General features: G+C 71.4%; 54 protein-coding genes (1 of these 54 cut by a window edge). 36 read left to right on the forward strand and 18 right to left on the reverse strand.

All coding sequences use genetic code 11. The features are described 5' to 3' along the window. Nucleotides 1-47: 47 nt before the first annotated feature. Nucleotides 48-2,369: a chitobiase/beta-hexosaminidase C-terminal domain-containing protein gene (locus CF165_RS43640; RefSeq protein ID WP_093953469.1), complete on the reverse strand. Its 2,322-nt coding sequence runs from the start codon at nt 2,367-2,369 to the stop codon at nt 48-50. 269 nt (nt 2,370-2,638) lie between these two features. Between CF165_RS43640 and CF165_RS43645 the strand changes: the two genes are divergently transcribed. Continuing rightward, nucleotides 2,639-3,871, forward strand: coding sequence for a S53 family peptidase (locus CF165_RS43645; protein ID WP_093953470.1), 1,233 nt, complete (start codon nt 2,639-2,641; stop codon nt 3,869-3,871). A gap of 172 nt (nt 3,872-4,043) precedes the next feature. Continuing rightward, entirely contained in the window at nt 4,044-4,685 is a 642-nt protein-coding gene (locus CF165_RS43650) for a hypothetical protein (protein ID WP_093953471.1), read from the forward strand. Here CF165_RS43650 and CF165_RS43655 read toward each other — a convergent pair. Then, nucleotides 4,674-7,511, reverse strand: a complete 2,838-nt coding sequence (locus CF165_RS43655; RefSeq protein ID WP_093953472.1) for an alpha-L-fucosidase — start codon at nt 7,509-7,511, stop codon at nt 4,674-4,676. The genes CF165_RS43650 and CF165_RS43655 overlap by 12 nt on opposite strands. 154 nt (nt 7,512-7,665) lie before the next feature. On the opposite strand from CF165_RS43655, the gene sigJ reads away from it, so the two are divergent. Beyond that, nucleotides 7,666-8,547 carry an RNA polymerase sigma factor SigJ gene (sigJ, locus tag CF165_RS43660; protein WP_093953473.1) on the forward strand — a complete coding sequence of 294 codons (882 nt, stop codon included), beginning with the start codon at nt 7,666-7,668 and terminating at the stop codon, nt 8,545-8,547. 44 nt (nt 8,548-8,591) lie between these two features. Here sigJ and CF165_RS43665 read toward each other — a convergent pair whose 3' ends face one another. Beyond that, nucleotides 8,592-11,759, reverse strand: a complete 3,168-nt coding sequence (locus CF165_RS43665) for an RHS repeat domain-containing protein (protein ID WP_205661160.1) — start codon at nt 11,757-11,759, stop codon at nt 8,592-8,594. A 190-nt stretch (nt 11,760-11,949) separates the two neighbouring features. Here CF165_RS43665 and CF165_RS43670 point away from each other — a divergent pair, with 190 nt between their 5' ends. From CF165_RS43670 to CF165_RS43690, 5 genes are all read left to right on the forward strand, one after another. Then, the gene (locus tag CF165_RS43670; RefSeq protein WP_093953474.1) at nt 11,950-13,599 is read left to right on the forward strand and encodes a S8 family peptidase; all 1,650 of its coding nucleotides are present in this window, start codon (nt 11,950-11,952) and stop codon (nt 13,597-13,599) included. Further along, nucleotides 13,596-14,171, forward strand: a complete 576-nt coding sequence (locus CF165_RS43675; protein ID WP_093953475.1) for an RNA polymerase sigma factor — start codon at nt 13,596-13,598, stop codon at nt 14,169-14,171. Before CF165_RS43670 ends, CF165_RS43675 begins: the two co-directional genes overlap by 4 nt. Next, complete coding sequence (locus tag CF165_RS43680; RefSeq protein ID WP_093953476.1) at nt 14,168-14,653, forward strand: hypothetical protein; 486 nt, start codon at nt 14,168-14,170, stop codon at nt 14,651-14,653. Before CF165_RS43675 ends, CF165_RS43680 begins: the two co-directional genes overlap by 4 nt. A 123-nt stretch (nt 14,654-14,776) precedes the next feature. Continuing rightward, nucleotides 14,777-17,323, forward strand: a complete 2,547-nt coding sequence (locus CF165_RS43685) for a CHAT domain-containing protein (protein ID WP_093953477.1) — start codon at nt 14,777-14,779, stop codon at nt 17,321-17,323. 141 nt (nt 17,324-17,464) lie between these two features. Continuing rightward, nucleotides 17,465-17,956 (forward strand): DUF4232 domain-containing protein, encoded by a 492-nt coding sequence (locus CF165_RS43690; protein WP_093953549.1) that lies wholly within the window; start codon nt 17,465-17,467, stop codon nt 17,954-17,956. Between the two features lie 127 nt (nt 17,957-18,083). On the opposite strand, the gene CF165_RS43695 is transcribed toward CF165_RS43690, so the two are convergent. Both CF165_RS43695 and CF165_RS43700 read right to left on the reverse strand, forming a co-directional pair. After that, nucleotides 18,084-19,409 (reverse strand): DUF2079 domain-containing protein, encoded by a 1,326-nt coding sequence (locus tag CF165_RS43695; RefSeq protein ID WP_093953478.1) that lies wholly within the window; start codon nt 19,407-19,409, stop codon nt 18,084-18,086. Nucleotides 19,410-19,465: 56 nt separating this feature from the next. Beyond that, nucleotides 19,466-20,806, reverse strand: coding sequence for a sensor histidine kinase (locus CF165_RS43700; RefSeq protein WP_093953479.1), 1,341 nt, complete (start codon nt 20,804-20,806; stop codon nt 19,466-19,468). 63 nt (nt 20,807-20,869) lie between these two features. Between CF165_RS43700 and CF165_RS43705 the strand changes: the two genes are divergently transcribed. Next, entirely contained in the window at nt 20,870-21,706 is an 837-nt protein-coding gene (locus CF165_RS43705; RefSeq protein ID WP_093953480.1) for a maleylpyruvate isomerase N-terminal domain-containing protein, read from the forward strand. A gap of 26 nt (nt 21,707-21,732) precedes the next feature. Here CF165_RS43705 and CF165_RS43710 read toward each other — a convergent pair whose 3' ends face one another. After that, a complete protein-coding gene (locus tag CF165_RS43710; RefSeq protein ID WP_093953481.1) occupies nt 21,733-22,713 on the reverse strand; it encodes a small ribosomal subunit Rsm22 family protein in 981 nt (326 codons plus the stop codon). A gap of 147 nt (nt 22,714-22,860) precedes the next feature. On the opposite strand from CF165_RS43710, the gene CF165_RS43715 reads away from it, so the two are divergent. Genes CF165_RS43715 through CF165_RS43730 form a run of 4 tightly spaced genes read left to right on the forward strand, consistent with a single transcriptional unit; the run spans nt 22,861 to nt 26,970 of the window. Then, nucleotides 22,861-23,286, forward strand: coding sequence for a YciI family protein (locus CF165_RS43715; RefSeq protein ID WP_093953482.1), 426 nt, complete (start codon nt 22,861-22,863; stop codon nt 23,284-23,286). A gap of 4 nt (nt 23,287-23,290) precedes the next feature. Then, complete coding sequence (locus CF165_RS43720; protein WP_093953483.1) at nt 23,291-23,638, forward strand: YciI family protein; 348 nt, start codon at nt 23,291-23,293, stop codon at nt 23,636-23,638. A gap of 39 nt (nt 23,639-23,677) precedes the next feature. Continuing rightward, nucleotides 23,678-24,943 (forward strand): RNA polymerase sigma factor, encoded by a 1,266-nt coding sequence (locus CF165_RS43725; RefSeq protein WP_093953484.1) that lies wholly within the window; start codon nt 23,678-23,680, stop codon nt 24,941-24,943. A gap of 41 nt (nt 24,944-24,984) precedes the next feature. Continuing rightward, on the forward strand, nt 24,985-26,970 hold the full coding sequence (locus CF165_RS43730; protein ID WP_093953485.1) for a DUF1707 domain-containing protein: 1,986 nt from the start codon (nt 24,985-24,987) through the stop codon (nt 26,968-26,970). Here the strand turns inward: CF165_RS43730 and CF165_RS43735 are convergent. The 4 genes from CF165_RS43735 to CF165_RS51495 form a co-directional block, all read right to left on the reverse strand. Then, on the reverse strand, nt 26,967-27,518 hold the full coding sequence (locus CF165_RS43735) for an HD domain-containing protein (RefSeq protein ID WP_093953486.1): 552 nt from the start codon (nt 27,516-27,518) through the stop codon (nt 26,967-26,969). The genes CF165_RS43730 and CF165_RS43735 overlap by 4 nt on opposite strands. 10 nt (nt 27,519-27,528) lie before the next feature. Further along, a complete protein-coding gene (locus CF165_RS43740) occupies nt 27,529-29,217 on the reverse strand; it encodes an L-lactate permease (RefSeq protein ID WP_093953487.1) in 1,689 nt (562 codons plus the stop codon). A 25-nt stretch (nt 29,218-29,242) separates the two neighbouring features. Beyond that, entirely contained in the window at nt 29,243-30,025 is a 783-nt protein-coding gene (locus tag CF165_RS43745) for an IclR family transcriptional regulator (RefSeq protein WP_093953488.1), read from the reverse strand. 676 nt (nt 30,026-30,701) lie between these two features. After that, the gene (locus CF165_RS51495; protein ID WP_158226920.1) at nt 30,702-30,851 is read right to left on the reverse strand and encodes a hypothetical protein; all 150 of its coding nucleotides are present in this window, start codon (nt 30,849-30,851) and stop codon (nt 30,702-30,704) included. A 150-nt stretch (nt 30,852-31,001) separates the two neighbouring features. On the opposite strand from CF165_RS51495, the gene CF165_RS43750 reads away from it, so the two are divergent. From CF165_RS43750 to CF165_RS43805, 12 genes are all read left to right on the forward strand, one after another. Continuing rightward, on the forward strand, nt 31,002-32,195 hold the full coding sequence (locus CF165_RS43750) for a MurT ligase domain-containing protein (RefSeq protein WP_093953550.1): 1,194 nt from the start codon (nt 31,002-31,004) through the stop codon (nt 32,193-32,195). Next, a complete protein-coding gene (locus CF165_RS43755; RefSeq protein ID WP_093953489.1) occupies nt 32,188-32,904 on the forward strand; it encodes a type 1 glutamine amidotransferase in 717 nt (238 codons plus the stop codon). Before CF165_RS43750 ends, CF165_RS43755 begins: the two co-directional genes overlap by 8 nt. Before the next feature lie 175 nt (nt 32,905-33,079). Further along, entirely contained in the window at nt 33,080-34,468 is a 1,389-nt protein-coding gene (locus CF165_RS43760; protein WP_240522081.1) for a sensor histidine kinase, read from the forward strand. Beyond that, nucleotides 34,468-35,148 carry a response regulator transcription factor gene (locus CF165_RS43765; protein ID WP_093953491.1) on the forward strand — a complete coding sequence of 227 codons (681 nt, stop codon included), beginning with the start codon at nt 34,468-34,470 and terminating at the stop codon, nt 35,146-35,148. Before CF165_RS43760 ends, CF165_RS43765 begins: the two co-directional genes overlap by 1 nt. A 183-nt stretch (nt 35,149-35,331) precedes the next feature. Then, on the forward strand, nt 35,332-35,661 hold the full coding sequence (gene gvpO / locus CF165_RS43770) for a gas vesicle protein GvpO (protein ID WP_093953492.1): 330 nt from the start codon (nt 35,332-35,334) through the stop codon (nt 35,659-35,661). Between the two features lie 16 nt (nt 35,662-35,677). After that, nucleotides 35,678-35,989, forward strand: coding sequence for a gas vesicle protein (locus tag CF165_RS43775; protein WP_093953493.1), 312 nt, complete (start codon nt 35,678-35,680; stop codon nt 35,987-35,989). After that, nucleotides 35,986-36,720 (forward strand): GvpL/GvpF family gas vesicle protein, encoded by a 735-nt coding sequence (locus CF165_RS43780; protein WP_093953494.1) that lies wholly within the window; start codon nt 35,986-35,988, stop codon nt 36,718-36,720. The genes CF165_RS43775 and CF165_RS43780 overlap by 4 nt, the downstream gene beginning before the upstream one ends. Next, nucleotides 36,713-36,901, forward strand: a complete 189-nt coding sequence (gene gvpJ / locus CF165_RS43785) for a gas vesicle protein GvpJ (RefSeq protein ID WP_093953495.1) — start codon at nt 36,713-36,715, stop codon at nt 36,899-36,901. The genes CF165_RS43780 and gvpJ (CF165_RS43785) overlap by 8 nt, the downstream gene beginning before the upstream one ends. Continuing rightward, nucleotides 36,898-37,155 carry a gas vesicle protein K gene (locus CF165_RS43790; RefSeq protein WP_093953496.1) on the forward strand — a complete coding sequence of 86 codons (258 nt, stop codon included), beginning with the start codon at nt 36,898-36,900 and terminating at the stop codon, nt 37,153-37,155. The genes gvpJ (CF165_RS43785) and CF165_RS43790 overlap by 4 nt, the downstream gene beginning before the upstream one ends. Beyond that, nucleotides 37,152-37,478, forward strand: coding sequence for a gas vesicle protein GvpJ (gvpJ, locus tag CF165_RS43795; RefSeq protein ID WP_093953497.1), 327 nt, complete (start codon nt 37,152-37,154; stop codon nt 37,476-37,478). Before CF165_RS43790 ends, gvpJ (CF165_RS43795) begins: the two co-directional genes overlap by 4 nt. After that, nucleotides 37,475-38,041, forward strand: coding sequence for a GvpL/GvpF family gas vesicle protein (locus CF165_RS43800; RefSeq protein WP_093953498.1), 567 nt, complete (start codon nt 37,475-37,477; stop codon nt 38,039-38,041). The genes gvpJ (CF165_RS43795) and CF165_RS43800 overlap by 4 nt, the downstream gene beginning before the upstream one ends. 74 nt (nt 38,042-38,115) lie before the next feature. Beyond that, nucleotides 38,116-38,643, forward strand: coding sequence for an NHL repeat-containing protein (locus tag CF165_RS43805; RefSeq protein WP_093953551.1), 528 nt, complete (start codon nt 38,116-38,118; stop codon nt 38,641-38,643). On the opposite strand, the gene CF165_RS43810 is transcribed toward CF165_RS43805, so the two are convergent. The 3 genes from CF165_RS43810 to CF165_RS43820 are packed head-to-tail and all read right to left on the reverse strand — an operon-like array spanning nt 38,640 to nt 40,197. Further along, complete coding sequence (locus CF165_RS43810; RefSeq protein ID WP_093953499.1) at nt 38,640-39,041, reverse strand: CoA-binding protein; 402 nt, start codon at nt 39,039-39,041, stop codon at nt 38,640-38,642. The genes CF165_RS43805 and CF165_RS43810 overlap by 4 nt on opposite strands. Nucleotides 39,042-39,064: 23 nt before the next feature. Next, nucleotides 39,065-39,637 carry a hypothetical protein gene (locus tag CF165_RS43815; protein WP_093953500.1) on the reverse strand — a complete coding sequence of 191 codons (573 nt, stop codon included), beginning with the start codon at nt 39,635-39,637 and terminating at the stop codon, nt 39,065-39,067. A 56-nt stretch (nt 39,638-39,693) separates the two neighbouring features. Continuing rightward, nucleotides 39,694-40,197: a VOC family protein gene (locus tag CF165_RS43820; RefSeq protein WP_167441751.1), complete on the reverse strand. Its 504-nt coding sequence runs from the start codon at nt 40,195-40,197 to the stop codon at nt 39,694-39,696. Nucleotides 40,198-40,335: 138 nt separating this feature from the next. Here CF165_RS43820 and CF165_RS43825 point away from each other — a divergent pair, with 138 nt between their 5' ends. Beyond that, nucleotides 40,336-41,136, forward strand: a complete 801-nt coding sequence (locus CF165_RS43825; protein WP_093953502.1) for a 2-keto-4-pentenoate hydratase — start codon at nt 40,336-40,338, stop codon at nt 41,134-41,136. Further along, on the forward strand, nt 41,133-41,894 hold the full coding sequence (locus CF165_RS43830) for a 2-keto-4-pentenoate hydratase (protein WP_205661161.1): 762 nt from the start codon (nt 41,133-41,135) through the stop codon (nt 41,892-41,894). Before CF165_RS43825 ends, CF165_RS43830 begins: the two co-directional genes overlap by 4 nt. Nucleotides 41,895-42,072: 178 nt before the next feature. Here CF165_RS43830 and CF165_RS43835 read toward each other — a convergent pair whose 3' ends face one another. From CF165_RS43835 to CF165_RS43845, 3 genes are all read right to left on the reverse strand, one after another. Continuing rightward, entirely contained in the window at nt 42,073-42,948 is an 876-nt protein-coding gene (locus CF165_RS43835; protein ID WP_093953503.1) for an alpha/beta fold hydrolase, read from the reverse strand. Between the two features lie 12 nt (nt 42,949-42,960). Beyond that, entirely contained in the window at nt 42,961-44,847 is a 1,887-nt protein-coding gene (locus CF165_RS43840) for an ABC transporter ATP-binding protein (protein ID WP_093953553.1), read from the reverse strand. A 345-nt stretch (nt 44,848-45,192) separates the two neighbouring features. Further along, a complete protein-coding gene (locus CF165_RS43845; protein WP_167441752.1) occupies nt 45,193-45,660 on the reverse strand; it encodes a DUF1579 family protein in 468 nt (155 codons plus the stop codon). A gap of 49 nt (nt 45,661-45,709) precedes the next feature. On the opposite strand from CF165_RS43845, the gene CF165_RS43850 reads away from it, so the two are divergent. Continuing rightward, complete coding sequence (locus CF165_RS43850) at nt 45,710-46,147, forward strand: MarR family winged helix-turn-helix transcriptional regulator (RefSeq protein ID WP_093953505.1); 438 nt, start codon at nt 45,710-45,712, stop codon at nt 46,145-46,147. A 45-nt stretch (nt 46,148-46,192) separates the two neighbouring features. Here the strand turns inward: CF165_RS43850 and CF165_RS43855 are convergent, their stop codons facing one another. Beyond that, the gene (locus CF165_RS43855; protein WP_093953506.1) at nt 46,193-46,648 is read right to left on the reverse strand and encodes a winged helix-turn-helix transcriptional regulator; all 456 of its coding nucleotides are present in this window, start codon (nt 46,646-46,648) and stop codon (nt 46,193-46,195) included. A 90-nt stretch (nt 46,649-46,738) separates the two neighbouring features. On the opposite strand from CF165_RS43855, the gene CF165_RS43860 reads away from it, so the two are divergent. Both CF165_RS43860 and CF165_RS43865 read left to right on the forward strand, forming a co-directional pair. After that, a complete protein-coding gene (locus tag CF165_RS43860; RefSeq protein WP_093953507.1) occupies nt 46,739-47,326 on the forward strand; it encodes a dihydrofolate reductase family protein in 588 nt (195 codons plus the stop codon). A gap of 28 nt (nt 47,327-47,354) precedes the next feature. Then, nucleotides 47,355-47,738 carry a PPOX class F420-dependent oxidoreductase gene (locus CF165_RS43865; protein WP_093953554.1) on the forward strand — a complete coding sequence of 128 codons (384 nt, stop codon included), beginning with the start codon at nt 47,355-47,357 and terminating at the stop codon, nt 47,736-47,738. A 4-nt stretch (nt 47,739-47,742) separates the two neighbouring features. Here the strand turns inward: CF165_RS43865 and CF165_RS43870 are convergent, their stop codons facing one another. Then, the gene (locus CF165_RS43870) at nt 47,743-48,324 is read right to left on the reverse strand and encodes a TetR/AcrR family transcriptional regulator (protein WP_093953508.1); all 582 of its coding nucleotides are present in this window, start codon (nt 48,322-48,324) and stop codon (nt 47,743-47,745) included. Between the two features lie 95 nt (nt 48,325-48,419). Between CF165_RS43870 and CF165_RS43875 the strand changes: the two genes are divergently transcribed. From CF165_RS43875 to CF165_RS43900, 6 genes are all read left to right on the forward strand, one after another. Continuing rightward, nucleotides 48,420-50,846: a beta-glucosidase H gene (locus CF165_RS43875; RefSeq protein WP_093953509.1), complete on the forward strand. Its 2,427-nt coding sequence runs from the start codon at nt 48,420-48,422 to the stop codon at nt 50,844-50,846. A gap of 152 nt (nt 50,847-50,998) precedes the next feature. Continuing rightward, the gene (locus CF165_RS43880; protein ID WP_093953510.1) at nt 50,999-51,901 is read left to right on the forward strand and encodes a GNAT family N-acetyltransferase; all 903 of its coding nucleotides are present in this window, start codon (nt 50,999-51,001) and stop codon (nt 51,899-51,901) included. Nucleotides 51,902-51,997: 96 nt separating this feature from the next. Continuing rightward, entirely contained in the window at nt 51,998-52,423 is a 426-nt protein-coding gene (locus CF165_RS43885; protein WP_205661162.1) for a hypothetical protein, read from the forward strand. A 32-nt stretch (nt 52,424-52,455) separates the two neighbouring features. Continuing rightward, on the forward strand, nt 52,456-54,075 hold the full coding sequence (gene boxC, locus CF165_RS43890) for a 2,3-epoxybenzoyl-CoA dihydrolase (RefSeq protein ID WP_093953512.1): 1,620 nt from the start codon (nt 52,456-52,458) through the stop codon (nt 54,073-54,075). A gap of 5 nt (nt 54,076-54,080) precedes the next feature. Continuing rightward, the gene (gene boxB, locus CF165_RS43895; RefSeq protein ID WP_093953513.1) at nt 54,081-55,502 is read left to right on the forward strand and encodes a benzoyl-CoA 2,3-epoxidase subunit BoxB; all 1,422 of its coding nucleotides are present in this window, start codon (nt 54,081-54,083) and stop codon (nt 55,500-55,502) included. An 8-nt stretch (nt 55,503-55,510) separates the two neighbouring features. Further along, a protein-coding gene (locus tag CF165_RS43900; protein WP_093953514.1) for a benzoate-CoA ligase family protein crosses the window boundary here: on the forward strand, nt 55,511-56,848 show its 5' portion. It continues 210 nt past the right edge of the window; the window shows 1,338 of its 1,548 coding nt (coding positions 1-1,338); it begins with the start codon at nt 55,511-55,513; the stop codon falls past the right edge of the window.

Raw genomic sequence — 56,848 nt, forward strand, 5'->3', positions numbered from 1 at the left:
CAGTGTTAGAACACTGTTACGCACTCACGACCGGCGCGGGAGGGCGGTTACGGGTAGCTGACCACGTTGACCGGGACCGTGCCCGAAGGCGTGGTGCCGCCGGTGTCGTTGATGACGTGCGTGATCGTGCCCCGGTAGTTGAGCGACACCGTCAGCAGGCTGTGGAACCGCACGCCGGCGTTGTTCGGCACCTCGAACGCGTGGTAGCTGGACACCGCCGGGTTCGTGTCGAAGAAGCAGTAGCTCCCGAGACCCCACGCTTCGTGCGAAGTCACGTTCGCTCCGACCTTGTAGGCGGCATACCCGGCGACCCCCGAAGGCGCGTTCCACGACGCCTGGTTCGGCACGTCGTAGGGCATCTCGTTCTGGAAGAAGATCGTCCGGCCGCCCTGGCCGTTCCAGATCACCTGGTACTTTTGGTAGTGCTCGACGAACAGGCCGGTGGCCAGCACGTTCGCACCGTTCACGAGCAGACCCGTGTCGGCCGTGTTCGTGGTCCAGCCGACCGTGCCGCTGTTGCCGTGGTCGGCGCGCCACGCCCAGATGTGGTCGATGATCGTGTCGCTGCTGTTCACGACCAGGCTGTTCGTCGCCTTCCCGGCGAGCTGGCCGCCGATGCGGAAGAAGACGTCCTGAACCGTCGTCGGGTTCGAAGCGTGCGAAGCCGACGAGCCGGACTGGCCGACGGTGAGCAACGCCTGCGAGTTCGCCGTGCCCGCGTCGAAGAGCAGGCCCTTGAGCCGGACACCGTCCACATCGGACACCTGCATCGCGTTGACGCCGTTGTCGGGCACCAGCGTCGGGTAGCCGATGCCGAGGACCGTCGTGTTCGCCCGCGTCACGTTGAGCGTCTGGTTCAGGTGGTAGATGCCCGGCGTGAAGAACAGGTTGCAGCCCGCGGCGAGCGCGTTGTTGATCGACGCGGCCGTGTCACCGGACTTCACGACGTAGAACTGGCTCATCGGCGCCGACGTGCCCGGCGTGCTGCCGCTCGCCCAGCTCGGCCCGGACGCGTTGGTGCGCAGGGAAGGCAGGAACACGCGGTACTTGCCGGTGCCGTCGACGTAGAGGTAGGGCACGTCCCGCGAGACCGGCGTCGTGGCCAGCGTCGTCTCCGGCGGGTTCGGGAACGTGTTCGCCGGCGCGCCGCTCGTGCCGGAGAAGACCATGTTCCACACGCCGCCGTTCCAGCTCCCCAGCGAGGAGTCGCGGGTGTACCACTGCTGCTGCGACACCGACGCGGCCTGACCGGACACCTTCGTGTCGGCGATGTAGCCGCCGCTGGCGTACCCGTAGCTCGCCGGGTACAGCTGCAGCCCGCCGCGGATGTCCATCCGGCGGAACGGCGCGGCCTGCGCCACCGCCCAGCGGTCGTTGCCGCTGGAGGGGTTGACGGCCATGTTCTCCGCCGACCGCCAGAAGTTCTGCAGCGCGACGCCGTTGTCGGAGGCGTTGAAGGCGTCCACGGTGATGTCGCCGTTGATCACCACGCCGCCGGGGTTCTGGCCGAGGCCGGCGACCGAGGTGTAGAACCCGACGTTGTCGTGCACGTTGTAGGTGCCCGGCTTGAAGAGGTGGGCGACGCGCCGCTCGGCGAACTGCGCGGTCAGCGTGTCCTTCTGGTTGTTGAAGTCGGTGTCCAGCTGGGCCTGGATCGTCGCCGCGGACATGCTCGGGTCGAAGACGCGCACGTTCGGCCCGAAGTCCGGGGTGTCGGACTGTGTCGGGCAGCCCGCCTGGGTGCCGATGGTGTAGCTCGCGCTCGAGACCGCGGAGTTCGCCGAGCCGGACTTCAGGGCGATCGCGTTCACCGTGCGAGACGCCGGCACGCTGATCGGTCCACTGTAGAGCGTCGACGACGCGGTCGGCGTCGATCCGTCCACTGTGTACCGGATGGCCGCGCCGGCGGTGGCGCTGCTGATGGTCACCGTCTGCGCGCTCGAGTAGGTGCCGCCGGGCGGGCTGAACGTCGGCGCGGCCACCGTCGACGAGCCGCCGCCCACGGTGTAGCTGAAGTGCGGGGTGTCGTACTGCGGGCCGTTCTTTTCGTAGGTGAACCAGTAGTCGAGCACGTTTCCGCTGCTCACGCCGTTAACCGTCGTGCGCCAGGTGCCGGAGCCGTTGGTCATCCGGACGTTCTGCTGGCCCAGGCCCGGCACGCCGGTGTAGTGGACGTCGACGTACAGCGCCGGGGTCGTCGGCGTGAACGCGATCGTCACCTGCGTCGCGCTCGGCTGGCTGACGCTTTGGGTGTAGTCGTCCGCGGCGAGCGCGGCGGGGGCACTGAGCCCCGCCGCCACCAGCAGCGCGGACGTGACGAGCGCGAACCTCGGGCCGCGTCGTCGAAGCTTGTCCATGGTCCGGTTCACGCCGTGACACCTCCGCCGTTGGGGATCCACGAGCATTTGTTGCGAGTCACAACAAAGTAGCTTTCGCTCAGCGGTGCTTACGTCACGTTTTCATAACATTCGTCTGGACCAATCACGCGGCTGAGTGAGGCGGTTCGTGACCGTTGGTCCTGTTTGCCGTCCGGTGGGCGAATGACTGAACCGAGAAACATTCTTCCGTCGGGTGACCACGAACGAGTGACATGCGACGATCCCCTGCCACACCTCGTCCCCTACCGAGGAGTAGGCCCATGGCGCCCCCACGGCTGTTCCGGTCCCTCGTCGTCCTCTCTCTGGTCGCGGCCCCCTTGTCGGTGGCCGTCGCCGCACCCGCCGAAGCGACGCCGCTGCAGAGCGGCGGCATCGTGAACTTCGGCTGCGCCACCTCCGGCAAGCTGCACTGCCTCGGCAAGGCGATCCGCTCGCCGAAGGGCAACGGCCCGCTGGTCGTCTCGACGCCGGTCGGGTACGGGCCGGCCGAGATCCAGGCCGCGTACAACCTCGGCGGGCTGCACGCCAACGGCCGCACGGTGGCCATTGTGGACGCTCAGGACGCGCCGACCGCCGAGGCGGACCTGGCGAAGTTCCGGTCGGCGCGCGGGCTTTCGCCGTGCACGACGGCCAACGGCTGCTTCAAGAAGGTGAACCAGAACGGCGCGGCGAGCCCGCTGCCCGCGCCCGACTACGGCTGGGCCGAGGAGATCAGCCTCGACCTCGACGCGGTGTCGGCGACCTGCCCGGACTGCCACATCCTGCTGGTGGAAGCCAACTCCCCGGACACGGACCCGCTGATGACGGCGGTCGACACGGCGGCGGCGACGCCGGGCGTGGTGGCGATCTCCAACAGCTACGGCGGCTCCGAGGACTCGACGATCCTCGCCGCGGACGCCCACCTGAACCACCCGGGCATCGCCGTCACGGCTTCCTCGGGCGACTCCGGCTACGGCGTCAGCTGGCCGGCGTCGTCGCCGTACGTCACGGCGGTGGGGGGCACGACGCTGAAGAAGGCGGCCGGCACCCCGCGCGGCTGGTCGGAGACGGCGTGGAAGGGCAGCGGCAGCGGGTGTTCGACGCTGGAGGCCAAGCCGTCCTGGCAGCACGACGCCGGATGCGCGAAGCGGACGGTCGCCGACGTCTCGGCCGTCGCGGACCCGGCCACCGGCCTCGGCGTCTACGACACGTACAACAGCTGCGGCAGCTCGTCCTGGTGCGACTTCCTGCTGTCGCTGGGACTCGCCCAGGGCGCGGACGGCTGGGTGCAGGTCGGCGGTACGAGCCTGTCTTCGCCGGTGATCGCGAGCGTGTACGCGCTGGCGGGCAACTCGGTCACTTCGGGTTCGTACCCCTACGCGCACACCAGCGGGCTCTACGACGTGACGTCGGGATCGAACGGCAGCTGCGGCGGAACGTACCTCTGCACGGCGGTCGCCGGCTACGACGGGCCGACCGGGTTGGGCACGCCGAACGGCACCTCAGGGTTCTGACCTCGCCGGTGTTCGTGAAGGCCACCTTGAGGAATTTGGAGTTCCTCAAGGTGGCCTTCACGAACTTGGGGTTGTGCGGACGGGGCTTCCTCCATGACGCCGATCTTCCCCGGAAGGGTGACGTTCGCGCAGCGCATTTTCGCGTGTCCCCGCGCGGGGTAAGGATGTCTCCATGCTGGACACCGAAGTCCTGTCGCGGACGGCTCCGCGCGCCCTCGACGTCGTCACCCCGCTCGGGGCCGTGCGGTTCGCCGTGCGCCTCGGTGGCTGGGACGTCCCCGCGAGACCGGAGCTGACGTGGGGGCTCGCCTCCGGCGCCCGGTTGTGCCGGTGGCGGCACCCGTCCGTGCGGCTCGACGTGGTGGCCGGGCCGACCGCGCCGCGGCTGCCCGGCGGCTACCCCGTCGTCGCGCGGGAGGTCACCGTCTTCCGGGTGCTGGCCAGGGAATCCGTCGACGGCTTCGTCGTCCGGGCCGAACTGACCGGCGCGCCCCAAAGCGGGAGCGTCCGGGAAAGCGCCTTCACCGCCGAGACCGCCGACGCCGTGGTGAGCGTCGGCGGTCCCTGTGCCGATCTGCTGCGGCGCTGCTCGCGGGCCGGGCAGCACGTGCCGCCGTACTGGTCCCGGCTGCTCGGCGGCGACGCCGTCGAGCGGACCGGGGGCCGGCTCACCTGGCGGCTGCCCCGCATCGAGCGCGGTGACTACGCCGAGGTGTGGATCTCGGTCGCGTGGAGCGCGCCGAGCGAGCACCCGGGCACGGCCGCCGCCATCGACATCGACCCGGCCCGGGTGCTGCGCGAGCTAACCCAGTGAAATCCGGTCCAGATCCGGGGCGCCGGCGCGGTCGTTGCCGATCCGGATCGTATTGGCGCCCGCGTTCAGCGTCACCGGGACCGAAGTGGTGTACGGCGTGTTGTTCCCGACGCCGCTGACCTTGACCTCCGCGGGCGTGCCGCCGTTCACCGACACGAAGTACGAGCGGTCGCCGTTGACCGTGAAGTCGAGGTACAACGTGTACTGCCCCGTCGCGCCGACCGTGACTTCCGGGAACGTGACCGCCGCGCCGGGGCTGCCGCCGATGTTGCGCACCTTCTGCCCGCCCGAGCAGGGGGAACAGCTCGTGACGCCGGCGTCGCCGATGTCGTTCGCCGAGTCCTCCGCCTCACGCATGAACACCCGGCCCGCCGGGCGCGGCTTCACCTGCACCGGCTTGCTCACCGACGTGGCCCGCCCGAGCGTCGTGAAGGACGCCGTCACCGGGATGGTCGCGGCCTGCGCGTCCGGGGCGGTCACCGTCCAGGACCCGCTGAGCACCTGGCCGAGCCGCAGGTTCGCCGCGGTCACCGGGGCGCCCTGGAGCGTCCAGCCCGCCGGGACGACCGGGGCCAGCGACACCTGGTCGATCGGGTCGTCGACGTCCAGCCGCAGCGACGCGGTGATCTTCAGCGACTGCTGACCCGGCGAAACCCATTGCACGCCGGCGGGTTGCGCGGTCAACGTCGTCTTCGGGGTGTACGACTCGGGCGGCATGGGGGCCACCGCGATCCGGTCGAGGCCGGCCGTGCCGGACACCTTGATCGTGTTGGTCCCGGCGTTGAGCGGCGCCGGGATCGCCGTCGAGGTCACGACGCCGGGGGTGCTCGCCGGGACCGTGACCGCGATCGGCGCGCCGCCGTTCACGCTCACCGAGAGCGAGCCCGATCCCGTCGTGTCCAGCTGCAGCCGGGACGGACCCGCGGCCTGGACGTCACGGAAGACGACCGCGCCCCGGTCGAGCCCGGTCACCTCGTTCGTGCCCGAGCACGCCTCGCACCACACCGGCGACGCCTTGCCCTCGAAGCCGTTGCGCGACGACTCCGCTTCCAGCGGCACCTCGCCGCGTGGGTCGGGGTAGCCGTATGCGACGTCGATCTCGTCGAGCGCGAGCTGGTGGAAGAACGGCTTGGCCTGCGGCCCTGACCACGTGTTCAGCACCTCGAGCCTGAGGTACCGCGCGTGCACCTCGCCGACGTCGATGAACTGCACCCCGCGGGCGCTCGGCAAGGCGCCGGTGCGCACAGTGTGCCAGGTCTTGCCGTCGTCGCTCGCGTGGACGCGGTAGTCCTTGATCCGCGCGGAGTCCTCGGCACGGCCGAAGGACTCCCGCGCGTACGTCGGCGACGACTCGCGCTCGTGCACCGCCAGGTAGGCCGTCGACCGCTTCCGGCCCAGGTCCAGCGTCACCGAGACCGGCAGCTGACCGCCCGCGTCCCAGTAGTTCAGGTAGCTGCCGTCGACGAGGTTCGCCGCCGAAGCCCCGTTCGCCGACGCGGTCGCCTTGATCGTGTTCTTGTCGTAGAAGTACTGCTGACCGGCGGTGTCCACTTTGAACACCGTGTCGTAGTCGTCCCAGCTCGTGATGTCCAGAATGGACAGATAGCCACCGGACTGCGCGAACCGCATGGGCTTGCCGGTGCGCAGGTCGGACACGCCGGTGACGCGGTAGCCGTTGTCACGCAGGCGGACCAGGTTCGTCGACGGCCGCGTGACGACGTGCACGTACTGCGTTTTCGCGCCGGGCTTCACCGTGATGACGCCGTGCGCGCCGTCGTTCCAGAAGCCGGGCTGCAGGCCGCCGTACATGTAGCCGCCGCCCTCGGTGCCCTGCAGCGACTGCTTGATCGGCTGCGTCCAGGACGCCATGAAGTTGTTGAACGCCTCCTGCTGCGGCGGGAACTTGCCGTTCAGCATGGCGGTTTCGGCCATCAGCGACTTGATCGACGAGCCCGCGTTCGTGATGTAGCGGCCGGTGGAGAGCCGGACGTCGACGGCCTGGTCACCGCCGCTGTACCACCAGTCGCCGTTGGTCGGCAGCTTGTAGTCGGCCTCGGTGAGCCGCGGCATCGGCGTGTAGACCGCCTGCGGGTAGTCGTAGGACGGCGTCATGCCGGTCTTCTGCTCGTTGCTGACCGTGTCCATGATCGGCGTGTCCTCGTTGTTGTTGCTCAGCAACCAGGACGGCCGCTTCTCGCGGATGTGCTCGTAGAGCCCGTGCTGTTCCCAGTACTCGTTGTCGTTGTCGATCCAGAAGCCGGCGAGGCCGGAGTAGCGGTCCATGACCTCGTCGAACAGGTCGTAGGAGAACTCGCCGAAGCCGGGCCGGGTGGTCAGGTCGACCGGCTTGCCCTTGTACGCCGAGTATGCGGCCGAGTCGAGCGACTCGTGGCCGGTTTCGTTGTGCCACTGGGGGTCGTCGGTCATGTAGAGCATGACGCGGACGCCCTTGGCCTGGCCCGCGGCGATCAGCTCGCCGAGGAAGTCGCGCTGCGTCGAGCAGCTGCCGGGGATCTTCGACGGCCACGGCCGCGCGTACCCCAGCCGGCTGTGGAAGGTGGTGAGGACGACGTAGGACGCGCCCAGCTTCTTCGCCTCGTCGATCCAGTAGTCCGGCGTCCAGCCGCCGTCGGTGACGTCGCGCTCCCAGGCGGCGCAGTCGGTGTGCCGCGGCGCGGTGAACATGCCCCAGTGCAGGAACAGGCCGGCGGTCGAGGCCCGCAGCCAGTCCTGGCGCGGGTTGTAGAGCTCGGCGTTCGCGGGGCTGACCAGGCTCGCCACCAGCGCGACGGCGGCGGCGAGGCAGGCAAGCAGTCGGATTCTCAAGGGACCTCCTCGTCCGGAGAGATCCGATGATTTATTCGTCATATATCGTACGTCAAGGGTAGATGCCGCTCACCGGCACACAATCGTCCTACCTGTCACAAATCTCGGGCCGCGTTCGTCAAGGTGGTGATCGACCCGCGAAAGGACGAACCCCGTGAACGCTGACGTCTTGGCCCGCAGCTTCGAGACCCACCGCGGCCACCTGCGGTCCGTCGCCTACCGGATGCTGGGCTCGCTGAGCGAGGCCGAGGACGCCGTCCAGGAATCGTGGCTGCGGCTGAGCCGGAGCGACACCGCCGCCGTTGAAAACCTCGGCGGCTGGCTCACGACCGTCGTCGGGCGGGTCTGCCTCGACATGCTGCGGTCGCGCAAGGCCCGGCGCGAAGAGCCGTGGGAAACGCTGGTGCCCGACCCGATCATCAGCCGCGAGGACGACGGCCCCGAGCACGAGGCGCTGATGGCGGACTCGGTCGGCCTCGCGCTGCTGGTCGTGCTCGACACGCTGACCCCGGCCGAGCGGCTGGCGTTCGTGCTGCGGGACATGTTCGCGATGCCGTTCGACGAGATCGCGTCGATCGTCGGCCGCTCCGAAGCCGCGACCCGGCAGCTGGCGAGCCGCGCCCGCCGACGCGTGCAGGGCGCGCCGGTCGCGCCGGACCCCGACCTCGCCCGGCAGCGCGAAGTCGTCGACGCCTTCCTGGCGGCCGCCCGCGGCGGCGACTTCGACGCGCTGGTCTCGGTCCTCGACCCCCAGGTCGTGCTGCGCGCCGACCGCGGCGCGGCCCAGGGCGGCTCGACCGAGGTCCACGGCGCGGCGGCCGTGGCGAACCAGGCGCTGACGTTCTCACGCCTCGGCGCCGGCGGCGGCGTGGTCCACCGGGCCCTGGTCAACGGCGCCGCCGGTGTGGTCGCTACACGCGAGGGCAGGCCGTTCTCGGTGCTGGGGTTTGTCGTGGTCGGGGGGCGGATCGTGGAGATCGACATCCTCGCCGACCCCGAGCGCCTTGGTCGGCTGGACCTGGCGGTGCTGGACTGAAGTGAATGACTCGTTCCTGTCGTCAGACGACAGGAATGAGTCGTTCACGTCGCCGGGACAGGCCAGGTGTCTTCCTCGACCACCGCGCCGGTTTCGTCGGTGACCAGGGCGATCCCGCCCGCGTCGGCGAAGTGCAGGTACCGCCGCCTGCCGTCCGGGTACTGGCGGACCGCGTCCGCCACCACGACCACCAGCTCGCCGTTCTCGATAGCGTAAAGGTCGTCCGGGGTCAGGACCTCGTGGATGCGCGTGCCGTCGGTGACCAGGGTGCGGGCGCGGCGGCCGGTGTGGTCGTAGCTGTACAGCGCGTTGACGCCGTCGTCGCCGTGGACCCCGCGCAGCCGGCCGAACGCGTCGCGGATTTCGCTCCCCGACGGCGTTTCCGGGGCTTCGGCCGGGGCCTCGATCTCGCGCAGCCAGCCACCCGGGCCGGTGACGACGTGGCGTCCGTCGGCGACGAGTTCGCTGACGCCGTTCGCGTAGTGCACCGCGATGCGGTGGCCGCGCAGGTCGTAGTGAACGGCGTCGACGAACCCCGGCACGCTCACCAGCCTGCCGACCTCGTCGTACTGGTGGTGGACGGTCAGCCGCCCGTCGCCGGCGTCGGGGTAGCCGACCTCCGCCACCCGCCCGTCGGCCCGGCGCCGCACGTCGAGCTGGTACTCGAGGGCGACGTGTGCCGGGCGCCAGCGCTTCTCCGCGGGGTTGCCGAGCGCGTCGTAGCCGAAGAACGTCTCGCCGCATTCGTCGGTGACGCGCACCAGGCGCCCGCAGCTGTGCGGCCCCGCGCCGCGCGGCACCGGCAGCCCGCGGTCGTGGTGGGTGAACGTCGTGACCGGGGTGCCGCGCGGGTCGTCGACGAGCACCGCGACCACCCGGGAGGCCGCGTCGTGCACGCGGAACACCGTGTGCCCGTCCGGAGTCCGCGCCTCCACCGGATTCCCGGCCGCGTCGCGGACGTACACGACGCCGTCCGCGCCACGCAGCTCCCGCCCCAGCAGGTCGCAGATGCCGTGCGGGGCACCCTCATGAACAGTCGTGGAGGCGAGTGGGCGGCCGAGGGCGTCGTAGTGGAACTCCGACGGCGGGGGCGGCGGTTCGCCGTTCCGGAAACCGCGGGTCGTCCGGCACAGCAGGCCCCGCGCGCAGTACTCGTGGCGCTCGTCGACGACGTCGCCGAGCAGGTCGGCGTGCCGGCGTTCCCGCAGCCGTCCGGCGCCATCGCGCACTTCGGCGGTCACCAGCACCTCCGCCTCGCCGGACACCGCCCGCTGCTCGGCGGTGACCCGCACCGGCCCGCTGTGGTCGTAGCGGTACCGCAGCGTCGGCAGGTCCGCCGAGTCGCCCGGCCGGACGACGGCGCCGGGACGGCCCAGCGGGTCGGGGGTCACCGTCGTCACCCCGCCCGCCGGATCGACCAGCTCGCGGACGGCGCCCGTCCGGACGTCGTACCGCGTGACCGTCACGTTCCCGAGCGGGTCCGTGGCCGCCTCGGGGAAACAGCGGTCGGCCGAATACCGCACCTCGCGGGTGTGGCCGAGCGGGTCGGTCGTCGTCGTGCGCAGCCCGGTGACGGTGTCGAGGCGCCCGTGGAACGTCGTGACCCACCAGCCGTCCTCGCCGGGACGGCGGTGGTAGCCGTGGTGCCGGAAGTCCGGCGGGACCCGGCCGTAGACGGCGTCGACGAGCGCGTCGGTGAGCGCCAGCTCCTCCCGCGCGGTGAGGAGGCCGTGCGAACCGGCCGTCCCGTCGGGCTCTTCGTCGTACCGGAACACCTTGTCCGAGCACACTTTCCCGGCGCCGTCCACCGCGCGCACCCGCGCGGGCAGCCCCGCGAACCGGCGTTCGGCGTCGGTCGCGTACGTCGTCCGGGTCTCGCGCACGACGGGGGTGCGGCCGGGCCGCTCGATCGTCTCCACCTCCCGCGTCGGGTTCCCGGCGGTGTCGAAGGCCGTGTCGGTCGTGGTGACCGAAACCGGCGTCTCCCGCCGCTCGAACTCCGTCGTCACCACGCGTGTCCACTGTGGACGGCGGAGGTGCTCCACCCGGCGGTACGGCCGTCCCGCGGCGGGGGAGCCGTCGAGGCCGTAGGTCTCCTCCTTGCTCAGGAGCCCGCCGGCGCCGAACCAGCGCACGGTCCGCAGCGTCGGCGCGTACTCGTCGCCGAGCTCGTCCTGCGCCACCCGGCCGAACCCGGTGAACGCGCGCGCGTCGTCGAACCGGCCGTCGTGGTACTCGAACTCGGTCACGCCCTGGTGGCCCGTCGCCGGTTCGCGCAGCGAGACGCGCCGGACCACCGGGACCGTTTCGACGGTCGCGTACTCGATCCCGGTGCACAGCCCGATGCCGTTGTCGATCTCGCTCAGCCGCCCGGTCCGGGGCAGGTCGTCGAGGGAGTAGTACGGCACCGAGCTGTCGGCGTCGAGCAGCAGCACGCCCTGCCCGGCCCGGGCCCGCGCGGCGACCTGGAGCCGCCGGGCCGGCGGGGGATCCGGGTGGGCGTAGGCCAGCCGCAGCGCCGGCGCGGCCGCTTCGGCGCCGTGCGCGTCGAACCCGGTGAGCGACACAGACGTCAGCAGGGACGCGCCGGTGACGTCGTCGAGGTCGTAGCCGAGGACCCACCGCCGGACGAGCGGCCGCGCGTCCCCCGGCACGCGCAGGTCGATCCGGGTGCAGCGCAGCGCCGTCGTGACGAGGGTGCCGCCGCGGCCCCAGCGCAGCACGTCCGGCCGCGGCTCGTACGTGAAGTCCACTTCGTACGGTCCGTAGGAGACGCGCGTGAGGTAGGCCTGCCCGCTGTGGTGCGCCCAGTCGAACGTCGCGGTGGTGCCCAGCGCGTCCTCGGTCCGTTCGAGGTACCAGGCGGAACCGTCGCTCGGGGCGAGGAAGTGCCGGCGGCCCGACCGGGTGGTGAGCACGAAGCCTTCGCCGACGCGGGCGAGCCTGCCTTCGGCGCCCGGCCGCGCGCGGCCGCCGGACGGCCGGACGTGCGGCAGCGGCACCGTGAACCCGTCGCCGAACGGGCCGCCGGGCGCGCCGGTCGTGTAGCGCAGCGCGAGCGCGGGGGCGATGCCGCCGGGACCGGGTGGCAGGTCGAGCGGCACCGAGAAGCGGCCACCTCCGGTTGCGGGATCCGGGGTGAAAGCCCCGCCCGCCCCGGTGACCGACGTGGGCCGGACCGGCTCAGGCGCACCCGACCGGAGCAGAACCATGGTGATCTCCCCGCGTGGATATGTGACTTCTTCGGGGCCAAGTGGGTGAGTCGGGCGCCCCAGATACGTCTTCACCCGTTTGCCGTCACCGTTACGCATTCGTGACGTCGGTGTCGTATCCCGGTTGCGGCCCACGGGTCTTTCCCGGGTGCCAGACCTGATCAACGGGGGCAGTAGGAGGGTGGACCGGATGGTCGTCAGGTTCGTGCGGGAGGAGACTTCGGAAGTGGCTGAAGCGTCTTCGGAGGACCGGAGCACGCTCAACGAGCTCCCGTCCCCACCCAGGCAGTTGCTCGACCGGCACGGCGCGCGCGTGCTCGACCCGGCGACGGCCGTCGTCGCGCCCGGCCAGCCGGTCCCGCGCACGACCGTGTACCGGCCGGGCGTGTTCCTCATGCCCCAGCGGTACCTGCGTGACCAGGAAGCCCTGGCCGCGGTCAACGGCGTGCTCGCCCGCATCGGCCTGTACTGCGAACCGGCCGACCGCGGCGGCGACAGCGCCGCAGTGAAAGAGCTCGCCCGCGCCCGGCAGTTCGAAGACCTCCCCGTCCGCGCCCTGCTGCGCGTCCGCGAGGACTCCGGCCCCGTCGTCGTCGACTGCTGGAAGGCCCTGCAGGAGCTGCGGTCCGCCGCGGCGGGCGAGCGGCCCGAACTCGACCCGGACATGGTCGCGCGGACTTCGCCCGAGCACCTGCTGTTCACCACGCCGGTGTTCGGCGGGGTGCCGTGGGAGACCAGCGGCCTCGGCGGCACGCCGTGGGAGACCAGCGGGTTCGGCGCGGGCAGCTCCTACGGGCGCACGCGCGGCGCCAACCGGATCCCGGTGACGCTGGCCGCGGCCCCGCCCTACCGCAGCGAGAAGTCCGGCCACCGGCGGCCGGTGATCGCCGTGCTGGACACCGGCATCGGCCCGCACCCGTGGTTCGGGCTGGCCGACCGCAGCGGGCCGCCGGCCGCCGGCACCGGGCTCGCCGTCGCGCCGGACATCCAGGCGGCGATCCTGCAGGCGGAGCTCGCGACCGGAACGACGTTGCACACCCAGCTGCTGACGGACTACTGGGACGCGCCGACGACCGGCAGGCCGCTGATCGGCGACATCGACACCGACACCGGGCACGGCCTGTTCATCGCCGGCATCGTGCGGCAGGCGTGTCCCGAGGCCGACACCCTCGCGATCCGCGTCGTGCACAGCGACGGCGTCGCGTACGAGGCCGACGTGCTGCTCGCCCTGCACCTGCTGGCCGACCGCGTGCGCGACGCCCAGGCGAACAACCGGCCGGAGCACATGGTCGACATCGTTTCGCTGTCGTTGGGCTACTACGAGGAGAACCCGGCGGACATCGCCTACACCGGCCAGTTCGGCGCGGCCATCGCGGAGCTGCTCGGCCTCGGCGTGCTCGTCGTCGCCGCCGCGGGCAACGACGCCACCACCCGCCGCTTCTACCCGGCGGCCTTCGCCGACCAGCCGCTCGGCGGCGGCTGCGGCCCGCAGGTGATCAGCGTCGGCGCGCTCAACCCCGACGTCACCACGAGCAAGGCGCTGTTCTCCAACGAAGGCCCGTGGGTGCGCTGCTGGGCGACCGGCGCGGGCGTCGTCAGCACCTACCCGACCGACGTCCGCGGCACCGCGGCCGCCGACCACGAGGTGCCCGACCACGGGCGCAACTCGTTCGACCCCGACGACTACAGCGCCGGGTTCGCCGTCTGGGACGGGACGTCGTTCGCCGCGCCGCTCGCCGCCGCCGAGCTCGGCAAGGCCCTGCTGCAGTCCGGCGACCTGGCCACGGTCGACCGCGACACCGTCGTCAAGCGCGCGTGGACCGCGCTGGGTTCACTGTGAACGTGGCCAAGACCGACCACGGCCGCGTCGCGGTCCTGTTCGGCGCCGCGCGGGAGGGCGACCGCGCGGCGCTGGACGAACTGGTCGTCCTGCTCACGCCGCTGCTCTGGCAGGTGGCGCGTGACCAGGGCCTGGACGCCGACCAGGCGGGTGACGTCGTGCAGACGACGTGGCTGCGCCTGCTCGGCTCGTTCGCGGAGATCCGCTCGCCGGTCGCGCTGACCGGCTGGCTGATCACCGTCACCAAGCGGGAGGCCTGGCGGACTGGGGAAAAACGCCAGGTCGAACGGCCGCTGCCGGAGCTCCCGGAGCGGCTCGTGGAAGCGTCACCGGCACCCGAGGAGGGGGTGCTGCGCGACGACCAGCGCGCGCGGTTGTGGCGCGCGGTCGACAACCTGCCCGAACGCTGCCGCCGCCTGCTGCGGATCGTGGCGTTCGTGCACCGGCCGGACTACGCCGAAGTCGGCGCCCGGCTGGGAATGCCGAGGGGGAGTATCGGCCCGACCAGGGGACGCTGTCTCGCGCGCCTGCGCGAGCAGCTACTCGCCAACGGCGAAGGAGATTGGCTGTGACCACCGTCGAACCACCAGGCGCTGACGAGCCCTTGGACGAGCTCGACCTCCGGCTGCTGGCCGGGGTGCGCGAGCTGTGGGAAGACGCCGACCCGATGCCCGCCACGCTGGTGGACCAGATCCGGTTCGCCATCCAGCTGGAGGACGTCGACCTTGAAGTGATGCGGATTCGTGAACAGGAGGGGCTCGCCACCGCCCGGAGTGCCGCCGAGCAGGGCAGGCTCATCACCTTCGACAGCGAGAGCCTCACCATCATGGTGAACGTGAGCCCCGAGCCCGGCGGGTCGATCCGGCTGGACGGCTGGCTCACCCCGCCGGCCGAGCACCCGATCGAGGTCCGCACCAAGAACGGCACCTTGACGACCACTTCGGACGCCGAGGGGCGGTTCGCCGTGTGCGGTGTGCCGCACGGGATGGTGCAGGTGCTCGTGCGGACGCGCGGGACTTCGAGGACGGTGAGCACCCCGGCCATCGAGCTGTAGCCGTCGTGAGTGGGAAACAGTGTTCTGACACTGTTTCCCACTCACGACGGCGGGCGGGCCGGAGGTACCATCCGGGACGTCCTTCTCGGCCGAGGGGGACGGCCCCGGCCGGAAGGTCAGCCCTTGGTCGCGTCCGCGAAGGTCGAAGACCGGGTCCGCGACCTGCACCGGCGGGCGGTCGCGGCGACCAACGACGGACAGCCGGTGGTCGGCGGGCGGCTGATCCGCTCGGCCGCGCGGCTCCTCGGCCTGCCCGCGACGGAACCGCCGCCGGACTGGCCGTCCTGGCCGGACCTCGCGACGCGTGTGCTCGGGACGTACGCGGCCGTCGAAACGGCGCTGGGCAACAGCGCCCGCGGGCTGGCCCTGCTCGACGAAGCCGATGTCCTCGTGTCGGACGCCGGGCGCGGGATCCTGCGCCAGCAACGGGGTCTCGTGCTCATCCTGATCGGCCGGATGGACGAGGCGCTGGCGTGCTTCGACGAGGCGATCCCGCTGCTGCGGCAGGCGGGCGAGTTCGTCGTGCTCGCCAGGACGCTGCTGAACCGCGCGATGCTGCACCAGTACGCCGGGCGCGTCCGGCTCGCGCTCGCCGATCTCGACCAGTGCGAGCAGATCGGGGCCGGCCAACCCGGAGAAGAGGGCCTGGCCAGGATCTTCGCCAAAGCCGCCCACGGCCGCGGCCAGGCGCGCGTTCTCACCGGCGACATTCCGGGCGCGCTCAGGGACTTCGACGCGGCGAGCGGGTTCTACGCCGAGCAGAGCGTCGGGATGCTGCCGGTGCTGGCCGTCGACAAGGCGCGGGCGCTGCTCGCCGCCGGGCTGCCGCAGGAGGCCGCCGCCGAACTCGACGCGGCGCTCGAGCAGTTCCCGCGGCTGCGGATGAACCAGGAACACGCCGAGGCCGAGCTGACCAGGGCGCTGGCGGCGCTGGCGGGCGGCGAGCCGTCGACCGCGCGGAGCTGGGCGGTGCGGGCCGAACGCCGGTTTCGGCGGCGGGGCAACGAAACCTGGGCGGCGGTGGCGCAGCTGACCGTGCTGCGCGCGGACTTCGCGGCCGGACGGCGGATCGCCCGCGTCGCCGCGGAGGCGACCGCGCTGGCCGATCGGCTCACCGGGCTGGGCCTGCGCAACGACGCGGAAATCGCGGCACTGCTGGCCGCGCGGGCCCGGATCGTCCTGGGTGACCTGGACGGCGCCCGCGCCGGCATCGCGCCGCGCGACCGCCGGACCGCGCCGCTGGAGAACCGCCTGGTGCGGCGGCTCGCGCTGGCCGAACTCGGCGCGGCGAGCGGCCACCGGCGCATCACCTTCGCCAACGCGCGGGCCGGGCTGACACAGCTGCAGCACCACCGCAGCCGGTTCGGCAGCGTCGACCTGCAGACCGGGACGACGTCACTGGGCAAGGAGCTCGCCGACGCCGGCCTGGCCGCGGCCATGGCCCAGCGCTCGCCCGGTGTCGTGTTCCGCTGGCTCGACCGGTCGCGTGCGCAGGCGTTCCGGTTCCGGCCGGTGCGCCCGCCCGCGCACCCGGAGCTCGTCGACGCCGTCGCCGAGCTGCGGTACCTGTCGATGCAGATCCGCTCGGGCGAGCTGGCGGGCAAGCCGGACCCCCACGCCGTCCGGCGCTGTGCCGCGCTGGAACGGGAGATCCGCGCCAAGGGCTGGCAGGCCGAAGGCACCGACGAAGACCATCCCGAGGCGAGGCTCGGCGAGATCGGCGACGAGCTCGGGGCCACCGGCAGCGCGATGGTGTGCTTCCTCGCCGACCACGGCGCACTGTGCGCGCAGGTGATCGCCGACCACCGCGTCGCGCTGATCGAGCTGGGTCCGGCGTCGGCCGTCGCGGAGCCGGTCGCGCGGCTGCACAGCGACCTCGACGCGTTGTGCGGGCGGCAGCTGCCGCCGAAGCTCGACCAGGTCATCCGCCGTTCCGTGCGGACGCAGGTCACCGCGCTCGACGCGATCCTGCTGGCGCCACTGGCTTCCCGGCTCGGCGACCTCGACGTCGTCGTCGTGCCGACCGGCGCGCTTTCGGCGATCCCGTGGGGGCTGCTGCCGACGTTGCACGGCCGCCCGGTGACGGTCACGCCGTCGTCGTCGGCCTGGCTCGACGCGGGCCGCCGTCCCCGCCGGGCCGGTGGCGCGCCCCTGCTCGTCGCGGGTTCGGACCTGCGGCACGCGGAAGCCGAGGTCGCGCTGCTGGCCCCGCTCTACCCGGAGGCCGAGGTGCTGACCGGCCCGGACGCGACGGTCGCGGCGACGCTCAAGGCGTTCGACGGCTGCCGCCTGGCGCACTTCGCCGCGCACGGCCACCACGAGCACGAGAACGTGCTGTTCTCCCGGCTCAACCTGGCCGACGGGCCGCTGATGGCCTACGACGTCCAGCAGCTCGCGACGGCGCCCGAGCAGGTGGTGCTGTCCTCGTGCGACGTCGGGCAGACGGTGGTCCGCGCGGGCGACGAGGTCCTCGGGTTCACCGCGGCGCTGCTGTACGGCGGGAGCCGCACGGTGGTCTCGAGCGTGGCGCGGGTCGACGACCGCACCGCGGGCGGCGTGATGCTGGCGTTCCACCGGGCGCTGTCGGCGGGCACGCCCCCTGCGCGTGCCCTGGCCGACGCGGCGCGGGCGGAACCGCTGATGCCGTTCGTCTGCTTCGGCCGCAGCTGACGTCCATGAAGACGTGCGGCCCTTTCCGGGGTTGCTTTTCCGTGAGCGACACCATCGCGACGCAGCAGCCCGGGGCGCCGCGGGCGTCTTTCCTCATAAGTCCGATCAACGACAGTTGATCACGGAACGAGGGAGATGACCATGAAGCGAGCTGGTGCCGCGATGACCGTCGGCGGTCTGGTGGCCGGTGGGCTTGTCTTGGCGGGCGGGGCCGCGAACGCCATGCCGAGCGACATGCCGTGCGGGGCTTCGGACGTCCACGTGACCGTGGCCGCCGATCCGACGCACGCCGCCGGGCACGAGGCCTACGTCCTCACCTACACCGCGGCTTCGCCGATGACGAACTGCAAGCTGGAAGGCACGCCCACGGCGCTGTCCTTCATCGCCCGCGGAAAGCTGCTGCCGATCACCGCGACGCCGGACAGGAGCGAAGCCTTGCCGGTGAACCTGCGCGACGGCCACCCGGCGGTGTCCCGGATCGTCCAGGCCACGGCCGCGGCCCCGTCGGGGGTGCCGTCCTGGGTGTCGTTCGACCTGCCGACCGGCCCGTACGGCCAGCCCGTGAGCGTCGAGTGGCCTGCGGGCGCGGTGGTGAAGGGACGGACCGTCCAGGTCACGCCGGTCAGCGACTGACCTTCCGTCACTCGATCGAGTGAAGCGCGGGGCCGCGCGTCATTCCTGGCGCGGGGTCCCCTCTTCCTCGGTGCGGCGGTAACCGGCCGGCACGCCCCCCGACTGGCCGGTTACCGCTGCGAGTTCCCTACTCACGGTGGAGCAGCACGACGGAGTCCGTCCCGTCGACGCGCAGGTACCCCGTGCTCTCCAGCTCCGTCACCGCGGCCGCCTTGGTCTCCAGCGTGGTCGGCCACGACTGTTCCGGGTTCGCGACCACCACCCACTCCGGCCGCAGCGGCGACACGCCGTCGAAGAACAGCACCGTGCAGCGGGACGTCAGGTGCGGGGCCAGCCGGTTGGACGCCATCACCGTCGCGCCGTCCGGGATCCGCGCCAGCACCGCGTCGATGCCCTCCCGCTGCGACGGCGTCCAGACGCCGCTGGTCAGGTGCGCGGCCTGGAGGCCGAACGAACCCAGCCCGACGACCAGGGCACACGCCGGCAGGAAGCGCCCGAACCCGCCGAACCGGCGGGCGCCGTGCACGCCGGCGATGAACACGACCGGCATCAGCACCGCGCTGTAGTGGTAACCCATGCCCCAGTACCGGTCGTTCGCCGAGACCAGCCGCCACAGCAGCGTCGGCACCACCAACAGCAGCAACGGCGACCGCAAGGCCGCGAACGCCGTCGGCGCGAGCAAGGCCAGGACCATCGAAACCTTGACGATCGCCCCGCCGAAGGGGTTGAAGCCGCCGCTGTGCGCGTACGCGCCCGCCGGGTTCAGCGCCGGCAACACGACCAGGAACAGCAACGCGGAAGTGAGGACGCCGAAGACGATCACCGTCCAGCCGAGCCGCCGTTGCCGGTTGAGCACGAGCACCACGCCGACGGCGGCGAGCGTCAGCGGCAGGTCCTCCTTGACCAGCACCAGCGGCAGCGCGCACCAGACCGCGGCCCGCCACCGCTCGCGCAGCAGGTGCTCGGCGGCGAAGGCCAGCATCGGGACGGCGAAGCAGACCTCGTGGAAGTCGAAGTTGACGGCGGACAGCAGACCCCACGACAGCACGTAGCCGGCGCCCACGACCGCACCCCGGCGCGCACCCAGCAGCTCGATCGCGCACCGCGTCACCGGCACGGCGGACACCGCGAACAGCAGGGCCTGGGCGACCAGCAGACAGCCCGGCGACGGCCAGAGCAGGTAGAACGGCGCCAGCAGCGCGAGGATCGGGTGGAAGTGGTCGCCGAGCGTCGGGTAGCCCGCGCCGATCAGGTCCGACACCGGCCAGTGCCCGTGCGCGTAGGACCGCACCGCCTGTTCGAAGATCCCCAGGTCGAACCCGCTCGCGTCGAACGTCCGGAGCCGCTGCAGCGACCACGCGGCATACCCGGCGAAGGCGACCGCGGCGACGACGTAAGGGATCGCGCGGGTTTCGCGCGTGCGCGCGGGGGAGGGAGCGAGATCGATCAGCATGGCGGGATGTTCGTGCGGCCACGCTGAACGGAAGCTTAAGCGAGCTGAAGAACTCTTCAGGCAAGCGGCAAGCGGAGTTCCAGGCACGCCCCGGACATGCCGCCGTCGATGCTGTCGGCGACGCGCAGCGTGCCACCGTGCGCCCGCGCGATCTCCGCCGCGATCGCCAGGCCCAGCCCGGAGCCGCCGTCTTCACGAGCGCGGTCGTCGTCGAGCCGCACGAAGCGGTCGAAGACGCGCTCGCGGTCCTCGGCCGGGATGCCGGGGCCGTCGTCCTGGACGGTCAGCACGGCCTCGCCGCCGGCCGCCGCGAGCGTGATCGTCACGCGGCTCTTCGCGTGCCGTTCGGCGTTGTCGGCGAGGTTGCGCAGGACGCGCTCCAGCCGTCCCGCGTGGCCGTGGACCACCGGCGTGGCCTCGATTTCCGTGGTCACCTCGACGCCGTCAAGGGAAAGCCGCCGGGCGGCGTGCCGGGTCACCAGGTCCGCCAGTGCGACCGGCTCGTGCCGCGCGTGCTGGTCCGCGTCCAGCTTGCTGAGCAGCAGCAGGTCGCCGGCCAGCGCCTCCATCCGCGTCACGTCGAGCACGGCGTTTTCGCAGCTGCGGCGCCAGTCGAGCCGGTCGGGGTGGGCGAGCTGCACCTCGAGCTGGGTGCGCAGCGACGCCAGCGGCGTCCGCAGTTCGTGCGACGCGTCCGCGGTGAACTGGCTCTGCCGCTGCACCGACCGGTCGAGCCGCGCGAGCATCTCGTTCATCGTCACGGCGAGTTCGGTGATCTCGTCGCCGGAGTCCGGCACGGGGACGCGGCGGCCGAGGTCGGCCGCGCGCACGCCGTCGACCTCGGCGCGGATCGCCCCCACCGCGCGCAGCGACCGCCGCACGGCGAACCAGGCGACCCCGCCGATGAACAGCGCCGCCGCGGGCACCCCGCCCCAGAGGATCCGCTCGGCCGTGTCCACGGTCTGGAGGCCGACGGGGTCGAGGGACTCGGCCGCGTCGACGAAGTACCGCCGGTTCGCCGTGGCCGAGCCGACGTACACCTGGTCCTCTTCGCCGTAGGGCATCGCGATGACGCAGTCCGGCGAGAACACCTGGGCGCGGCCCTGGAACGGCACGTCCGGGAGGCCGGCCGAGCAGCGGTTCATCACCTGCGGGCTGATCATGTACCCGCCGCCCTTTTCCAGCTGCTTGGGGACGTCCGCGGGCGCGACACCGGAGTTGAGCAGGGCCAGCACGGCGTAGACCTTGTCGGTCGCCAGCGCCCGCGCGCTGTTCTCGAGGCCGCCTCGCAGCGCCTGGACGAACCAGTACGACCCGAGACCGAGGACGAGCGCGGAGGCGAGTGCGGCGAAGAGGGCGACCCGCACCCGGGTCGACCGGGGCAGGAACCGGGCCATCCGCAGAAGATAACCTCAGTCTCGAAGAACCGGCCGCGGCCTTCGCCGCCTACCGTTTCGTCTGTGACGAATTCGCAGTGGCAGGCGGTGCGCAAGGCGCTGGCGGAGACCGGCGAACGGTTCGCGGACGTCGTGGAGAACGCGCCGGACCCGGACGCCAGGGCCATCGGCGTCTGGTCGGTGGCCGAGACGGCGGCGCACGTCGGCTGGATCGCGCTCGTCTACACCGCCATTGCCCACGGCGACGGCCGTCCGCTGCCGTTGCCGGAACTGGAGGAGCCGATCGCGTCGGCGACCATCGAGACGGTCTCGGTGATGAACGACATCGCGCTGACGGCCTACCCCGAGCGCAATCCGCGCCTGCTGGCCAAACGGTTGCGCGCGGACATCGCGGAAGTGCTGCGGGTCAGCGGGGACCACGGCCCGGAAAAGGTGATCGGCTGGCTTGGCGGCAGCCGGGTTCCCCTGGCGGGCCTGCTCGCGCACCTGGTGAACGAGCTGGAGGTCCACGGCCGCGACATCGCCCGCGCGAGCGGGCGGCAGTGGCGGATCGAAGCGGCGCACGAGGCGATGTTCCTGGAGCTGTTCTTCACCGGCATGGTCCGCAACGACGCCGGAAGCCTGCTCGGCCACGCCCGGCCGTCACCGCGCCGGATCGCGGTGGAGTTCCGCTCGGACCACACGACGCCGGTGATGCTGGTGCTGCAGCACGGCCGGCTGCGGGCGGAAGAACCCGACGGCACGGCGGACGTCCGCCTGACCTTCGACCCGGCCGTCCTGGTGCCGATGATGTTCGGCCGGATCTCCCCGCTGCGCGCGGTGGGCAGCGGCAAGGTCCGCGTCGGCGGCCGCCGACCGTGGCGGCTGGTGGAATTCCTCCGCACGGTCCACATGCCGTAGGGCTCTCGCCGGAGCCACGCGGCTCGTCAGGCGGAAGACCAGCCGTCCCCCCACTCGGCGTCCCGTGCCGCCCGGTACCGCGGGCCTTGTTTCTTCGAAACCGCGACACCCGGCTTCAGCCCGTCCACCGTGCAGAGGTCCAGCGCCACCCAGCCCTTGTGCTTCTTCGGGTGCCGGATGATCCGTGCGTCCGGCCGGTCCGGGACGGACCGGCTCGCGACGACGTACGCGAACTTCTCGTCCTCGAACCCGAGCGTGCCCGCCTTCAGCTTCCGGTGCAGCCCCGACCGCGGCAGCCGCGCGGCGAAGTGACACCAGTCCTCGCCGGGCACGATCGGGCACGCGGCGTCGTGCGGGCACGGCGCGACGACGTCCAGGCCGAGTTCGGCCAGCTGCGCGCGGGCGGCGCGGATCCGCTCGAACCCCGCGGGGGTGCCCGGCTCGATCAGCGCGACCGTGCCTGCCGCGGCCGCCAGCCAGCGCACCACGTCGGCGCGCGTCGCGTCCGGCAGCTCGCCGAGCACGTAGGACAGCGTGACGAGGTCGGCCTCCGGCGACGGCGCCGCCGGGTCGACGAACCCGCGCCGCCACTGGGCGTCCCGCACCGCGGCGAGCCCGGCACCCGCGGCGAGCCGCTTGCCGAGCCCGATCGCGCCGGCGACCTGCTCCAGCACCGTGCACTTCGTCAGCGACGGCCACACGGCCGCGGCGGCCCACACCGCCGCCCCGGTGCCCCCACCGACGTCGATCTGCGTACGCGGCTCGAGGCCGGGAGCGCGTGAAGCCGCTTCGGCGAGCACAGCGTGTACAGCCGCGTAGGTCGCCGGCATGCGGTAACCGGCGTACGCGGCGACGTCGGCTTCGGAACTCAGGATCGGCGAAGTCGCCGCGTCACCTCGGCGGTAACGCGTGCTGAGCCGCTCGACGGACTGTGCCAGCCGGGCCACGGGGTGCCTGGCCAGCTCTTCGTCGAGCGCGGAGGAGAGATCGTCGGGGAGAACGGCCACGGCTGCCGATTCTCCCCTGTCCGGATTGTCCACGCCGGAGCGACCCTGAGCTGCTAGTTTTCGGCGCGAAAAGTTTTTGGCGGGGGCTGTCGATCCGGCGCGGGGCCGTTCGACGCGTAGGCAGGAAACGAACGAAGGGAGACCGCGGTGCGGTTCATGGTGATCGTCAAGTCGAACGAGGACTCCGAGGCGGGCAAGGGCCCCAGCGCCGAGCTGCTGGCCGAAATGGCGAAGTTCAACGAGGAGCTGGTCAAGGCCGGGGTAATGCTGGCGGGCGAGGGCCTCACACCGAGTTCGCAGGGCGCACGGATCGTCTTCTCCAGCAATGAAGAGCCGAAGGTCGTCGACGGTCCGTTCGCGGAGACCAAAGAGCTGGTCGGCGGGTTCTGGATCCTCCAGTGCCGCGACCGCGACGAGTGCGTCGAATGGATCAAGCGGATGCCCAACCCCGACGGCCAGGCGGGCGTCGTCGAGATCCGGCGCGTCGCGGAGGCGTCGGACTTCGAGAACATGACGCCCGAGGTCGCCGAAATGGAAGGCAGGCTGCGGGCGCAGTCCGCCGGGGAGGCGTGACGCCGTGCGGTTCCTGGTGATGGTGAAGGCCAACGCCGACTCGGAAGCCGGGATCGGGCCCAGCGCCGGGGAACTGGCCACGATGGCGCGGTTCAACGACGAGCTGTTCGCCGAGGGCCGGATCGTGTTCGCCGAAGGGCTCACGCCGAGTTCGGATGGCGCGCGCGTCGTGTTCGAAGGCCACGCGGAACCGAAGGTCATCGACGGGCCGTTCGCGGAGACGAAGGAGCTGATCGCCGGAGTCTGGCTGCTGAACGGCGAATCGCTCGAAGACGTCGTCGAGCTGATGAAGCGCGCGCCGTGCTTCGACGCGCCGAGCGGGGTGTTGGAGATCCGCCCGATCGACGGCTAGTGGGTTGCACCCCGCCGCATCACCCTGTCTGATGGCCGGGTGACGGTTGCGGACGCCCACAGAACGGTCGAAACGGTCTGGCGGATCGAGGCGCCGCGGCTCATCGCGGGCCTGGCCCGGATGGCCCGCGGCGACGTCGGTCTCGCCGAGGAGCTCGCGCAGGACGCGCTGGTCGCGGCCCTGGAGCAGTGGCCGGAGTCCGGCGTGCCGCGCAACCCCGGCGCGTGGCTGATGACCATCGCCAAGCGCCGCGCGGTCGACCAGTTCCGCCGCAACGAGCGGTACGCGGAGAAGCTCGAAGAAGTCGGGCGGGACCAGCAGCTCGGCGAAGGCGTGCTGCCCGACTTCGACGCCGCGCTCGACGACCACATCGAGGACGACGTCCTGCGCCTGCTGTTCGTCGCCTGCCACCCGGTGCTGAACACGCAGGCGCGGGTCGCGCTGACGCTGCGCATGCTCGGCGGCCTGACCACCGACGAGATCGCGCGCGCCTTCCTGGTCCGCGAGTCGACGATCGCGCAGCGGATCGTGCGGGCGAAGAAGGCCCTGACCGCGGCGAAGGTGCCCTTCGAGGTGCCGGAGGGCGAGGAGCGGGTCGCGCGGTTGTCGTCCGTGCTCGAAGTGCTCTACCTGGTGTTCAACGAGGGCTACTCGGCCACCCGCGGCGACGACTGGATGCGGCCGGCGCTGTGCGAGGAGGCGATGCGGCTCGGCCGTGTGCTCGCCGGGCTGATGCCGGACGAGCCGGAGGTCCACGGCCTGGTCGCGCTGATGGAGCTCCAGGCGTCCCGCGCGAAGGCCCGCACCGGCCCGAACGGCGAGCCCGTGCTGCTGCTGGACCAGGACCGCTCCCGCTGGGACCGGCTGCTGATCCAGCACGGCCTCGCGGCGCTGGCCCTGTCGGAGCAGCTGGCGGAAGGCGCGTACGGGCCGTACTCCGCCCAGGCGGAGATCGCGGCCTGCCACGCGCGGGCCCGGACGGCGCCGGAGACGGACTGGGCCAGGATCGCGGCGCTCTACGAAGGCCTCGCCAAGCTCCAGCCGTCCCCGGTGATCGAGCTGAACCGCGGGGTCGCGGTGGCGATGGCGTACGGGCCTTCGGCCGGTTTGGCGGTCGTGGACGCGGTGGCCGACGACCCGGCGTTGAAGGACTACCACCTGCTCCCCAGTGTCCGCGGCGACCTGCTGCAGAAGCTGGGCCGGCTCGAGGAAGCCGAGCAGGAGTTCCGGCGCGCAGCGGAGATGACGGAGAACGCCCGCGAGCGCGCCCTGCTGCTGGACCGTGCGACGGCGGTGGGTCGCTAAAACCGCGCCAACGGCGTTGCTTGGCTCGCTATGCTCCCGCGATGGCAGGCAGAGCACCTCGCGCGGACGTCCGCATCGGACACGACACCCGCGCGGAAGCCACCGGCAAACTGGACAGGGCCTTGCGGGAAGGCCGGATCGATCTGGCCGAGTACGAACGGCGGGTCGTGGTGGTCCAGGCCGCTCGGGTGCGGAAGGACCTGACGCCTGCCGTCGCCGATTTGGCCGCCCGGGTTTCCACGGCGGACCGGGAGCGGGCGCTGGTCGTGCTGGCCGACGCTTTGACCGATGGGCGGCTTCCGGCAAGCGCTTACGCCGACGCTGAGGAGTTGCTGAGCCGAGCCGTGACGTACGCCGACGTCGACGCTGTCGTCGGCAACCTGGATGCCAAGGCGAGTCACGCCGAACGTGACCAGGCCGTCGCGCGGATCGAGGCCGCGGTCGCCGGAGGGCTGCTGGATCCGGCCGAGCGGCATGACCGGGTGGCGGCCGTCCGGCGGGCGGCGACTGATGCCCAGCTCGCCGCGCTGGTGGCCGATTTACCCGCGGGTGCGGGCCCGGCGCGCTCGCCGCGCGCGTCCCACGCCGACCGGGAAGCCGTTGTCGCCCAGCTGAACGATGCTGTGGAGGCGGGGCTGCTCGAGTTGCCCGAGTTCGACGAGCGGGTGCGTGCGGTGTACGCGGCGCGGTTGCGCGACGAGCTGGCGAGGGTGGTGGCGGACCTGCCGTCTCCGTCCCCGAGCCCGGTCGCCCCGCCCGCGCCGCTGACTTCGCTGCCACCGGCGCCGCCGGTCGACCTTCCCCCGCGGAAGCCGTCGTTCCGAGCCGGCATGACCGCCGCTGTGGTCGCCGCGGTCGGCTTGGTCCCCATGGTCGGCATCGTGATCGTCTTGGGCATGCTGGGTTTGACCGCACTGGCCATCCTGGTGGGGTCGGTGTCGGCGGTCGTGTTCGTCGCGCTCGTGGTGTGGGCCCGCCGCACCACGACGGCGGCCATCGCCGAGATCGGCGCTCCTCCTCCCGTGGATCTGTTTCGTCCCGTCGTGGAACCGGCTCCTGCCGCACCGGCACGGGTTTCCCGGAGAAGGAAGGCGCCGCCCAAGCGGACGCTGGCCGGGCACGAGGGCGGCCTCGCGTCACTGACGACTCTGGTGCTGCCCGACGGCACCCCCCTGGCGATCACCGGCGGCGAGGACAACACCGCGAGGGTGTGGGACCTGACCGACGACTCGCTGCGGCACACCCTCAGCGGCCACACCCACGATGTGCGGGGGGTCGCGGCCATGGTCCTGCCGGACGGCGTCCCGGTCGCGGTGACCGTCAGCCCGGACCGGTCGGCGAGGGTGTGGGACCTGCGTGACGGATCGGCGCGCGGGACACTGCCGAAAGCGGCAAAAGGCCTGTACGGGGTGAGGTGCTTGCCGCTGGCCGACGGTACCCCGGTCGCGGTCGCCCACGGCGATATCTCGGCGATCCAGACGTGGGACCTGCGAGACCACGAGCTGCTCCACAACCTGTCCGACGACTCCACCTTCGAAAAGGCCGTCCCCGTGGTGCTCCCCGACGGCACCCCGGTCGTGCTGGTCACCGACTGGGAAGGTGCGATCAGGGTACTGAACCTGAAGAACGGAAAGACGCGGTTCCGGCTGACCGGCCACACCGAACGGGTCAACTCGATCGACACCGCGGTGCTCCCCGACGGCACCCCGGTCGCGGTGTCCGCGAGCAGGGACAAGACGATCCGCGTCTGGGACCTGCGGCAGCACACCCTGCTCCACACCATCGCCGGCCTGGTCTACGCGAAGGAAGCCGTGGTGTGCACATCCCTGCCGGACGGCACCCCGGTCGCGGTCGCCTCCGACTACGAGGAGAACACGATGGCGTGGGATCTGCGGAACGGTGCCGCCCTGCCGTACCGGCGCGACCTGTGGGGGGAGGTCATCAGCGCGGTCGCGCTCCCGGACCAGACCTTGATCCTCGGGCAAACCGGTGGCCGCTTCGCTGTGGGGGTTCGCCGGCTGGCCTAGCGGCCTCGCCAGGACAGCGGCGACATCGTCAATGCCGCTTCGGCGATCTTTCGCGCGGTCTCCGTCGTGAGGCCCTTTCGCGACGACTCGATCCACTCGTCGACCGGCCGCACGCCGATGTCCCGGTACTCCAGCGCCTGCAGCAGCATCTCCAGCTTGTCGGCGTCCTTGGCGCACAAGGCTTCCGCCGACTCGCGGGTCTCGTACTCGTCGACTGCCTCGCGAACCAGGTCTCGTGAGTGCTGCGGGAGTGCGGCCGTCTGGTCCGCCGTGATCTCCCGCGGCTCCGGCTTGCGCAGGTAGTCCACGGCGGTCAGCGGCAGGTCGCCCGTGCGCGTCTCCTGCGTGTCGTGCCAGACCGCCAGGAACGCCGCCCGCTCCGGCGACGCTCCTTCCTCCGCCGCGATCAACGCCGCCAGCTGCGCGGCCCGGAGGCTGTGCTCGCCGACCGACTCCGGGTCACGGACCCCCGCGTGCCACCACCCCGACCGCCGGACGCGCTTGAGCAGGCCCAGCTCGTAACCGAAGGACGCCAGCGGCTCACTCATGCCGCCCAGCCTAGGGCGACGGGATCATCGCCGTCAGGATCGTCGCCTGGAGCAGGGAGATCACCCCGACCACCGCGGTCAGCAGCAGCGACCAGAGGAACGTCTGCCGCAGCAGCGAGCCCTCCTTGCCGCTCTGCCCGATCGCCGTCGCGCCGATGGACAGGTTCTGCGGCGAGATCATCTTGCCCATCACGCCGCCGGACGTGTTGGTCGCGCCCGCCAGGATCGGGTTGAGGTTCAGCTGCTGCGCCGAGATCACCTGCATCGGGCCGAACAGGCTGTTCGTCGACGCGTCCGAGCCGGTCAGGAACACGCCCAGCCAGCCGATGTAGGCCGAGAACAGCGGGAAGACCGCGCCGGTCGTCGCCAGGGCCAGGCCCAGCGTCTGCGTCGCGCCCGAGTAGTTCATCACGAACGCGATCGCCAGGATCATGAAGATCGTCGCGAGCGCCCAGCGCATCTGGTACAGCGTGCTCCGGTACGTCTTCAGCAACAGCCCGGGCCGCGCGCCCATCGCGAAGCCGGCGATCACCGCGGCGACCAGGGCGACCGTGCCCGGGGAGAACAGGAAGTCGACGGTGAGCGTCGCCGCGTACGGCGCGTTCTTCGCCGTGATCGGCGGGTGCTGCACGACGTGGTTGTGCAGGCCCGGCCACGCGAAGACCCAGTCCGCCTTGTGCAGCAGCTTGGTCAGGTCCAGCCAGGCGGGCAGGTTCTTGAAGATCGTGCCGATCCGCGACAGGAAGATCGCCAGGATCAGGATGATGTAGGGCATCCACGCGTAGAGCGCGCCACGCTCGGCCTGCGCGGCGCCGAGACTCTTGACCGGGGCGGCTTCCTCGCCCTCGAAGCGCCACACCGTCGCGGGCTGCCAGAACCGGGTCAGGATCCACAACGCGGCCATCGCGGTGAGCGCGGCGAGGACGTCGACCAGGCTGGCGCTGATGTAGTTGGACGCGACGAACTGCATGGCCGCGAACGCGAGCCCGGCGGTCAGCACCGCCGGCCACACCTCGAGCATGCGCTTCCAGCCCGCCAGGACGACGACCAGGAACGCCGGGATGATCAGCGCCAGCACCGGCACCTGACGGCCGACCATCGCCGAGAACAGCTCGGTCGCCTGGTCCTGCTTGAGGTGCATGATCGGCGCGGTCAGCCTGCCGAGCACGATCAGCGGGTTGCCCAGCCCGCCGAACGCCACGGGAGCGGTGTTCGCCAGCAGCGCCAGCACGACGGCCTTCACCGGCGGGAACCCGAGCGCGGCCATCATCGCCGCGGTGATCGCGATCGGCGACCCGCCGCCGGCGACGCCTTCGAGCAGCGCGCCGAAGCTGAACGCGATGAGCAGCGCCTGCAGCCGCCGGTCCTCGCTGAACCCGGCGAGCACGCGCTTGATCGCGTCGAACCGGCCGGTGGCGACCGTGACGTTGTGGAAGTACACGGCGTGGAACGCGATCCAGGCGACCGACCACACGCCGAACACGAGGCCCATCGCCGCGGAGTCGAAGGCCAGCGCGGCCGGCATGCGGTACAGCAGCAGGGCCACGCCCAGCGCGGTGACCAGTGCCAGCGCCGCGGAAAGGTGCGCGGAGAAGCGGATCACCCCGAGCGAAACCAGCAGCACGATGATCGGGAGGGCGGCGAGCAGCGCGGACACCCACAGCCCGCCCGCCGGCTGGTAGTCCTGGATCCAGGTCACGGTCGGCTCCTTTGCCGGGGTGTGCTCAGGCAGGCCGGCCCCGGACGTAGCCGAGCCGGAGGGACAGGGCGGCGGCGGTCCCGGCGACGGAGGCACCGAGCTCGTCAAGCCGGCGCAGCACCCGGGGCGCCGGCCCGGCGATGCTGATGGCGGCGATCGGCCGTCCGGAGTGGTCCCGGACGGCGGCGGCGACGCAGCCGACGTCCGGCTCGTTCTCGACCTCGTCGATCGCCCAGCCGCGACGGCTCGTCTTCGCCAGCTCGTCGAGCAGCCGGTGCGGGTCGCTGATCGTCTTGAGCGTCAAGGGATCCAGCTTCATCCGCCGGACGCGCTCGGCGCGGTCGGCCTCGGGCAGCGCGGCCAGCCACGCCTTGCCGAGCGAGGTCGCGTGCTGCGGCCGCCGCGTCCCGAGCCGGCAAGCCAGCGTCACGGCGCTGGCACTGCGTTCGGTGGCGACGTAGACCATGGTGTCGTTGTCGGGCACGGCGAGGTAGGTGGTCTCGCCGGAGCGTTCCGCGAGCGACGCGAGGTACCGCGGCGCACACCGGTGCAGATCGGTGGCGGCCATCGCCCGTGCGCCCAGTTCGACCAGCCGCGTGCCGAGCCTGACCCGCCCGGTGACCTGGTCGGCTTCGAGGTACTCGAGGTTCTTGAGGGTGCCGACGATGCGGTAGGCGGCACTGCGGGAAAGTCCCAGTTGCCGCGCGATCGCATTGGTGGAAATCTCCTGGTGCCGGCCCACGTGCTCGAGCACCGCCAGCCCGCGTTCGAGTGTGCCGCTCTGTTCCAGCCCGCGCTCCGGTCCCACGTTGTCCTCCGTTGGACGTTCCCGGTATCCGCTCAGCGGTACGCCTTTCCGCTGGGTGGGGTTGGACGGTAACACCTCCGATGAATCAGCGGAAGATCTTGCAATAACTCGGAACAATGGCGGTACTTGCGGACGCTAATTGGTACAACCTCCGATGGTTAAGTTTCCTACCTATGGCGGTTGCGGGCTCGTCGACGGCGGCTTTCGACAAGTTCGACAACGTTGTCGTTCATGTCCGTGAATGCTCGCGCGAGTTGTCAACAGGCCGGGCGCAATGTGGACAAGTCGGCTCCGGGAGACGTCTTTCGCCGTTTTTGTCAGTGCGGCTCGATACGCTGGATGCGGGGCAGTCCCCCAGGGCGGGTGGGGGTGCTTTCCGGCCGAGGGGGCTGCCGCGGTGTTCCGTGGTGAAGCGGGGCTGCGAGCTGCCGACCCTGTGTCCTGAATGAGTCATTCAGGACGTGCGAGGTCCCCAATGACTCATTCACGACCTTCGGAACCACGGCCGCCCTCAGCGCCCCGCGGTCAAGGGCCGAGTCGGCGAGCGGAGGGTGTGGTTCCGGAGCCCGGGGCGTACGACTTTGGCGGAACCCTGCCGGAGAGGCGGCCGCCTGTGCGGGCGTGACGTCCGCAGTGGTCGACTTCGCTGGTCCGGGGTCGTTCGGTCTCGTGGGGCTCAGGCTCCGCAGAGCCGGTTGCGCCTGTTCTGCGCGGCGGGCCGCCACTCCGCCGAGGACTGCGTCACGCGTGACGGCGCGGTGGGCTGGTGGCCGGGTCCGCGGCGGCCGGATGTCGTGAACGAGTCGTTCATGTCGTCGGAAGGCATGAAAGAGTCATTCACGACACTGGCCGCCAGCCCGCAGGGGTAGCAAGACACCCCGCCAGAGAGCGGCGTCACGGACTCAGGAAACTCACAGCGCCCAACGCGCACCATGCGCCGGTGACCGTCCGAAACCCCTTCCGTACTCGCGCGTCCGTGGCCGCCGGGCGGCTGACCGCCTGGCTGTCCCGCAGCTCCGGGCTCGGCCGCGGTGGCATGATCGGCGGCCGCGTCACGCTCGCGCTCGATCCGCGTGCCCTGCGCCGCCTCGGGCGGGAACGCACCGTCGTGCTCGTCACCGGCACCAACGGCAAGACCACGACGTCGCTGATGATCACCCGCGCGCTGGAGGCCCTGGCCGAGGTTGCCGCCAACAGCGACGGTGCCAACATGCCCGACGGCGTCCTCGCCGCGCTCACCGCCCGGCCGGACGCGCCGTACGCGGTCCTCGAAGTCGACGAGACCTACGTGCCCTGGGTCGCCGACCAGGTGCAGCCCGCCGTGCTGGTGCTGCTCAACCTGAGCCGCGACCAGCTGGACCGCGTCGGCGAGGTCCGCGCCACCGAGCGTGACCTGCGAGCCGCGATCGCGGAGCTGGCCGGCACGGTGGTCGTCGCGAACTGCGACGACGTCCTGGTGACGTCCGCGGCGAGCGTGGCCGCGAAGCCGGTGTGGGTCGGCGCGGGCCGCCGCTGGAGCGGTGACTCGACGGCGTGCCCGCGCTGCGAAGGCCGTGTCGAAGCCCACGACCGGCACTGGGGCTGCGCGTGCGGGCTCGCCCGGCCGGAGCCCGCTTGGACGCTCGATGGCGACCTCGTCCGCACCCCCGGCGGCCGCGAGGTCGACCTCGATCTGCGGCTGCCCGGTGACGCCAACCGCGCGAACGCCGCGCTCGCGCTCGCCGCCGCGCACCGGCTCGGCGTGCCGCCGCACACCGCGGCGGCCCGGCTGCGGACCATCACCGACATCGGCGGCCGCTACCGGACGGTCCGCCGGTCGCGGCACTCCGTGCGGCTGATGCTGGCGAAGAACCCGGCCGGCTGGGTGGAAACGCTGCGCGTGCTGGACGAGGACACCCCGGTCGTCGTCGCGGTGAACGCCCAGGAGGCCGACGGCCGGGACCTGTCCTGGCTGTGGGACGTGCACTTCGAGCGGCTCCGCGGGCGCCAGGTGGTCGTCACCGGCGAGCGCGGAGCCGACCTGTCCGTGCGGCTCTGCTACGCCGAGGTCGCGCACTGGGCCGAGCCGGACCCGGTCGCCGCGATCGACGCGCTGCCGCCCGGCGCCGTCGAGCTGGTCGCCAACTACACCGCGTTCCGCGACCTGGTCGGCAGGCTGGCCGATGCCTGACTCGACCGTCCACATCGGACTCCTGTTGCCCGAGGTGCTCGGTACCTACGGCGACACCGGCAACGCGCAGGTGCTGAGCAAGCGGCTGCAGTGGCGCGGGTTCGACGCGGAGGTCGTCCCGGTCGGGCTCGGCGAGCCGGTTCCGTCCACTTTGGACCTCTATCTGCTGGGTGGCGGCGAGGACGGCGCGCAGACGCTGGCCGCCGCGCACCTGCGGAAGTACCCCGGTTTGCGGCGGGCGGTCGCGGCCGGCGCGGTGGTCTTCGGCGTGTGCGCCGGCCTGCAGGTCCTCGGCACCCGCTTCCGCGGCCTGGACGGCGTCGACCACGACGGCCTCGGCCTGCTCGACGTCACCACCGAACCCGGCGAGCGCCGCGCGGTCGCCGAACTGGTCGCGACGCCCTCGCGGCTCCTGGACGGCGAATCGCTGACCGGGTTCGAGAACCACCTGGGCGTCAGCAAGCTCGGCGCCGACAGCGAACCGCTCGGGCACGTCGTGCGCGGCACGGGCAACGGCGACGGCACCGAAGGCGCGGTGACGGACCGGGTCGTCGGCACGTACCTGCACGGCCCGGCGCTCGCCCGCAACCCCGCGCTGGCCGACCTGCTGCTGTCCTGGACGGCCGGGCACCCGCTCGGCCCGTTGGAGCTGCCCGAGGTCGACCGCCTGAGGGAAGAACGGCTCGTCACCCAGCGCCGCCGCCGGTGAACCTGTGGCCCAGCCCCCTCGCCCGGCCACCGCTGTTGGCCACTCGCCAGCGCCCCAATGTGGCGTTCGGTGCGTCAGACGCACCGAACGCCACATTGGGTGCGTTGGACGCAACCAACGCCACATTGGGGCGCTTGGAGCGGGCGGGTTCTGGGCTGGTCGTTACGCTGCGTTGGTGAGACTAGGCAGGGTGATCGCCGCGACCGGCGTCCGGATGCGCACGACCGCGGTGGCGGTCTTCGCGCTCGCGCTGGCCATCGCCGCCGCGGGGGTGGTCGTGGTGCTGCTGCTGGAGGAGTCGCTCGACCGCAGTGTCACCGAGAGTGCCCGCAGCACCGGACGGCAGGTCGCCATCCAGCTGGTCCGCGAAGGCGCGCGTGACCTGAGCGCGAGCGACGTCGCCAGCACCGGCGACACCGAAGCCGTCACGCAGGTGCTGGACGCGCGGGGCAGGCCGATCGCGAGCGACCCGGCGATCGTCGGGCACCCGCCGTTGACCACGGCGCGCCCGACGGTCGGGTACGAGACCATCGAAACGCTGCCGCTCGGGCTGAACGGCGACGGCGCCGACTACCGCGTCGTGTCGCAGGAGGTGAACGGGCCGGGCGGGCCGTTCACGGTGGTTTCCGCGCGCTCGCTGGAACCGGTCGCGGAGGCGTCGACCCGGCTGACGCTGCTGCTCGGCCTGATCGCGGTGCCGTTGCTGGCGACGTCCGGGTTGGCGGTGTACCGCGCGGTCGGTTCGGCGCTGCGACCGGTCGAGCGGATGCGCCGGACCGTCGCGGAGATCTCGACGCGCGACCTCGCCGCGCGCGTGCCGCTGCCGCCGGGCGGCGACGAAGTGCACCGCCTGGCCGTGACGCTCAACGAGATGCTCGGGCGGCTCGCGTCGGCGCAGGCCGCGCAACGCCGGTTCGTCGCGGACGCCAGCCACGAGCTGCGCTCGCCGCTGTCCACGATCAGCACCGCGCTCGACGTCTCCGGGCGCCACCCGGAGAGCACCGGCGACCTGGTGCCGGTGATCGCCCGCGAGACCGCGCGGCTGCGCGAGCTCGTCGACGACCTGCTCATGCTGGCGCGCACCGACGACACGACCGACCGGCCGCAGCGCACCGAGGTCGACCTCGACGACATCGTCCGGGCCGAAGCCGAGCGGGTCCGCGGTGAGAGCACAGTGGACGTCGAGGTCCGGGCCGGGCCGGCGAAGGTGCACGGCAGCGAGGCGCAGCTGCGCCGGGCGGTGCGGAACCTGGTCGACAACGCCCGCGGGCACGCGCGTTCGCGCATCCGCGTCTGCAGCGCGGTGCGCGGCGACCTCGCCGTCGTCGAGGTGAGCGACGACGGTCCCGGCGTCGGGGAAGCCGACCGGGAGCGGATCTTCGAACGGTTCGTCCGGCTCGACGCGTCCCGGCAACGCGGGCACGGCGGGACCGGGCTGGGCCTGCCGATCGTCGCCGGCATCGCGGCGCGCCACGGCGGCCGGGCTCGCTACGCCGCGTCCGAGGAACCGGGCGCGCGGTTCGTGATCGAGCTGCCGGTGATCGCCCTGCCGAAGGAGGAGTAATGCGCCTGCTGATCGTGGAGGACGAGCGCGAGTTCGCGGAGACGCTGCGGCGAGGGCTGGTCGCCGAGGGGTTCACCGCCGACGTCGCCCACACCGGTCGCGAGGGCCTCTGGCGGGCGACCGAGCACGCGTACGACGTCGTCGTGCTCGACATCATGCTGCCCGAGCTGTCCGGCTACGAGGTGCTCAAACGCCTGCGGGCGGCCGAGAACTGGACGCCGGTGCTGATGCTCACGGCGAAGGACGGCGAGTACGACGAAGCCGACGCGTTCGACCTCGGCGCCGACGACTACCTGTCCAAGCCGTTCTCGTTCGTCGTCCTCATCGCCCGGCTGCGGGCGTTGCTGCGGCGCGGCGCCCCGGCTCGCCCGGCGGTGCTGGAGGCGGGCGACTTGCGGCTCGACCCCTCCGCCCGCACTGTCCACCGGGGACAAAAGCGGATCGAGCTGACCGCGCGGGAGTTCGGGCTGCTGGAGTTCCTGCTGCGCCGGGCGGGGACGGCCCTGTCGAAGAACGAGATCCTCGGCCACGTCTGGGACGCGCACTACGACGGTGACGAGAACGTCGTCGAGGTGTACATCGGGTACCTGCGGCGCAAGATCGATGCGCCGTTCGGCACGCACACCATCGAGACGGTCCGCGGCGTGGGCTACCGGCTGGTAGACGTTACCCGATCGTGATCTAACGGCTGTTTACCGGAAATTGGTCCCGCTGGGTGGTCCACCGTTGCGCCGTTCGCCGCTGCGGGTTGGCGCGGATCGCCCAATCATCGGCGCGAACCGGTGAAAAATGCCGTGCCGTGACCGCGCTGCGGGTGGTCGCCGCTGTTGCTACGGTGGGCACCACCCCCGACAAGGAAAGCGATGACGGAATCGCCTCTGCCGTTCCCTGCCCAAAATAACAATTCTTCGGAAGCCGCCGGGAAATCCGTTTCCGGGCTGCGGCTCGTCGACGCCATCGGTGCGGCGAAGGCCCAGTTCGGTCTGGTTACCGGGCTGACTCCGCATGCCGTGACCGGGGTCCGGAGCCGCCCCGGCGGCGGCTGGTCCGTGCTCGTCGACGTCGTCGAGCTGGCCAGGATCCCGGACTCCACCAGCGTGATGGCCACCTACCGGGTGGACGTCGACGGAGACGGCGAACTCAGCGCGTGTGAGCGGCTGCGGCGGTTCACCCGGGGTGCCACCGATTCCTGAAAGGAAGGTCGACAGAGTGGGCACTTCGTCCGATTCCTTGGCGGACATCCTGGAACGCGTACTCGACAAGGGCGTCGTGATAGCCGGTGACATCGGGGTGAGCGTCGTCGACGTCGAATTACTGACCCTGCGTATCCGGCTGTTCATCGCGTCCGCCCAAACCGCCCGCGAAATGGGCATGGACTGGTGGACGAACGACCCGTTCTTTTCGCCGAATGCCGCCCGCGCCGAGCTGGCAGGCGATGACCGAAAGCTGGACTTGGCGGCACGCGTCGCCGAATTGGAGGCCCGGCTGCCCGTGCCGGGCGGGAGGGACGAACCGCGGTGAGCACCCGCAACTGGCTGTGCGCGTACGCGATCACCCGCAACCGCCCGGCCGAACTGGACATGACCCCGGCACCCCGGCTCATCGGCTACCGCGACCTCGGCGTGGTCGTCGCCGACGTGTCGCCGGCGCGCTTCGACCGCATCGACTCGCTCGATCCGGTCGACGGCGCGCTCGCCGAGCTGGCCCGCGAGCACGACGCCGTGGTGCGCGCGGTGTTCCGCCACGAACCCGTGCTGCCGCTGCGGTTCGGCACGGTCATCGATGGCGAGGCCGCCGCGCTCCGGCTCCTGGAGACCGCCTACGACCAGGCCCGCGACTGCCTCGACGAGGTGGCGGGCCACCGCGAGTGGGGTGTCCGCGTGCGGCACACCGAACCCGCCGCGACCAGCAGACCGGATTCCGCGGGTCTGACCGGCACGCAGTACCTCGTCCGGCGGCGCGAACGGCTGCAGGCGATCCAGCGCGCCCGCGAGGACGTCGTCGGCGCCGCCGGACGGCTCGAGAACGCGTTGCGCCGGCACGCCGCCGACAGCGTCGAGCGGGCCCGGCCGCACGGTGTGCTCGTCAACACCGCCTACCTGGTGGAAACCGGGCGGGAGGCCGCGTTCCACGCCGAGTTCGAGTGGTTCGCCCGCGAGCTGCGTGAGGTGGGCGCGACGGTCGAGACCTCCGGGCCCTGGCCGCCGTACTCGTTCACCGACGTCGAGCTCGGGGCGGCCGCCCATGGCTGACCCCGAGGTCTTCGAGGTCGGCCGTGGCAACGCCGTCGAGGCGGTCGCGGACCTGCTCGACCGGGTGGTGCACCGCGGCGCCGTGGTGACCGGCGACGTGATCATCTCGCTCGCCGGCATCGACCTGGTGCGGCTCGACCTGCGGCTGCTGCTGCTCGGGATCGAGGGGCCGCCGGGATGAGCGAGCCCGTCCGCATCGCCGCCGACGCCGGCCGCGGGCTCGGCCACCTGGTCGTCACCGTGCTCGACATCCTCAAGGAAGTGCTGGAGCGGCAGGCGTTGCGGCGCCTCGACGCCGGCACCCTCACCCCGGACCAGATCGAGGAGCTCGGCCAGGCCCTGATCGGGCTGGAGCTCCGGTTCGCCGAAATCCGTGCCGCCCTCGACGAAATCCCGGGCGGCATCCTGGAAACGGAAGGACGAAGACCGCAGTGACCACACCCGGACAGACGGGCGGCGGGCTCGCCGACACCCTCAACATCCTGCTCGACAAGGGACTCGTCATCGACGCTTCGGTGAAGGTGTCCCTGATCGGCATCGAGCTGCTGTCGATCGAAGCCCGGATCGTGATCGCCAGCGTCGACACCTACATCCGCTACCTCGAAGCGATGCAGCGGGTCAACGCGCAGGCCAAGACCCCCAACCCCGGGCAGATCTCGATGGGGCTCGACCAGACCGTCGGGCTGATCCCGCCCCCGCCGCCGACCCACGCCGTCGCCGTCCCGATGGAGCCGGCCGTCCCGGTCGACCAGCAGTGACGCTGCAGCTGTACGGCGTCGTGCGGGCCGGGCATCCGCGGGCCCCGCGCACGGTGTGCTGGGACGACCTGGCGATGGTCGTCGGCGAAGCGCCCGACCAGCCCGATCCGGCGACGCACCTCGCGGTGGTGTCGGCGCTCGTCGAGGGCGGACCGGTGCTGCCGGTCCGGTTCGGCACCGTGGCCGAGGACGAGGACGCCGTCCGCGCCGAGGTGCTGGCCCCGTCTGCCGACACCTACCGCGCCGACCTCGACCGGCTCGACGGCCTGGCCGAGGTGCACGTCTGCCTGCGGTTCACCGAACCCGGGTCGGCGTGGCGGGCGGCGCGCTCCGACGTGCTGCTCTCGGAGGTCGCCGAACGGGCCCGTGACTCGGTGTCGCTGCCGGCGGGCGAGTCCGCCGACGAGCGGTGGGCGTTCCTGGTCGGGCTGGGCGACCTGCTCGTCGTCCGCGACGCCGTCGCCGGGCTCGACGGGGGTGGGGAGGTCCGGGCCGAGTGGGTCGGGCCGCTGCCCGCGTACAGCTTCCTCGACCGACGGACGTGTTCGCGCTGGAGCTGGTGAGCGGGGGCGGAACAGTCGCTGAACACTCGTCCCGGCCCTGGCCGCCGTGGCTCGCGGCCGGTGATCCTGGTGCCGTGACCAGCAGCGAACTCGCGGCGCTCCCGCGGGCGTTCGGCGGTCCCGGCACCGGGCCGGGGCAGTTCCGCTCGCCGTCCGGGATCGCCGTCGACGCCCGCGGCCGCGTGTGGGTGGCCGACACCGGCAACGACCGCGTCCAGGCGTTCACCCGCGACGGCGCGCTTGTGCGCGTCCTGGCCGGGCGGCTCAAGGCGCCGGAAGGGGTGGCGGTCGACGCGGCGGGCCACGTCTACGTCGCCGACACCGGCAACCGCCGCGTGGTGCAGTTCTCGTGGTGGGGCGGGTTCGTGCGCGATTTCGGTGGACTGGCCAGGCCCCGCGCGGTCGCGCTGGACCACGCCGGGCGGCTGCTGGTCGACGACACCGGGCGCGTGGCCCGGTTCTGCACCCGCACCGGCGCCGCGCTGTCCGACACGACCGAGCCGATCGGCTCACCGAGGGACATGGCCGACGACGGCGCGGGCGGCATCTGGGTCGCCGAGACGGGCAACCACCGGATCGTCCACTTCGGAGCGACCGGCTAGTTCTTCGAGATCGCGGCCGTCGCGCGGACCACGGCGGTGCACCGGTTTTCGACGTATTCGAGCCCGCCTTCTTCGGCGATGCGGCGCGCTTCGGCGGAGACGATGCCCTGCTGCAGCCACAACGCCTTGGCGCCGATCTCGACCGCGTCGCGGGCGATGCCGGGTGCTTCCGGGGACGGCCGGAAGACATCGACGAGGTCGACCGGTTCCGGGATGTCCTTCAGTGACCGGTAGACCTTCTCGCCGAGCAGCTCGGTCGCGCTCGGGTGCACCGGGATGATCCGGAAGCCGTGCGCCTGCAGGACCGCCGGGACGCCGTGCGCGGCCTTGGCCGGGTCCCGGCTCAGGCCGACGACGGCGATCGTCTTCGCGTTCTCGAGGATCTGCTCCGCGTTCATACCGGTGGAACGCGCGCCAGGCGTCAAAGCTTCCACACGCGCAGGCCACGCACGCGGTAGACCGGCCAGACGACGTGCCACGGCTTGCGGTGCGCGAAGGTCGCCGCGCACGTCAGGATGTTGCGGGCGGCCGTCGTCGCGACCTCGTGGCGGTCCGGCCAGGTCGTGCCCCTGGCGCCGACGGCGATCCGGAACACGGTCAGCAGGCCACGGCCCTGCAGGTCGTACTTCGCGCCGGTGTCGCCGGAGCCGGGAGCCAGTTCGGCGATTTCGGCGCCGAAGGCGCGGGCCGCCTGCGGCGCCACCTCCGCCGGAACCGCGCCGACACTGCGGGTGATCGCCTTGCCGTGCATGCGCCGCGCGTACCGGAACAGCAGCGAGCGTTCCCACCACGGCAGCAGGCGGTGGTGCCGGAGGAGGGCGGCGCACTCGCCGTGCCCGATCGCGAAGATGCTCGTGAGCTCGTCGTAGGCGCCGTTCGTCGCCGGCTCGTTCAGGTGCAGCCGCACCTCGAACCGGGTGCGCGCGGTGAGCTCGTCGAGCTTCTCGCGGTGATCGAGCCGCGCCTTCGCGCGGGAGAGCGACCAGTCGGGCATCGGACCTCCAGGCGTCGCGCACAGGCTAGTTCGCGGGCGACGCCCGGACCACGCTTTCAGCCGATCTTCTCGCCGTACATCTCGCCGAGCGGGTCGGAGATCAGCTCGACGCGGGCACCGTCCGGGTCGGACAGATAGATCGACGTCTTGCTTTCCAGGAGGTACTGCACGCCGGCCTCGTCGAGCTTGTCCTTGATGGCGCTCCACCGTTCGGGCGTGACCGACAGTGCCAGGTGGTGCAGTCCACCGAGGACTTCCGCGTACGGGCCGAGGTCCAGGCCGGGCAGGTCGAAGAAGGCGACCGCGTTGCCGTTGCCGACGTCGAAGAAGAAGTGGCTGGAGCCCGGGTAGTCCCGGTTCTCGATCAGCTCGGTGAGCGGGAAGCCGAGGATGTCCTGGTAGAACTCGATGGTCCGCTCGACGTCGCTGGAGATCAGCGCGGTGTGGTGGATGCCGCGGCCGTTCGTCGCCGGGCGTTCGGCGGCGGGGTGCAGGTGGCGCTCGCGCAGGGCGTCGCGGATCTCGGCGAGCTTGGTGACCTCGGCCTGGGTCGGTGCCATGTCCCTCACGTCCCTTCCTGGTGTGTCTTCCAAGCTACGCCCGATTTATCTCGCGTGCAAGAGGTTGTCCGGCGAGAGTTCCGCTGGACGGAACACCGGTGCTTGTGTCCCGGGTGCGCGCCCGGCAGAGTCCCGGGGGTGGACGTCAGCAGGGTGCAGGAGGCCGCCGCCGTACTGGCGCACGCCTATGCCGCGCGTGAGCCGATCGAACCGCTGATCAAGACCTACCCGGACGCGGGGATCGAAGACGCGTACCGGATCCAGCAGGAGCAGGTGCGCCGCTGGGTCGAAGCCGGCGACGCCGTCCGCGGGCACAAGGTCGGCCTCGCGTCGGCGGCGATGCAGCGGCAGATGGGCGTCGACCAGCCCGACTACGGGCACCTCACCGGCAGCATGTTCCACCTGGAACACCAGCCGATCCCGACCTCGGCGTTCCTGCAGCCGCGCATCGAACCGGAGATCGCGTTCGTCCTCGGCTCGGCGCTGCGCGGCCCCGGCGTCACGGTCGCCGACGCCGTGCGGGCGGTCGACTTCGTGCTGCCGTCGCTGGAGATCGTCGACTCGCGGATCCAGGACTGGAAGATCTCGCTGTTCGACACGATCGCCGACAACGCGTCCTCCGGCGGGGTGGTGCTGGGCAGCAGCCCGACCGTGCTTTCGGCCGCCGACCTGCGGCTGGCGGGCTGCGTGCTGTACCAGAACGGTTCGGTGGCGGCGACCGGCGCGGGCGGCGCGGTGCTCGGGTCGCCGCTGAACTCGCTGGTGTGGCTGGCGAACACGGTCGGTCCGCTCGGCGTCACCCTGGAGCCGGGGCACGTCGTGCTGCCGGGCTCGATGACCCGGGCGATCCCGGTGTCGCCGGGCGACACGGTCGTCGCGACCATCGCCGGCATCGGCAGCGTCACCGCGGTCTTCGCCCCTGCTTCGGAGGAATCATGAACGTACGCGAGGCAGCGGCTTCCCTGCTGGGGACGGTTTCGGAACGGGCCCCGCTCTCTGCCGGCTGGCCGGACCTGGACGTCGAGACGGCGTACGCGATCCAGGACGAGGCCCTGCGGCTGCGGCGGGCCCGCGGCGAGACGCTCGTCGGGCTGAAGCTCGGCCTGACGTCGCGGGCCAAGCAGCAGCGGATGGGCATCGACTCGCCGCTGCTGGCCTGGCTCACCGACGCGATGGTGCTGCCGGCGGGCGCGCCGGTGCCGCACGACGCGCTGATCCACCCGCGAGCCGAGCCGGAGCTGGTGTTCGTGCTGGGTAGTCCGCTGGCGGGCCCCGGCGTCACCGCGGCGACGGCACTGGCCGCCGTCGACCGCGTGTACGGCGGCATCGAGGTCATCGACAGCCGGTACGCCGACTACCGCTTCACGCTCCCGGACGCCGTCGCGGACAACGGCTCGTCGGCGTACTTCAGCGTCGGCCCGGTGGGCCTGCCGCCTGCCTCCCTGGACCTGTCGCTGGAAGCGGCCCTGCTGGAAGTCGACGGCCAGATCGTCGACACGGCCACGGGAGCGGCGGTCCAGGGCCACCCGGCGGAGGCCCTGGCCTTGGCCGCGAACGCGCTGGGCGCGCGAGGCCTGGCCCTGGAACCGGGCTGGCTGGTCCTGACCGGCGGCATGACGGACGCGGTCCCGCTCCGCCGAGGCTCCCGCGTCGCGGCCCACTTCTCCCACCTGGGCTCCATCACCCTCTCCACCTGACCGTGTCGCCCCTCCAATCACACGTGATGCCCCTCCAATCACGCGAGATCCGGTTCCGATCACGCGAAGGACGTGTACCGGACCGGCGAGTTCGCGTACCTGGAGAGTCGGTTCGCGTACCTGGAGGGTCGGCCGGTGAGCCGACCCTCCAGGTACGCGAACCGACCGTCCGGGTACGTCAGTTCGCCGCTTCGGCGCGGGCGGTGATCCGCGTGATGCCCCGGATCACCCGCGGCCACACCGCGCGCGGCAGGTCGTGGCCCATGCCGGGGACGACGTCGAGGTCCGCGCCGGGGATCGCGCGCGCCGTGGCGCGTCCGCCCGAGACGTGCACCAGCGGGTCGCGGGCGCCGTGGACCACCAGGGCCGGCACCCGCACCTTCCGCAGCCGCGGCGCGCGGTCGTGCTCGGCCATGATCGCGGCGAGCTGGCGGAGGGTGCCGCCCGGGTGCACGCCGCGGTCGTACGTGCGCTCGGCCCGGTCCCGCATCCGTCGCTCGTCGAACGGGTAGCCGGGCGAGCCGATCAGCCGGAACGTGCGGACGAGCATCTCGACGTAGTCCGCGCGGGTGCGCGGCGGCGTGGCGAACAGCATCGACATCGCCCGCGGGCTCGGCCGTCCGACCAGCCTGCCGCCGGTGCTCGACATGATCGACGTCAGCGACCGCACCCGCTCCGGGTGCCGGAAAGCCAGCGTCTGCGCGATCATCCCGCCCATCGACGCCCCGGCCACGTGCGCGGCGGGGACGCCCAGCGCGTCCAGCAGCCCGGCGGCATCGTCGGCCATGTCCGCCAGCGAGTACGGCGCGCTGCGCAGCAGGTACGCCTGCGCGAGGTTCGCCCGGCCGCGCATCCGGCTCGACCGCCCGGCGTCCCGGTTGTCGAACCGGATCACCCGGAACCCCTGCGCGGCCAGGCTTTCGCAGAACTCCTCGTCCCACCAGATCATCGGCGCGCCGAGGCCCATCACGAGCAGCAACGGCCGCCCGTCCGCGGCGCCGAAGATTTCGTGACACAGCTCGATGCCGTTGACCCGTACGACGCGTTCCGCCATCGTCCCAGGACATCACGGCGGTTCCCGGTCCGCCACTTCGGCCGGCTCGTTCCGGTAGGCGCGGGCCTGGATCTCGTACAGCTCGTGGTAGACCCCGCCCACGCGGATCAGCTCGTCGTGGGTGCCCTCCTCGATCAGCCTCCCCTTCTCCAGGACCAGGATCCGGTCCGCCGACCGGATGTTGGCCAGCCGGTGCGTCACCAGCACGGTCGTGCGGCGGCCGCGGCCCGACGTGCTCGCGTGCTGGAGCCCGGCGAACACCCGGGCTTCGGCGCGGGCGTCGAGCGCCGCCGTCGGTTCGTCGGCCACCAGGACCGAGGCGTCGCGGTAGATCCCGCGGGCGATGCCCATGCGCTGCCACTGCCCGCCGGACAGGTCGTGGCCCTCGTCGAACTTCTTCGACAGAACCGTGTTCTCCCTGGCGGGCAGGGAGGCGATCACCTCGTCCGCGCCGGAGTAGTCGACCGCTTCGCGCCACGCCCGCTGATCCGGATCCGGCCGGCCGAGGCGCCCCACCGTGATGTTGTTCGCCGCCGTCATCGGCCACTCCGCGGGTTCCTGCGCGATCACCGCGATGTTCGCGTGCACCGACGCCGGGTCGGCCCGCGCGAGGTCGACGTCGTCCCAGCGGACCGTGCCCTCGTCCGGTGGGTAGAGCCCGGTGAGCAGCTTGCCGAGGGTGGTCTTGCCCGAGCCGTTCTCGCCGACGAGCGCCACGACTTCGCCGCGCCGGATCGTCAGCGAGACGTCCCGCAGGGCCGGGTTTTCCTGGCCCGGATAGCTGAACGTGACACCCTCCAGCCGGATTTCGGCGGGATTGGCGGGCGCGGTCACGGTCGTGGGCGGTGGTCGCAGCTTGATCGACTCCACGAGCAGCTGGTTGTAGAACCCGATGTAGAACGAGTCCTCGTACAGCGAGTTGACCGCGTGCATGGTGTTGGACAGCGCTGTCGACGCCGTGCGCATCGCCAGGACCGCCGTGCCGGCCAGCGCCAGCTCCATCGCGCCGGTGTAGAGCAGCCAGCCGAGCACCAGGTACGCGACGGCCGTGCCGAAGCCGGCCGCCGCCCGCCCGGTGGTGCGGACCAGGTTGCTGCGGTGCGCCAGCCGGACCTCCTCCCGGGTGAGGCTGCGGGAGATGCGCCGGTACTCGCCGAGCAACGGTTCCTGCAGCGTCAGGGCATGCCGTTCGAGGGCCATCGAGCGCCAGGTCGCGACCTCCTCGACGACCGACTTGCGGATGTTGCGCCCGACGGTGTCGACGAAGTGCCGGTAGTTCAGCTTCGCCACGCGCGCGGCGGCCCAGCCGTCGGCCGCCGCGGCGAGCAGCAGGACCGGCGCGAGCCACGGGTTGAGCAGCCCGGCCGTGATCATCGCCGCCGTGAGCGAGATCGCCGACGACGTCAGGTCCGCCACCCGGCGCAGGCTGGTCTCGATGGCCCGCACGCCGAACCGCGCGCCTTGGCGGGCGAGCTCCCGGAAGTCCGCGTCCTCGAACGCGATCAGCCCGACGCGCACGACCGCCGACGTCACCGCGTCGTCCGCCGCCGCCGTGACACGCGGCCGCAGCGCGCCTTCGACAGCGGCGACGGCCGCGTCGAGCACCGCCCGCGCGGCGTACGACCCGGTGACGACCGCGATCGCCGGCAGCGACTGCAGCACCCGGTCCGGGGTCGGGCCCTGTTCGAGCAGCGCGGTGAAGACGTTCGCGGTGGCGAGCAGCCCGAACGCCGTCACGCAGCCCGAGACGACGTGCACGACGGCGGCCAGCAGGGTCAGCCGCCGCGACGTGCGCCACGCGAGCCGCAGCACGACCGAGATGGCGGACGGCAGCGCGCGCACGGCCTGCCCGAAGCCGGCCGCGGCGACGCGTTCGTCGACGCGGGCCCACTCGGGCATCTTCACGTTTTCGACCCCGATCAGCGGGGGCGGGTCCGTGGTGGTTTCGGCGGATCCGGTCACCTCTTCATCTGTACTCCGGGGGTCCGACAGTTTGGTGCGGCAGTTTTGAGGTCGCGGCTGGGCCGTTCGGGTGAAAGTAATCGATTTCCCTGGGCCTCCGGCGGCAGCGGGGACACACTCGTTGCAGAGCCGGAAACAAGGCAACAGCGAATAATCAATAATTGTTTTCCGGTACGCCCATCGGGCGATCGCCTGGAGTGGCAGGTCCGCTGATGTGGTTGGCAGGGACCGGAAACGGGTGACGTCCTCGTGCAAAGGGGGGAGGGGCGTCGCCCGTTTCCTCTACCCGGTTTTCCGGGTGTACCGCGCGCGCAGGAATGGGCTGAAATCGCGGTCGTCGCCCAGTTTGACGTCGATTTCGTGGGTCAAGGCGTCGCCGTCCGGCGTGAGCCGGTGCCGGGCCACGCCGCGGGCGGTCTGTTTCTCCAGGGTCAGCGTCGCGCCGGACCAAGTGCCGCGCGCGGGCGACTCGGGCGGGAAGCCGTAGCTGTCGAAGCCGTACCAGAGTGTTTCGCCGGTGCGCGGATCGGCGGTGAAGACGTTGTGGCCCAGGAACTCCGATCCGTCCGCGCGGCGCTGGCGGTACTGCTGGATCAGGGCGAAACCGTTGAGCGCCAGGCGGTATTCGCAGTCGGCGTGCGCGGTCGAAGCCGGTGCCCACGGCGAGGCCGCGAGTTCTTCGGTGCCGGTCCAGTCGCCGACGAAGGTTTTGAGGGCGTCGTGCGCGGGGCCGAGGCTGGGCATGTCCATGGTCGTCTCCGTTTCGACAGGTGCCTGTCGATGTGCGAGACTAGCACGCATGCGGTCCCCTCGAGCCGAGACGTTCACCCGCGTGATCGACGCGGTCTTCGCCTGCAACGGAGGCTTCCTCGCGGCGGGCGACGCGCTCACGCGGCCACTCGGGCTGACGGCGGCGCAGTGGCAGGTGCTCGGCTTCCTCGAGGACGGCCCGGCAACCGCGGCGGAAGTGGCGCGGCGGCGGGGATTGCGCAGGCAGAGCGTGCAGGAGACGGTGAACCGCTTGCTGCGCAACGAAATGCTCGACCGGCTGCCGAACCCGGCCGACGCACGGGCCCCGTTGCTGTCGTTGACACGAGGGGCGCGCACGGCGATGCGGGAGTTGGGCGCGGCGCAGGTCGAGTGGGCGGAGGAGGTGGCGGCGGAGGTGTCGCGGGAGGATTTGGAGACGACACTGCGCACGCTGCGGCGGCTGCGGGAAGTCTCGACGCGGGGGTGACCCCGGCGACGATGAAGGGCCGGCCGGTTGAAGCCGAGGCGTGGATTACCCGGTCGCGCCCGGGCCGGCCAGTAGTTCGACGTCTTCCGCGTGCATCGGGTTGCCGCAGTGGGTGCAGCGCAGGTCGACCGTGGTGATTTCGCCGCAGGCGTGGTGGCGGTACAGCACCGGAGGGCCCGCCTTGCCCGCCAGCCACTTGTCGCCCCAGCGGGTCATCACCATCAGCATGTCCACCAGCTCGGTGCCCTTCTCCGTCAGGACGTACTCGTAGCGCGGCCGCCGGTCGTACGGGCGGCGCTCGACGATCTCCTCGTCGACCAAGTGGTTGAGCCGCTCGGTGAGCACCTTGCGCGAGATGCCGAGGTCCGCCTGGAGCTGCTCGAACCGGCTGAACCCGACCCAGAGGTCCCGGAGGATGAGCGGCGACCACGGTTCCCCGATGACGTCGAGGGTGCGCGCGATCGAGCACGCGGCCAGGTCGCTGAAGTTCGTGCGCTGCATGGGACCAGGTTAGCATCGTGGGTTCCCTTAAGGAACTCAGAGTGCTACGGTTCTGGAGTCTCCTGAAGGGACTCGGAAGGGAATGTCGCGATGAGCAAGGTCTTCAGCGCCCACGCCGTGTCGGTCGACGGGTACATCGCCGGCCGCGGCGCCCGCCCCGGGCAGGGGCTCGGCGACGGTGGGATGCTCTTCGACTGGTACTCCGACGGAGACACCCAGAGCCGGGTGTTCGACTTCTTCAAGCTCAGCGCACCGAGCGCCCGCGTCTTCGACACCCTCGCCGGGCGGGTGGGCGCGATCGTGGCGGGACGCAACACCTACGAGGACTCCGAGCACTTCGGAGGCGGCAGCCCGCACCCGGACGCCCCGCTCTTCCTCGTCAGCCACCGGCCGGCGCCGGAGCTGACCGAGCGGCAGACCCTTCTCGGCAACGTCGAGGACGCGATCGCGGCGGCCCGGGAGGCCGCGGGCGGCAAGGACGTCGGCCTCATGGGCGGCGGCGTCCTGGCCGCGGCGCTGCGGGCGGGCCTCGTCGACGAAATCGTCCTCCACCAGGTGCCGGTGCTGCTCGGCGGTGGCCGGTCCTTCTTCCAGGAACTGCCTGAACACGTGCGGCTCCGGCTCGTCGAGGCCGTTGCCGCCCCCGGCGTCACCCACCTCCACTACGCCGTCGCCTGAAACCACCCCCACCAAGGAGATGACCACCATGCTCGACGCCGACGTCCGCCGCATCCTCGCCACCACCGTGATCGGCCACCTCGCCACCGTCCTGCCCGACGGCGCTCCCCACGCCGTGCCGGTCTGGGTCGATCCGGAAGGCGACCGCATCGCCATCCTCACCGGCCCCGACTCGCGCAAGGCCCGCAACCTGCGCCGCGACCCGCGCGTCGCGCTCTCCCTGACCCCGGTGGACAACCCGTTCGAGCCGGTGATCATCCGCGGCCGGGTCGTCGAGTGGATCGACGGCGACGCCGGCTGGGAGATCGTCGACCGGATCGCCACCAAGTACATCGGCGGGCCCTATTCGCGCGAGCAGCAGCGGGTCGTCGCGCTCATCGAACCCGAACGGCAGAGCGTGGGCATGCGCTGACGCCTCAGTCCGGCTTGATCCCCAGCAGGGTCAGGAAGGTGCGGAACCCGGCGGGCATGTCGACCTCCGCCGGGTCGAGGAGCCACTGCAGCTGCAGGCCGTCGAGGACGGCGATCGCGATCGGGGCCAGCTGTTCCGGCGTGGTGCCCGGCGGCAGCTCGTCCCGGTGGCGTTCGAGCATCTCGGTCATGCCCGCCCGGACCCGGGTGTAGCGGTCGTGGAAGTACTTCCGCGCCGGGTGGTCCTCCGTGACGCTGTCCGCCGAAAGCACCGTGTACGTCTGGACGATCCCCGGACGGGTCGCGTTGTAGTCGACGAGGTCGGCCAGCTGGTTCACCGTCATCGCCGACTCCTCGCCCGGCGGGGCGTGGCCGAAGTGCAGCAGGTCCCATTCGTCCCGGGTCTCCAGCACCGCCGTCAGCAGGTCTTCCTTGGTCGGGAAGTAGTGCATCAACCCCTGCTGCGTCAGCCCAACGCGGTCGGCCACGGCCGCCAGCGACGTGCCGCGGTAGCCGCGTTCGGCGATCACCTCGAACGCCGCACGCACGATGCTCGCCCGTCGGTCGGTGCCCCTGGCCCGGCTCATGATCCCGAGCCTACGGGAGAAGTCGTCACGGAACCATAACGTTCACTACCCATCGCCAGGTAGGGTGACGGCAGGACCGATTGCGGAGGATGCGCATGAGCTTCGACGTCGAGGCGCTGCTGGCCGAGCTCGACCTGGACGCCAAGGCGAGCCTGCTCGCCGGTCAGGACGTCTGGTCCCTGCCCGCGCTACCCCGGATCGGCCTCGCCTCCCTGGTGCTCTCCGACGGTCCGGTCGGCGTCCGCGGGGTGCGGTGGAGCCCGGACGACCCGTCCGTGACCCTGCCCAGCCCGACGGCGCTCGCCGCGAGCTGGGACCCGCGGCTGGCCGTGCGCGTCGGCCGCCTGCTCGCGCAGGAGGCCCGGCGCAAGGGCGTGCACGTGCTGCTCGCGCCCACGGTCAACCTCCAGCGTTCGCCACTGGGCGGCCGCCACTTCGAGTGCTACTCCGAAGATCCGCTCCTCACCGGGATGATCGGCGCCGGCTACGTCACCGGCGTGCAGGACGGCGGGGTCGCCGTCACGGTCAAGCACTTCGTCGCCAACGACTTCGAGACCGAACGCTTCACCGTCGACGTCCGCGTCAGTGAACGCGCGCTGCGCGAGCTCTACCTCGCGCCGTTCGAGCTCATCGTCCGGCGGGCGAAGCCGTGGGGGATCATGGCCGCCTACAACAGCGTCGGCGGTGTCACGATGACCCAGCACGCCGAACTGCTCAACGGCGTGCTGCGCGGGGAATGGGGCTTCGACGGCTTCGTCGTCTCCGACTGGCTGGCCGCGCGCGACACCGTCGCCTCCGCCAACGGCGGCCTCGACGTCGCGATGCCCGGTCCTCGCACGGTGTTCGGCGAACGGCTCGCCGAAGCCGTGCGCGGCGGCGAGGTGCCCCCCGACGTCGTCGACGCCATGGTCCGCCGCGTGCTCCTGCTCGCCCACCGGACCGGTGCGCTCGGCGGCACCCCGGTGCCCGGTCAGTCCAATGTGGATGGTGATGCGCTCGCGCGCGAGGTCGCGCACCGGTCTTTCGTCCTGCTCAGCGACGAAACCGGCCTGCTGCCGCTGCGCGAGCCGCAGAGCATCGCGCTCATCGGCACGCTCGCCGCGGACCCGAAGATCCTCGGTGGTGGCAGCGCCACCGTGTTCCCCGATCACGTCGTCTCCCCTCTCGACGGCCTGAAGGCGGCCGTTCCCCCGGGCACCGAGCTCACGTACGCCCCCGGTGCCGATCCGCGAACGACGCTACCTTCGGCCACCGACAATTTCCGGCTCCGCGCGACGGCCCGTGCCGCCGACGGCACCCGATTGGCTGAATTTCCCTTGCGAAAAGCCAGAATCGACTGGATCGGGGAACTGCCGGCCGGGCTCGACATCGCCACGCTCGCGTCGGTCGAGATCGCCGGCACGTTCCTGCCGGAGGAGAGCGGCACGCACACCTTCGGCGTCACCGGCCCCGGCGACCTCCGCCTCACCGTCGCCGGCCAGACCCTCTTCGACGGCGTGAACCTGCCGGAGGGCGGGGACATCTTCACGTCCATCATGCAGGTCCACGAACAGCGCCGGGAGATCGAGCTGACCGCGGGCGAGCCGGTGGCCGTCAGCCTGACCTACTGGATCCCGTCGGAGATGGCGGAGTTCGCGCGGGGCACCTTCGCCTGGGTCACCTTCGCGCTCGGGCACCGCGGCCCGGTGCTCGACCCGGACGCCGCGATCGAAGAAGCCGTTGCCCTGGCGGGAAAGTCGGAAGTCGCCGTCGTCGTGGTCGGCACGACCGCCGAGGTCGAGAGCGAGGGTTTCGACCGGACTTCGCTCGCCTTGCCCGGACGGCAGGACGAACTCGTCACGCGGGTCGCCGAAGCCAACCGGAACACCGTCGTGGTGGTCAACGCCGGTTCCCCGGTGGAGATGCCGTGGCGGGACGACGTCGCCGCGGTGCTGCTGACCTGGTTCCCCGGCCAGGCCGCCGGTGACGCGCTCGCCGACGTCCTCTTCGGCCGCGAAGAACCCGGCGGCCGCCTGCCGACGACCTGGCCGGCGAAGCTGGAAGACGCGCCGGTCACCAATGTGACGCCCGAAGAAGGCGCGCTCGAATACGACGAAGGCGTCTACATCGGCTACAGCGCGTGGGCTCGCAGCGACCGGCAGCCCGCTTACTGGTTCGGCCACGGCCAGGGCTACACGACCTGGGCGTACGAAGAGCTCGACGCCTACCCGGACGACGAAGGCGGGGTCCGCGTCCGGGTCCGCGTGCGCAACACCGGGACGCGGCAGGGACGCGAGGTCGTCCAGCTCTACCTGGCCCCGACGGAACGCGGCGACCGGCCGCACCGCTGGCTCGCCGGGTTCGCGAGCGTCGAAGCCGGCCCCGGCCAGGCCGTCGAGACCGACGTCGTCATCACGCCGAGGTCGGTCGAAGCCTGGCGCGACGGCTGGCAGCACATCGCGGGCGAGTACGTCCTGGAGGCGTCGCACTCCTACGCCGATCCGCGGCTGAGCACGCGAGTGGTGCTGCAGAAAATCCGTTGATCACCGCGGGACGCACCCGTAAGGTCGCCGACGCACCCTCGACCAGGCGAAAGGAGGTGGGACCGATGATCACGCAACCGATCACGCGCTCCCACCTCGCAGCGAGGGTGCCGGCTGTCTGACCGGGAGCGCGTACTCCCGGAAGGATTTCCGTGACCGAACTGGTCATCCGCCCGCTCGAAGCGGGCGAAGAAGCACTGTTCACCTCCCTGCCCGACCGCGGTCTCGTCGGCCGCACGCTGCTCGGCGACGACTTCGCCGAGATGGCGGCGAAGGGCGAGTACCGGCCGGAGTGGACGTGGGTCGCCTTGCGCGACGACGTCGTCGTGGCCCGCGCCGCCTGGTGGGCCAAGCCCGGCGACGCGACCCCGATCGCCCTGGACTGGTTCGACTTCACCGATTTCGACGCGGGCGTCCACCTGTTGAAGACGGCGCCGCTGCGCGCGGAGTACTCGCTGACCACGCCGCCGGCGTGGGAGGCCGATCCGGACGTCGCGCGCGAGGTGAACGTCCGGGTCGAAGCGGCCGAGAAGGCGGGCTACCGCAAGCTCGTCGAGCGCTACCGGTTCCGCTGGACCCCGGAAAACGGCCTGCCGGAACGGCCGGGCAGGCTCGAGTTCCGGCCGGAGCCGGACGACGACGTCATCCTCGACGTCTTCAAGCGGGTGCACGCCGGCAGCCTCGACGCGCACGTGCGGAAGACCGTCGAGGAGCACGGCCTCGACGCGGCCGCGCAGGAGGACCTCGACATCATGCGGTGGATGCCGGGTCCGCGGGACTGGTGGCGGCTGGCGTACACGCGTGAAGGCGAGCTGGTCGGGCTCACCCTGCCGACCCGCAACGTCTACGACCCGGTCGTCGGTTACGTCGCCGTGGTGCCGGAGCACCGCGGAAACGGCTACGCCTACGACCTGCTCGTCGAGGCGACGCACGACCTCGTCTCCTACGGCGCGGACCGGATCGTCGCGGCCACCGACGTCGACAACGTCCCGATGGCGAAGGCCTTCGCGAAGGCGGGCTACCCGGTGACGCAGCACCGCATCGACCTCGTCTGAACCGTCGTGATTGGCAAGGCGGGTTAGAACCCGCCTTGCCACTCACGGCCACCGGCGCTACCGTCGCTAGAGCGATCTATCAAATCGGGGGCCGTGATGGACAAGGGGCTGGCTGCACTTCGGGTGATCTTGGGCTTCTCGCTGGTCAGCACGACGATCCACTATGCCCACAACACGATCCGCGTCGCCGACTACCCACAGTTGCCAGGTGTCCCCACGCTCGCCGCGGGGATCGTCGTCGCCTTCGGCTGGGTGCTCTTCACGACGTTCGGCTGGTTCGGCTACCGCGCGTACCGGCAAGGCCGCTACCCGCAGGCGCTCGCGTTCCTCTTGGTCTATTCGCTGGCGGGGATGATCACCCTCGGTCACTTCCTGACCGGCATCCCCCGGATTCCGCCGTTCTTCTTCGCGACGATTTTCACCGACGCCGCCGCGGGCCTGGCGCTCTGGGTGTTCCTGACCTGGGCGTGGGCGACGGTCAACCGAGTGACCTCGCGAGATCAAGTTTCTACAGAACATTGACCTCCGTCTGACTCGTGTAGACAATCGGGAGAGTGACCACCACCACACCGGTGACCTTCGACCGCCGTCCGGACGAGTACCGCCACTGGCGCCTCCAGATCGACGGGGAGGTGGCCTGGCTCGAGCTGGACGTCGACGAGCAGGGTGGGCTGGTCCCGGGCTACGAGCTCAAGCTCAACTCCTACGACCTCGGCGTCGACATCGAGCTCTACGACGCCACCCAGCGCCTGCGGTTCGAACACCCCGAGGTCCGCGTGGTCGTCGTGACCAGCGCGAAGGACAAGGTGTTCTGCGCGGGCGCGAACATCCGCATGCTCGCCGCGTCCGAGCACCACTGGAAGGTGAACTTCTGCAAGTTCACCAACGAGACCCGCAACGGCATGGAGGACGCCACCGAGCACTCCGGCCAGACGTACGTGGCCGCGGTGAACGGCACCTGCGCCGGCGGCGGCTACGAGATCGCGCTGGCCTGCGAGAAGATCCTGCTGATCGACGACAACTCCTCGACCGTCGCGCTGCCCGAGGTGCCGCTGCTCGGCGTGCTGCCCGGTACCGGCGGGCTCACCCGGGTCGTCGACAAACGACGCGTGCGCAGGGACCTCGCCGACGTCTTCGCGACGCGCCCGGACGGCGTCAAGGGCAAGACCGCGGTCGACTGGCGGCTGGTCGACGAGCTGGTGCCGCGTCAGGGGTTCCGCGAGGCCGTGGCGAAACGGGCCCGCGAGATCGCGCGCGAGTCCGGCCGGACCGGCGAAGGCGGTATCGAGCTGACGCCGCTGAAACACCGCTATGTCGACGTCGAGGTCGAGAAGGACCAGGCCACCATCACCGTCAAGGGCCCCGAGAACGACCCCGGCGACCTGCACGAAGAGGGCGCGGACGGCTGGTTCCTCGCCATGACCCGCGAGCTCGACGACGCCATCCTGCGGCTGCGCACCAACGAGGTCGAAGCGGGAACCTGGATCCTCAGGACCCAAGGGGACCCCGCGAAGGTCGAAGCCCACGAGCAGGCCGTCCTCGGCGGGAAAGACTGGCTGGCCAACGAGATCACGCACTACTTCAAGCGCACGCTCAAACGCCTCGACGTCACCAGCCGCAGCCTGATCGCGCTCATCGAACCCGGCAGCTGCTTCGCCGGCGCGCTGCTGGAAATCGCGTTGGCCGCCGACCGCCAGTACATCCTGGACGGTCCGCCGATCGACGACGAGGATTCCGAGGAACGCGCGTCGATCCGCCTGTCGGAGGCCAACTTCGGCGCGTTCCCGATGGGCAACGGCCTGACCCGCCTGCAGGCGCGGTTCTACGGCGACGACGACCACCTCGCCTGGCTCGCGCGCGAGAAGGACCGGAACCTCAGCGCGTCCGAAGCCCTCGAACTCGGCCTGGTCACCGACGCCCCGGACGACCTCGACTGGGAGGACGAGATCCGGATCGCCCTCGAAGGCCGCGCATCACTCAGCCCGGACGCGCTCACCGGGATGGAGGCCAACCACCGGTTCGTCGGTCCCGAGACCATCGAGACCAAGATCTTCGGCCGGCTGGCGGCTTGGCAGAACTGGATTTTCACCCGGCCGAACGCAGCCGGACCGGAAGGCGCGCTGCGCCGCTACGGTACGGGGCAGAAGGCCGTCTTCGACAGGAAGCGGGTCTAGCGCAGATGCCCGAGAAGATCGACTACGACGCCAAGATCCCCAACAACGTCAACCTCTCCGAGGACCGGCGGCTGCAGCGCGCGCTGGAGGGCTGGCAGCCGAAGTTCATGCACTGGTGGGGCGAGATGGGCCCGACGCTCGAGACCCAGGGCGTCTACCTGCGCACCGCGGTCAGCGTCGGCCGCGAGGGCTGGGCGCACTTCGACCACGTCAACGTCCCCGACTACCGCTGGGGAATCTTCCTCGCCGAGCGCGACCCCGACCGGCGGATCGCCTTCGGCGAGCACCAGGGCGAGCCGGTCTGGCAGCAGGTGCCCGGCGAGTACCGCGCCGACCTGCAGCGGCTGATCGTCATCCAGGGCGACACCGAACCGGCGTCGGTCGAGCAGCAGAAACTCCTCGGGCTCACCGCGCCGAGCCTGTACGACCTGCGCAACCTGTTCCAGGTCAACGTCGAAGAAGGCCGTCACCTGTGGGCGATGGTGTACCTGCTGCACGCCTACTTCGGCCGCGAAGGCCGTGACGAGGCCGAAGGGCTCCTGCTGCGCAACTCCGGCAGCCCGGACGCGCCGCGCATCCTCGGCGCGTTCAACGAGGAGACCGCCGACTGGCTGGCGTTCTACATGTTCACCTACTTCACCGACCGCGACGGGAAGTACCAGCTCGGCACGCTCAAGGAAAGCTCCTTCGACCCGCTCTCGCGTACGTGCGAGTTCATGCTCAAAGAAGAAGCGCACCACATGATGGTCGGCACCACCGGCGTCGACCGCGTGGTGATCCGCAGCGCCGAGCTGATCCGCGAGCACGACACCTACGACATCGGGCCGCACGGCGGCATCCCCCTGGAAATCATCCAGAAGTACATCAACTTCCACTACACCGTGTCGCTGGACCTGTTCGGCAGCGAGACGTCGACGAACGCGGCGAACTACTACACCGCCGGGCTCAAGGGCCGCTGGCAGGAGACCCGCCGCAAGGACGACCACAAGCTCACCGGGGACGCCCGCACCATCGAGCGGCCGAACGGCGACGGCACGTGGACGACCGAGGAGCTGCAGGCCATCCTGCTGCTCAACCTCGACCTGCGCAGCGAGTACGTGGCCGACTGCCAGACCGGCGTGAAGCGCTGGAACAAGATCCTCTCCGACGCCGGCATCGACTTCACGTTCCGGTTGCCGCACCCTGGCTTCAACCGCGAAGTGGGCATAAACTCCGGCCACCACGTCACTCCCGACGGCACCATCGTCGACGAGGCGACCTGGGAGGCCGGCAAACGCAAGTGGCTGCCCACGACCGAGGACCTCACGTTCGTCCGCTCGCTGATGCACCCGGTGTACGAGCGGGGCAAGATCGCGAGCTGGGTCGCGCCGCCGCGGCAGGGCATCAACGGGAAGCCCTTCGACTACGAGTACGTGTACCTCACGTAGGAGGACTGGTGCCGACAGCGTTCAACGCCGCGGAGTACCTGCTCTCGGCCGGGCATCCGGACGCGACCGCGGTCGTCTCGCCCCGCCGTTCGCTCACCTACGCCGAGCTGGCGGCCGAGTCCCGCCGCGTCGCCGGCGGCCTGGCCGAAATCGGCGTGCGGCCCGAAGAACGCGTCATGTTCTGCATGGTCGACGACGTCGAGCTGCTCACCGGCATCCTCGGCGCGATGCTGGCCGGCGCGGTCGCCGTGCCGGTCTCGACCATGGTCACCGGGCTGGAGCTGGGCCAGATGCTCGCCGACTCGCGGGCGCGCGTGCTGTGCGTGTCCGGGGAGTTCGCCGGGCAGGCGGTGACCGCGCTCGGGCTCGCACCCGAGGTCACCGACGTCGTGCTCGACCGGGCCGACGCGGCCGGGATCGCCGCCCGGACGCACGACTGGTCCACTTTGGATGGATCTCTCCTAAGTGGACATACGTGGGAGGATTCGCCCGCGTTGTGGCTGTACACGTCGGGGACGACGGGACAGCCGAAGGGCGCGATGCACCGCCACGCCAGCATCCGCGCGGTCTGCGAGACGTACGCCCGCGACGTGCTGGCGGCCTCGTCCGCGGACCGGTTCCTGTCGGTGCCGAAGCTCTTCTTCGCCTACGGGCTGGGGAATTCCTGCTTCTTCCCGCTCGGCGTGGGCGGCACGACCCTGCTGGAGTCGTCGCGGCCGACGCCCGCGTTGTTCGCGCGACGCGCTCGCGAAGAGCGGCCGTCGTTGTTCTTCGCCGTGCCGACGTTCTACGCGGCGCTGCTCGCCAGCGACGTCCCGGACGACTCGTTTTCCTCGGTGCGGTACGCGGTTTCGGCCGGCGAGCCGTTGCCCGCGTCGCTGTTCGAACGGTTCCGCGCCCGGTTCGGGCTGGAGATCCTCGACGGCATCGGGTCCACCGAGGCCCTGCACATCTTCTTGTCGAACCGGCCCGGCCAGGTGCGGCCGGGCAGCACCGGCGTCCCGGTGCCCGGGTACGACGTCCAGCTCCGCGACGAAGCGGGCGCGGTGATCGACGTCGCCGGCCGGCCGGGTGAGCTGTTCGTGGCCGGGCCGTCGACGGCGACCGGTTACTGGGCCCGTTACGACGCGACGAAGCTGGTGTTCCAGGGCGAGTGGCTGCGGACCGGCGACAGTTACGTGCGGAACGAGGACGGCACCTACAGCTGCCTCGGCCGGTTCGGCGACATGCTGAAGGCGGGCGGGATCTGGGTGTCACCGTCCGAAGTGGAGGAACGGCTGCGGCAGCACCCGGCGGTGGCGGAGGTCGCGGTCGTCGCCGCGCCGGACGCCGACGGGCTCGACAAG

The sequence above is a fragment of the Amycolatopsis vastitatis genome (assembly GCF_002234595.1).
In the GTDB taxonomy this organism is placed as follows: domain Bacteria; phylum Actinomycetota; class Actinomycetes; order Mycobacteriales; family Pseudonocardiaceae; genus Amycolatopsis; species Amycolatopsis vastitatis.

Bases quoted from the DNA above. Each gene is read 5' to 3' on its own strand.
- CF165_RS51495 (WP_158226920.1), bottom strand. From the start codon at position 30,851: ATGCCTTCCGACGACATGAACGACTCGTTCACGACATCCGGCCGCCGC.
- CF165_RS43790 (WP_093953496.1), top strand. From the start codon at position 36,898: ATGAGCGAGCCCGTCCGCATCGCCGCCGACGCCGGCCGCGGGCTCGGC.
- CF165_RS43840 (WP_093953553.1), bottom strand. From the start codon at position 44,847: ATGCCCGAGTGGGCCCGCGTCGACGAACGCGTCGCCGCGGCCGGCTTC.
- boxB (WP_093953513.1), top strand. From the start codon at position 54,081: ATGCCCGAGAAGATCGACTACGACGCCAAGATCCCCAACAACGTCAAC.
- CF165_RS43845 (WP_167441752.1), bottom strand. From the start codon at position 45,660: ATGGACATGCCCAGCCTCGGCCCCGCGCACGACGCCCTCAAAACCTTC.
- CF165_RS43815 (WP_093953500.1), bottom strand. From the start codon at position 39,637: ATGCCCGACTGGTCGCTCTCCCGCGCGAAGGCGCGGCTCGATCACCGC.
- CF165_RS43810 (WP_093953499.1), bottom strand. From the start codon at position 39,041: ATGAACGCGGAGCAGATCCTCGAGAACGCGAAGACGATCGCCGTCGTC.
- CF165_RS43670 (WP_093953474.1), top strand. From the start codon at position 11,950: ATGGTCGTCAGGTTCGTGCGGGAGGAGACTTCGGAAGTGGCTGAAGCG.
- CF165_RS43650 (WP_093953471.1), top strand. From the start codon at position 4,044: ATGCTGGACACCGAAGTCCTGTCGCGGACGGCTCCGCGCGCCCTCGAC.
- CF165_RS43870 (WP_093953508.1), bottom strand. From the start codon at position 48,324: ATGAGCCGGGCCAGGGGCACCGACCGACGGGCGAGCATCGTGCGTGCG.
- gvpO (WP_093953492.1), top strand. From the start codon at position 35,332: ATGACGGAATCGCCTCTGCCGTTCCCTGCCCAAAATAACAATTCTTCG.
- CF165_RS43695 (WP_093953478.1), bottom strand. From the start codon at position 19,409: ATGCTGATCGATCTCGCTCCCTCCCCCGCGCGCACGCGCGAAACCCGC.
- gvpJ (WP_093953495.1), top strand. From the start codon at position 36,713: ATGGCTGACCCCGAGGTCTTCGAGGTCGGCCGTGGCAACGCCGTCGAG.
- CF165_RS43865 (WP_093953554.1), top strand. From the start codon at position 47,355: ATGCTCGACGCCGACGTCCGCCGCATCCTCGCCACCACCGTGATCGGC.
- CF165_RS43690 (WP_093953549.1), top strand. From the start codon at position 17,465: ATGAAGCGAGCTGGTGCCGCGATGACCGTCGGCGGTCTGGTGGCCGGT.
- CF165_RS43860 (WP_093953507.1), top strand. From the start codon at position 46,739: ATGAGCAAGGTCTTCAGCGCCCACGCCGTGTCGGTCGACGGGTACATC.
- CF165_RS43830 (WP_205661161.1), top strand. From the start codon at position 41,133: ATGAACGTACGCGAGGCAGCGGCTTCCCTGCTGGGGACGGTTTCGGAA.
- CF165_RS43730 (WP_093953485.1), top strand. From the start codon at position 24,985: ATGGCAGGCAGAGCACCTCGCGCGGACGTCCGCATCGGACACGACACC.
- CF165_RS43850 (WP_093953505.1), top strand. From the start codon at position 45,710: ATGCGGTCCCCTCGAGCCGAGACGTTCACCCGCGTGATCGACGCGGTC.
- CF165_RS43755 (WP_093953489.1), top strand. From the start codon at position 32,188: ATGCCTGACTCGACCGTCCACATCGGACTCCTGTTGCCCGAGGTGCTC.
- CF165_RS43665 (WP_205661160.1), bottom strand. From the start codon at position 11,759: ATGGTTCTGCTCCGGTCGGGTGCGCCTGAGCCGGTCCGGCCCACGTCG.
- CF165_RS43855 (WP_093953506.1), bottom strand. From the start codon at position 46,648: ATGCAGCGCACGAACTTCAGCGACCTGGCCGCGTGCTCGATCGCGCGC.
- CF165_RS43645 (WP_093953470.1), top strand. From the start codon at position 2,639: ATGGCGCCCCCACGGCTGTTCCGGTCCCTCGTCGTCCTCTCTCTGGTC.
- CF165_RS43875 (WP_093953509.1), top strand. From the start codon at position 48,420: ATGAGCTTCGACGTCGAGGCGCTGCTGGCCGAGCTCGACCTGGACGCC.
- CF165_RS43735 (WP_093953486.1), bottom strand. From the start codon at position 27,518: ATGAGTGAGCCGCTGGCGTCCTTCGGTTACGAGCTGGGCCTGCTCAAG.
- CF165_RS43885 (WP_205661162.1), top strand. From the start codon at position 51,998: ATGGACAAGGGGCTGGCTGCACTTCGGGTGATCTTGGGCTTCTCGCTG.
- CF165_RS43820 (WP_167441751.1), bottom strand. From the start codon at position 40,197: ATGGCACCGACCCAGGCCGAGGTCACCAAGCTCGCCGAGATCCGCGAC.
- CF165_RS43835 (WP_093953503.1), bottom strand. From the start codon at position 42,948: ATGGCGGAACGCGTCGTACGGGTCAACGGCATCGAGCTGTGTCACGAA.
- CF165_RS43700 (WP_093953479.1), bottom strand. From the start codon at position 20,806: ATGGCCCGGTTCCTGCCCCGGTCGACCCGGGTGCGGGTCGCCCTCTTC.
- CF165_RS43765 (WP_093953491.1), top strand. From the start codon at position 34,468: ATGCGCCTGCTGATCGTGGAGGACGAGCGCGAGTTCGCGGAGACGCTG.